The organism is Pseudomonas fjordensis, from assembly GCF_976987115.1.
Genome location: NZ_OZ336860.1, coordinates 286,769 through 344,045, shown reverse-complemented (window position 1 = coordinate 344,045; position 57,277 = coordinate 286,769). Strand labels below are relative to the sequence as shown.

At 59.9% G+C, this 57,277-nt stretch carries 52 protein-coding genes (2 of these 52 cut by a window edge); 34 read left to right on the top strand and 18 right to left on the bottom strand.

From position 1 onward, the window contains the following. On the bottom strand, window positions 1-598 hold the 5' end (the start) of the coding sequence (locus ACWHXD_RS01435) for an MFS transporter (RefSeq protein WP_032894073.1). 962 nt of this gene lie to the left of the window's left edge; the window shows 598 of its 1,560 coding nt (coding positions 1-598); it begins with the start codon at window positions 596-598; the stop codon falls past the left edge of the window. Between the two features lie 159 nt (window positions 599-757). On the opposite strand from ACWHXD_RS01435, the gene ACWHXD_RS01430 reads away from it, so the two are divergent. After that, complete coding sequence (locus tag ACWHXD_RS01430; protein ID WP_003187729.1) at window positions 758-1,657, top strand: LysR family transcriptional regulator; 900 nt, start codon at window positions 758-760, stop codon at window positions 1,655-1,657. Between the two features lie 114 nt (window positions 1,658-1,771). On the opposite strand, the gene ACWHXD_RS01425 is transcribed toward ACWHXD_RS01430, so the two are convergent. Beyond that, window positions 1,772-3,088, bottom strand: coding sequence for an OprD family porin (locus tag ACWHXD_RS01425; protein WP_014716498.1), 1,317 nt, complete (start codon window positions 3,086-3,088; stop codon window positions 1,772-1,774). 409 nt (window positions 3,089-3,497) lie between these two features. Here ACWHXD_RS01425 and ACWHXD_RS01420 point away from each other — a divergent pair, with 409 nt between their 5' ends. After that, a complete protein-coding gene (locus ACWHXD_RS01420; protein WP_138761749.1) occupies window positions 3,498-5,573 on the top strand; it encodes a TonB-dependent receptor in 2,076 nt (691 codons plus the stop codon). A gap of 130 nt (window positions 5,574-5,703) precedes the next feature. Here ACWHXD_RS01420 and ACWHXD_RS01415 read toward each other — a convergent pair whose 3' ends face one another. The 3 genes from ACWHXD_RS01415 to ACWHXD_RS01405 form a co-directional block, all read right to left on the bottom strand. Then, window positions 5,704-5,919, bottom strand: coding sequence for a hypothetical protein (locus ACWHXD_RS01415; protein WP_044270565.1), 216 nt, complete (start codon window positions 5,917-5,919; stop codon window positions 5,704-5,706). A 235-nt stretch (window positions 5,920-6,154) separates the two neighbouring features. Further along, window positions 6,155-7,261: an agmatine deiminase gene (aguA, locus tag ACWHXD_RS01410; protein ID WP_138761750.1), complete on the bottom strand. Its 1,107-nt coding sequence runs from the start codon at window positions 7,259-7,261 to the stop codon at window positions 6,155-6,157. A 121-nt stretch (window positions 7,262-7,382) separates the two neighbouring features. Then, window positions 7,383-10,292, bottom strand: coding sequence for an aminotransferase (locus tag ACWHXD_RS01405; protein WP_138761751.1), 2,910 nt, complete (start codon window positions 10,290-10,292; stop codon window positions 7,383-7,385). 151 nt (window positions 10,293-10,443) lie between these two features. On the opposite strand from ACWHXD_RS01405, the gene rfbB reads away from it, so the two are divergent. Genes rfbB through ACWHXD_RS01370 form a run of 7 tightly spaced genes read left to right on the top strand, consistent with a single transcriptional unit; the run spans window position 10,444 to window position 17,525 of the window. Beyond that, on the top strand, window positions 10,444-11,526 hold the full coding sequence (gene rfbB, locus ACWHXD_RS01400) for a dTDP-glucose 4,6-dehydratase (RefSeq protein WP_069556673.1): 1,083 nt from the start codon (window positions 10,444-10,446) through the stop codon (window positions 11,524-11,526). Continuing rightward, complete coding sequence (gene rfbA, locus ACWHXD_RS01395) at window positions 11,523-12,398, top strand: glucose-1-phosphate thymidylyltransferase RfbA (protein ID WP_098949819.1); 876 nt, start codon at window positions 11,523-11,525, stop codon at window positions 12,396-12,398. Before rfbB ends, rfbA begins: the two co-directional genes overlap by 4 nt. Then, window positions 12,395-12,940 carry a dTDP-4-dehydrorhamnose 3,5-epimerase gene (gene rfbC / locus ACWHXD_RS01390; RefSeq protein ID WP_044270559.1) on the top strand — a complete coding sequence of 182 codons (546 nt, stop codon included), beginning with the start codon at window positions 12,395-12,397 and terminating at the stop codon, window positions 12,938-12,940. The genes rfbA and rfbC overlap by 4 nt, the downstream gene beginning before the upstream one ends. 8 nt (window positions 12,941-12,948) lie before the next feature. Then, a complete protein-coding gene (gene rfbD / locus ACWHXD_RS01385) occupies window positions 12,949-13,818 on the top strand; it encodes a dTDP-4-dehydrorhamnose reductase (protein WP_169918275.1) in 870 nt (289 codons plus the stop codon). A 34-nt stretch (window positions 13,819-13,852) separates the two neighbouring features. Then, a complete protein-coding gene (locus tag ACWHXD_RS01380) occupies window positions 13,853-15,661 on the top strand; it encodes a sensor histidine kinase (RefSeq protein ID WP_138761752.1) in 1,809 nt (602 codons plus the stop codon). Further along, window positions 15,658-17,043, top strand: a complete 1,386-nt coding sequence (locus tag ACWHXD_RS01375; RefSeq protein WP_032894092.1) for a sigma-54-dependent transcriptional regulator — start codon at window positions 15,658-15,660, stop codon at window positions 17,041-17,043. The genes ACWHXD_RS01380 and ACWHXD_RS01375 overlap by 4 nt, the downstream gene beginning before the upstream one ends. A gap of 26 nt (window positions 17,044-17,069) precedes the next feature. After that, a complete protein-coding gene (locus ACWHXD_RS01370; protein ID WP_138761753.1) occupies window positions 17,070-17,525 on the top strand; it encodes a thioesterase domain-containing protein in 456 nt (151 codons plus the stop codon). A gap of 127 nt (window positions 17,526-17,652) precedes the next feature. Here the strand turns inward: ACWHXD_RS01370 and cysQ are convergent, their stop codons facing one another. Together cysQ and nudE are read right to left on the bottom strand one after the other, a co-directional pair. After that, a complete protein-coding gene (gene cysQ / locus ACWHXD_RS01365) occupies window positions 17,653-18,489 on the bottom strand; it encodes a 3'(2'),5'-bisphosphate nucleotidase CysQ (RefSeq protein WP_138761754.1) in 837 nt (278 codons plus the stop codon). Continuing rightward, the gene (gene nudE / locus ACWHXD_RS01360; RefSeq protein WP_032894100.1) at window positions 18,486-19,052 is read right to left on the bottom strand and encodes an ADP compounds hydrolase NudE; all 567 of its coding nucleotides are present in this window, start codon (window positions 19,050-19,052) and stop codon (window positions 18,486-18,488) included. The genes cysQ and nudE overlap by 4 nt, the downstream gene beginning before the upstream one ends. An 87-nt stretch (window positions 19,053-19,139) precedes the next feature. On the opposite strand from nudE, the gene yrfG reads away from it, so the two are divergent. Next, a complete protein-coding gene (yrfG, locus tag ACWHXD_RS01355; protein ID WP_032894102.1) occupies window positions 19,140-19,805 on the top strand; it encodes a GMP/IMP nucleotidase in 666 nt (221 codons plus the stop codon). Between the two features lie 127 nt (window positions 19,806-19,932). Here yrfG and lysM read toward each other — a convergent pair whose 3' ends face one another. Continuing rightward, on the bottom strand, window positions 19,933-20,373 hold the full coding sequence (gene lysM / locus ACWHXD_RS01350) for a peptidoglycan-binding protein LysM (protein ID WP_032894105.1): 441 nt from the start codon (window positions 20,371-20,373) through the stop codon (window positions 19,933-19,935). 242 nt (window positions 20,374-20,615) lie between these two features. Here lysM and fdhD point away from each other — a divergent pair, with 242 nt between their 5' ends. The 3 genes from fdhD (at window position 20,616) to ACWHXD_RS01335 (ending at window position 24,609) form a co-directional block, all read left to right on the top strand. Then, window positions 20,616-21,455, top strand: a complete 840-nt coding sequence (gene fdhD, locus ACWHXD_RS01345; protein WP_032894106.1) for a formate dehydrogenase accessory sulfurtransferase FdhD — start codon at window positions 20,616-20,618, stop codon at window positions 21,453-21,455. After that, complete coding sequence (locus ACWHXD_RS01340) at window positions 21,452-23,800, top strand: FdhF/YdeP family oxidoreductase (RefSeq protein WP_138761755.1); 2,349 nt, start codon at window positions 21,452-21,454, stop codon at window positions 23,798-23,800. The genes fdhD and ACWHXD_RS01340 overlap by 4 nt, the downstream gene beginning before the upstream one ends. Before the next feature lie 326 nt (window positions 23,801-24,126). Then, window positions 24,127-24,609, top strand: a complete 483-nt coding sequence (locus ACWHXD_RS01335; protein ID WP_003187699.1) for a glycine zipper domain-containing protein — start codon at window positions 24,127-24,129, stop codon at window positions 24,607-24,609. Between the two features lie 147 nt (window positions 24,610-24,756). Here the strand turns inward: ACWHXD_RS01335 and ACWHXD_RS01330 are convergent, their stop codons facing one another. Next, window positions 24,757-25,188, bottom strand: coding sequence for an acyl-CoA thioesterase (locus tag ACWHXD_RS01330; protein WP_032894109.1), 432 nt, complete (start codon window positions 25,186-25,188; stop codon window positions 24,757-24,759). Window positions 25,189-25,200: 12 nt separating this feature from the next. Further along, entirely contained in the window at window positions 25,201-27,138 is a 1,938-nt protein-coding gene (locus ACWHXD_RS01325; protein WP_138761756.1) for a RecQ family ATP-dependent DNA helicase, read from the bottom strand. Window positions 27,139-27,403: 265 nt separating this feature from the next. Here ACWHXD_RS01325 and ACWHXD_RS01320 point away from each other — a divergent pair, with 265 nt between their 5' ends. The 5 genes from ACWHXD_RS01320 (at window position 27,404) to ACWHXD_RS01300 (ending at window position 30,832) form a co-directional block, all read left to right on the top strand. Further along, the gene (locus ACWHXD_RS01320; protein ID WP_003187692.1) at window positions 27,404-27,574 is read left to right on the top strand and encodes a YhfG family protein; all 171 of its coding nucleotides are present in this window, start codon (window positions 27,404-27,406) and stop codon (window positions 27,572-27,574) included. Continuing rightward, window positions 27,574-28,173 carry a putative adenosine monophosphate-protein transferase Fic gene (locus ACWHXD_RS01315; protein WP_098949826.1) on the top strand — a complete coding sequence of 200 codons (600 nt, stop codon included), beginning with the start codon at window positions 27,574-27,576 and terminating at the stop codon, window positions 28,171-28,173. Before ACWHXD_RS01320 ends, ACWHXD_RS01315 begins: the two co-directional genes overlap by 1 nt. Window positions 28,174-28,343: 170 nt before the next feature. Continuing rightward, window positions 28,344-28,667 carry a hypothetical protein gene (locus tag ACWHXD_RS01310; RefSeq protein WP_098949827.1) on the top strand — a complete coding sequence of 108 codons (324 nt, stop codon included), beginning with the start codon at window positions 28,344-28,346 and terminating at the stop codon, window positions 28,665-28,667. A 754-nt stretch (window positions 28,668-29,421) separates the two neighbouring features. Beyond that, a complete protein-coding gene (locus ACWHXD_RS01305) occupies window positions 29,422-29,778 on the top strand; it encodes a DUF1493 family protein (protein WP_138761757.1) in 357 nt (118 codons plus the stop codon). Window positions 29,779-29,968: 190 nt separating this feature from the next. Then, the gene (locus ACWHXD_RS01300) at window positions 29,969-30,832 is read left to right on the top strand and encodes an EamA family transporter (protein WP_238344541.1); all 864 of its coding nucleotides are present in this window, start codon (window positions 29,969-29,971) and stop codon (window positions 30,830-30,832) included. A gap of 59 nt (window positions 30,833-30,891) precedes the next feature. On the opposite strand, the gene ACWHXD_RS01295 is transcribed toward ACWHXD_RS01300, so the two are convergent. After that, on the bottom strand, window positions 30,892-32,433 hold the full coding sequence (locus ACWHXD_RS01295) for a phosphoenolpyruvate carboxykinase (protein WP_005783824.1): 1,542 nt from the start codon (window positions 32,431-32,433) through the stop codon (window positions 30,892-30,894). 179 nt (window positions 32,434-32,612) lie between these two features. Then, window positions 32,613-33,515 (bottom strand): Hsp33 family molecular chaperone HslO, encoded by a 903-nt coding sequence (hslO, locus tag ACWHXD_RS01290; protein ID WP_032894116.1) that lies wholly within the window; start codon window positions 33,513-33,515, stop codon window positions 32,613-32,615. Between the two features lie 124 nt (window positions 33,516-33,639). Between hslO and ACWHXD_RS01285 the strand changes: the two genes are divergently transcribed. Beyond that, a complete protein-coding gene (locus ACWHXD_RS01285; protein WP_138761758.1) occupies window positions 33,640-34,443 on the top strand; it encodes a phosphatase PAP2 family protein in 804 nt (267 codons plus the stop codon). A 75-nt stretch (window positions 34,444-34,518) separates the two neighbouring features. On the opposite strand, the gene ACWHXD_RS01280 is transcribed toward ACWHXD_RS01285, so the two are convergent. After that, a complete protein-coding gene (locus tag ACWHXD_RS01280; RefSeq protein ID WP_056782615.1) occupies window positions 34,519-34,926 on the bottom strand; it encodes an RNA-binding S4 domain-containing protein in 408 nt (135 codons plus the stop codon). A 116-nt stretch (window positions 34,927-35,042) separates the two neighbouring features. Here ACWHXD_RS01280 and rimA point away from each other — a divergent pair, with 116 nt between their 5' ends. Genes rimA through rimK form a run of 3 tightly spaced genes read left to right on the top strand, consistent with a single transcriptional unit; the run spans window position 35,043 to window position 37,220 of the window. After that, the gene (gene rimA, locus ACWHXD_RS01275) at window positions 35,043-35,822 is read left to right on the top strand and encodes a S6 modification regulatory phosphodiesterase RimA (RefSeq protein ID WP_032894119.1); all 780 of its coding nucleotides are present in this window, start codon (window positions 35,043-35,045) and stop codon (window positions 35,820-35,822) included. 13 nt (window positions 35,823-35,835) lie between these two features. Further along, window positions 35,836-36,318, top strand: a complete 483-nt coding sequence (gene rimB, locus ACWHXD_RS01270) for a retropepsin-like aspartic endopeptidase RimB (RefSeq protein ID WP_003187676.1) — start codon at window positions 35,836-35,838, stop codon at window positions 36,316-36,318. Beyond that, complete coding sequence (gene rimK / locus ACWHXD_RS01265; RefSeq protein WP_003187674.1) at window positions 36,315-37,220, top strand: 30S ribosomal protein S6--L-glutamate ligase; 906 nt, start codon at window positions 36,315-36,317, stop codon at window positions 37,218-37,220. The genes rimB and rimK overlap by 4 nt, the downstream gene beginning before the upstream one ends. 607 nt (window positions 37,221-37,827) lie before the next feature. Here rimK and ACWHXD_RS01260 read toward each other — a convergent pair. Then, window positions 37,828-39,141 carry an ATP-binding protein gene (locus ACWHXD_RS01260; protein WP_003187671.1) on the bottom strand — a complete coding sequence of 438 codons (1,314 nt, stop codon included), beginning with the start codon at window positions 39,139-39,141 and terminating at the stop codon, window positions 37,828-37,830. Window positions 39,142-39,258: 117 nt separating this feature from the next. Further along, window positions 39,259-39,999 carry an osmolarity response regulator transcription factor OmpR gene (ompR, locus tag ACWHXD_RS01255; RefSeq protein WP_003187669.1) on the bottom strand — a complete coding sequence of 247 codons (741 nt, stop codon included), beginning with the start codon at window positions 39,997-39,999 and terminating at the stop codon, window positions 39,259-39,261. A gap of 356 nt (window positions 40,000-40,355) precedes the next feature. Here ompR and ACWHXD_RS01250 point away from each other — a divergent pair, with 356 nt between their 5' ends. The 7 genes from ACWHXD_RS01250 to tauD all read left to right on the top strand — a co-directional run bounded on the left by ACWHXD_RS01250 (window position 40,356) and on the right by tauD (window position 48,522). Next, complete coding sequence (locus ACWHXD_RS01250) at window positions 40,356-42,680, top strand: Tex family protein (RefSeq protein WP_032894121.1); 2,325 nt, start codon at window positions 40,356-40,358, stop codon at window positions 42,678-42,680. Next, window positions 42,680-43,063, top strand: coding sequence for a PaaI family thioesterase (locus ACWHXD_RS01245; RefSeq protein WP_138761760.1), 384 nt, complete (start codon window positions 42,680-42,682; stop codon window positions 43,061-43,063). Before ACWHXD_RS01250 ends, ACWHXD_RS01245 begins: the two co-directional genes overlap by 1 nt. 214 nt (window positions 43,064-43,277) lie before the next feature. Continuing rightward, window positions 43,278-44,861 carry a glutamate--cysteine ligase gene (gshA, locus tag ACWHXD_RS01240; protein WP_138761761.1) on the top strand — a complete coding sequence of 528 codons (1,584 nt, stop codon included), beginning with the start codon at window positions 43,278-43,280 and terminating at the stop codon, window positions 44,859-44,861. Between the two features lie 202 nt (window positions 44,862-45,063). Next, complete coding sequence (gene tauA, locus ACWHXD_RS01235; RefSeq protein ID WP_138761762.1) at window positions 45,064-46,041, top strand: taurine ABC transporter substrate-binding protein; 978 nt, start codon at window positions 45,064-45,066, stop codon at window positions 46,039-46,041. Between the two features lie 17 nt (window positions 46,042-46,058). Next, a complete protein-coding gene (gene tauB / locus ACWHXD_RS01230) occupies window positions 46,059-46,838 on the top strand; it encodes a taurine ABC transporter ATP-binding subunit (RefSeq protein WP_138761763.1) in 780 nt (259 codons plus the stop codon). Further along, complete coding sequence (tauC, locus tag ACWHXD_RS01225) at window positions 46,835-47,671, top strand: taurine ABC transporter permease TauC (RefSeq protein ID WP_032894126.1); 837 nt, start codon at window positions 46,835-46,837, stop codon at window positions 47,669-47,671. Before tauB ends, tauC begins: the two co-directional genes overlap by 4 nt. A 14-nt stretch (window positions 47,672-47,685) precedes the next feature. Next, window positions 47,686-48,522 carry a taurine dioxygenase gene (tauD, locus tag ACWHXD_RS01220; protein WP_138761764.1) on the top strand — a complete coding sequence of 279 codons (837 nt, stop codon included), beginning with the start codon at window positions 47,686-47,688 and terminating at the stop codon, window positions 48,520-48,522. Window positions 48,523-48,696: 174 nt separating this feature from the next. Here tauD and mgrA read toward each other — a convergent pair whose 3' ends face one another. The 3 genes from mgrA to epsC all read right to left on the bottom strand — a co-directional run bounded on the left by mgrA (window position 48,697) and on the right by epsC (window position 53,148). Next, window positions 48,697-49,734, bottom strand: a complete 1,038-nt coding sequence (gene mgrA / locus ACWHXD_RS01215; RefSeq protein WP_032894128.1) for an L-glyceraldehyde 3-phosphate reductase — start codon at window positions 49,732-49,734, stop codon at window positions 48,697-48,699. A 127-nt stretch (window positions 49,735-49,861) separates the two neighbouring features. Beyond that, entirely contained in the window at window positions 49,862-51,823 is a 1,962-nt protein-coding gene (gene betT, locus ACWHXD_RS01210) for a choline transporter BetT (protein WP_499085026.1), read from the bottom strand. A gap of 398 nt (window positions 51,824-52,221) precedes the next feature. Next, window positions 52,222-53,148: a serine O-acetyltransferase EpsC gene (gene epsC / locus ACWHXD_RS01205; protein ID WP_014716464.1), complete on the bottom strand. Its 927-nt coding sequence runs from the start codon at window positions 53,146-53,148 to the stop codon at window positions 52,222-52,224. A 166-nt stretch (window positions 53,149-53,314) separates the two neighbouring features. Here epsC and ACWHXD_RS01200 point away from each other — a divergent pair, with 166 nt between their 5' ends. The 5 genes from ACWHXD_RS01200 to ACWHXD_RS01180 form a co-directional block, all read left to right on the top strand. Next, entirely contained in the window at window positions 53,315-54,310 is a 996-nt protein-coding gene (locus tag ACWHXD_RS01200; protein WP_138761765.1) for a D-cysteine desulfhydrase, read from the top strand. A gap of 172 nt (window positions 54,311-54,482) precedes the next feature. Continuing rightward, on the top strand, window positions 54,483-55,277 hold the full coding sequence (tcyJ, locus tag ACWHXD_RS01195) for a cystine ABC transporter substrate-binding protein (protein ID WP_138761766.1): 795 nt from the start codon (window positions 54,483-54,485) through the stop codon (window positions 55,275-55,277). Then, entirely contained in the window at window positions 55,277-55,942 is a 666-nt protein-coding gene (gene tcyL / locus ACWHXD_RS01190; protein ID WP_003187646.1) for a cystine ABC transporter permease, read from the top strand. Before tcyJ ends, tcyL begins: the two co-directional genes overlap by 1 nt. 3 nt (window positions 55,943-55,945) lie before the next feature. After that, complete coding sequence (gene tcyN / locus ACWHXD_RS01185) at window positions 55,946-56,692, top strand: L-cystine ABC transporter ATP-binding protein TcyN (protein WP_138761767.1); 747 nt, start codon at window positions 55,946-55,948, stop codon at window positions 56,690-56,692. A 370-nt stretch (window positions 56,693-57,062) separates the two neighbouring features. Then, a protein-coding gene (locus ACWHXD_RS01180; RefSeq protein ID WP_138761768.1) for a hypothetical protein crosses the window boundary here: on the top strand, window positions 57,063-57,277 show its start. It continues 574 nt past the right edge of the window; only the first 215 of its 789 coding nucleotides appear in the window; the start codon lies at window positions 57,063-57,065; the stop codon falls past the right edge of the window.

Sequence of the window (57,277 nt, the reverse complement as noted above, 5' to 3'; positions counted from 1 at the left end):
TAGCCGGATCTTTAGAGTCCGTCGCACTCACGCACACGAGCACGAAGCCCGCGATGCCTATCAATGCAGTAGCATGGAACGTCCACTTCCAACCAGCCGAGTCGACTAATACTCCCGCGGCCAGCGGGCCGAAGGCTAGCCCAATGCCGAACGTCGTACCGAGCAGACTGAATACTTTGGTGCGCTCCGCGCCGTGGAACACCTGGGCCAATGACGACATGGCGCCAGCGAACGCCGCTGCTCCGCCCAACCCCTGCACAAGGCGCAGGATGTCGATCTGCAAAACAGTCGAAGAAAAGGGAATAGCGACGGTAGACAACACGAAGATGACCAGGCCAATCAGCCATACCCGCTTGCGTCCATAGATATCCGTCAGGCTCCCCGCCGCCATCATGGCGCTGCCATAAGTAAGGATATAAGCGTTGACCACCCAACTGAGCTCTACAGCAGATCCACCCATGGCAGCACTGATGGAAGAGAGCACTACGGCTGGCCCGGTAAAGCAAAGCGGAATGAGTACGCCTGTGAGGCAAGCTGCGAAAAGCTGCAGCCACTTCAATAACGGGGGAGCCGTCTGAGCGCTGTGTGTTGAGTTCATCTGAATGGTTCCTTCATTGATATGCGCAGGTGTCGGTCCTTCGCGCACAGTTGTCTGCGGTGATCGGCCCATCCAAAGGTTAGGGCTTGCGTCTCCAAACAAAAACAGGCCTATAATCCGAACATATCGGACTCTGGTGTCCGCAGTGAGGGCCATCCGTTGGAGTCGCTTGGCAGCATTTCATTATTTGTATTGGTGGCTGAGACTCGAAGCTTTACCCAGGCAGGGAAACGATTGGGCATCTCTTCGTCGGGCGTCGGTAAAAGTATTGGTCGGCTGGAGGACAGGCTCGGGGTACGTCTTTTCCAGCGCAACACGCGAAGCATCGCCCTGACGCTGGAAGGCTCACTGTTTCTTGAACGCTGTCGACGAATACTTTCAGAGCTTGAAGCTGCAGAAATGGAGCTGAGCAACGCACGTGAAAAACCGAGGGGCAAATTGCGAATCAGCCTGCCGCTCGTCAGCGGCCTCGTCATGCCAGCAATCATTCAGTTCATGCGCACCTACCCGGAAATAGAACTCGACATCGACTTTTCTGATCGCATGGTCGACGTTATCGAGGAAGGTTTTGACGCCGTGTTACGCACAGGCGAGCCCACTGACTCGCGGCTGATCTCTAAACGGCTGGGAGGCTTCCAGTTGCAGATTGTGGCGTCTGCTGCCTATCTCGCAGCGTATGGAGTACCCAAACGCCCAGCGGATCTGGCCATGCATTCATGTCTGCTGCACAAGTTTCCTTCGACGGGAAAAGTGGAACCTTGGCCTTTACGCGTTGCGGCTGGAGAGCCGGATTTCGAGCTGCCTCAAACAATGGTGTGCAACACGACTGAAGTGATTGTCGATGTGGCTCGTTCAGGTTTGGGCGTTGCCTGCCTGCCTGATTTCATGACGACCCAATCCATCAAGAACGGCGAATTGGTGCAAGTGCTGACGGACTATACGGTTCATACCGGAGTCTTTCGGCTTGTATGGCCTTCCAGCAAACACCTTTCACTGAGGCTGCGAGTCTTCATAGACTTTATGCACAGTCAGCTATTTAACAGCGCCTTGAACGAATAATAAGCGGGTGGCGTATGTGCACCTCCAAGTCACCCGCTTAGCCGGCGCGCAATAAAAAACCCCGAACCAGTCGGGGTTTTTTATGGCCTGGCATCAGGCACGACACTCGATCAATTAGAAAACGTTGATCGGGTAGTCGGCGAACAGACGGATTTCGTTACCGCCTACGTTGTACTCGCTGGCGTTGTTGGAAACGCGCAACCACGAGGCACGAGCACGCAGGCTCAGGTCTTTGGCTGGGCCGCTCTGTACCACGTACTTGAACTGGTTCCAGATTTCACGCTCGGTACCATCGCCACGGTTGGTGCCGTCGTCGATGTTGGTACCGCGCACGTAGGCAATGTTGTAAGTCAGGCCCGGTACGCCGAAGGTGGCGAAGTCGATGCCGTAACCTGCTTGCCAGGAGCGCTCGTCCTTGCCGTTGAAGTCGGACCAGTAGGAGTTGGCCAGCAAGATGGTATTGCCGCCGTCGCCGATACCGCCGGCGTTGCGGTAGCCGCCGTACAGGTAGCCAGTGTCACCGGTGCTGCGCTGGTGAGCGATGGTGAAGCTGTGCGGGCCAACGGCCCACGTGGCGCCCAGGCTCCAGATTTTGTTGTCGCGCGCGTCAGCGTCTTTTTGGTTTTCCAAGGCGAAGCTGCGATCCAGCTTGGTCTTGTAGCCATTGAAGTCAAATGTCAGCGACTGCTGCTGCGGCAAGGCCAGCACGTAGTTGACGTTGACGTATTGCTTCTTCAACACGTCCTGCATGTCGGAGGCGTACAGGGCAGCCGACAGGCTTTCGGTGAATTTGTAGCTACCACCGATATAGTCGATGCTTTTCAGGCGGCCGCTGTCGGTACCTTCCATGCTCTTGCGCGCTTCTTTGGTGAAATGACCCGCGTCCAGTTGCAGACCGGCGATCTCTTTAGAAACGATCGAAGTACCGGTGTAGGTTTCCGACAACAGGCGAGAGTTGTCGTACTGCAGCACAGGCACAGCCGGGAACTGATCACCGTACTTGAGTACCGTGTTGGAAACGCGGAACTTCACGGCAGCGCCGCCTTTGGCCAGGTCGTGTGGTGCCGAGCCTGGGTTTGGCTTGCCGTTGTCATCAAGAGTGCCGTTGCCCTGCTTGAAGAAGTCGATACCGCCGGCGCCAGCGCGACCTTTACCACCGTCCAGGCGGATAGCGTATTGGCCAATCACATCCACACCCACACCTACAGTGCCTTGGGTGAAGCCGGACTCGAACTTGCCGATGAAGCCTTGGCCCCATTCAGCTTTGTCCTGCTTGCCGTTTTTGTAGTCACGGCTGATGTAGGCGTTACGTGCTGCGATGTTCAGGTGGCTGTCTTCAACGAAACCCTTGGATTGCTCCTGGTCGTTTGCCATTGCTGTCGATGCGCTCAAAATCCCCAGAGCGATCAGACTCATCCGTTGCTTCAACATTTTCTTATATTCCTTATTACGGGTTGAGTACGCGCTGTGACACCAGGCTCCTATTGCTTTTTCTGGTGTCGACTTTGCCGGCAAAAAAGAAGGCCCGCGGACGACTGAATTGCCGCGGGCCTTTTTTTATTGGATTAGTCATGGTGGTTAGCCACAGGCGTTGGGCGCAATCCTATGCGGGCGTTGAACTATGTGTCAATTTCGTGAATCGTCTGTATTTAGGCGATATTCGTCTAAGCGGCTAGGTGAAGCGCGGGAATGAAAGCCTGAAAAGCGCCTTGAATCCCCCTCGAAACACATTAAGTAACAAATCCGACAGGGCGTGCGTTAGGGAATAGATAACACGCGCAAATGCAAAGCATTACCATTCGCGCACAATTTTCCTGCCACATCATTTGGATACACTCCCATGCCTGCCCCTCGCCTGACGCCCCTCTCCCTTGGGCTCTCTGTTCTGCTGTCTGCCGGTTTTGCCAGTGCGGCCACGGTCTTGCCCGAAACCTCGATCAGTGTGGAAGCAGACGAAGACGACCCACGGGTCAAGGAGACCAGCACCGCCACACGCACCGCGACGGCTGTTCGCTATGTGCCCCAGGCGATCGACTCAGTCAAAACCGAAAGCCTGCGTTCCTATGGCACCAACGACCTGGGCCAGGCCTTGAGCGGTATCCCCAACGTCAGCAGCGGCGCGGATACACGCTTTGACAGCCTGCGCATACGCGGCTTCGACGCCAGCAATGACTTCTATCTGGACGGTATTCGCGACGACAGCCAGTACGTGCGCGACCTGCATAACATCGAGCGTATCGAAGTGCTCAAGGGGCCGGCCGCCGTGCTTTATGGGCGAGGCGGCCAGGGCGGGATCGTCAACCGGGTGAGCAAAATGCCCACCCCAGGGCAAAAGTCCAGTATCGAAGCCCAAGGCGGCAGCAACGATTTGCGCAGCCTGTATGCCGACCTGAGCACCGACCCCACCGACAACATCAGCCTGCGCCTGAACATGGGCAACCAGGACAACAACAGCTTTCGCGATGGCGTCAGCGGCAACCGCCAGTTGTTCGCGCCATCGATGAGCTGGCAGCTCACTCCAGAGCTGAACTGGCTGGTGCAATACGAATACAGCCGCTACAACCGCACCCCAGACCGTGGCATTCCGGGCGTCAACGGGCGCCCGGCGGATGTGAGCCGCAGCACCACTTACTTTGACCACGGCGATTACATCGACGATAAATCCCAGTCCCTGCGTTCCAAACTCGCCTACGAGCTCAACGCCGACTGGCAACTGCGCCACACCCTCGGCGTGTTCAAGCTCGACAGTGATTTCGACAATACCTACCAGACCGGCTATGACCCGAAAACCAACACCGTCACCCGCCAACACTGGCAGCAGGACCTGACCACCCGCAACGTGTTCAACAACCTGGAGCTGGAAGGCGGTTTCGACACCTTTGGCCTGGAACACCGCCTGCTCACTGGTATTGAGCTGGGCAGCCAGCGCCGCGATCCGAAGCTGTACTCCGCTCGGGATGGCAGGACAGTGCCGAGCCTGGACCTCAACCAGCCCAATCGCCGCCTGAGCCACACCGGGAGCATGCGACTGTCGAGTAACAACCACACTGAAGTTGAAAGCCGCGCCCTGTATGTGCAGGACCAACTGCGCCTGAACGACCAGTGGCAACTGCTGGGCGGGCTGCGTTACGACCGTTTCGAAGTGGACACCACCAACAAGCTGCTCGACATCCAACAGAATGTGAAAAGCCACAGCACCAGCCCGCGCGTCGGCCTGGTGTGGACGCCCTTGGAGCACCACTCGTTCTATGCCTCGTGGAGCAAGACCTTCTCGCCAGCCGGCGGCGGCCTGATCGGCATCACGCCGAACGCCACCGGCAACGCCAACGACCTGAGCCCGGAGCTGACCAAGCAAAAGGAAATCGGCGTGAAGAGTGACTGGTTCGACGAGCGCCTGAGCACCACCCTGGCCGTGTACGAGCTGGAACTCTACAACCGCCGCACCAGCGACCCGCTGGACCGTACCGTTACCCTGCTTACTGGCGAACAACGCTCACGCGGCGTGGAGCTGACCGCCACCGGCAAGATCGTCGACAACTGGTATGTGCGCGGCGGCGTGGGCCTGCAGGACGCCAAGGTCGAGAAGGACAACAATGGCTTTGAAGGCAAACGAATCAGCGACGTGGCCAAGCGCAACGCCAGCCTGTTCATCACCTGGAAACCAGAGATGGGCTGGTACGCGGAAACCGGTTTGACCCTGGTGGGTGATCGTTATGCCGACAACCTCAACACCGTGGTGCTGCCGGGTTATGGCCGCTGGGACGCGCTGGCCGGGTTCCGTCAGAAAGAATGGGACGTGCGGGCAGCACTGAACAATATCGCCGACAAAAACTACTACGCCTCGGCGACCAGTGCAGCGCAGATTCAACCGGGTGAGCCGCGAAGTCTGGTGGTCACCGGTACCTACAGCTTCTGACATAGCTCATGTGAAATACGGTTTGTGTGGGAGCTGGCTTGCCTGCGATTGCGGTGGGCCAGCATCCCCTCTGTCGGCTGATACGCCGCTATCGTAGGCAAGCCTGCCACCTTTAGATTTCGGCGTTCTGTCAGTTGCTCATCAACTCGCACAACGCCTGCACCTCATCCTCCGTGAACAACCCCACCGGGTAGCGCTCACTCATCACGCTACGCAAGTCAGGCGCTTGCCTGACCTGTCGCGAGCCGTTTGCCTTCAACCAGAGGGCCAACGCATGGATCGCATCACCATCGACCCGCAAAGGGTGGAACGTACGCGTGTTCATCAGGTGGACATCGGCATTCATTTCAGCGCTCTCTCCTACTGCGTGAGCGGCTAACTTACTCAAGGTTTGTGACAGAACTGCGCGGTCATCCCCCTTGGGCCACTGTAACCACAGCGATACAAGAGCTATGCCAATGTGCCGTGTTCATTGGCATACAGGCATGAAAAAGCCCGCGACCGGGCTGGGTCGCGGGCTTGCGGGGAGCACTGCAATGGCGCAGTGCTCGTACGCCATCAAGGCGCTGTTACAACTGCACTCACTTTCGCTGCGGGGCTGGCTGCTGTTGGGTCAGGCAATGGATATTGCCCCCACCCAGTAACAGTTCGCGGCCCGGCACCATCACCACTTCATGTTGTGGGAAGAGGTTCTGCAGGATTTGCTTGGCCTGTTCGTCCAACGGGTCATCGAAGCTCGGCGCGATGATGCCGCCGTTGACGATCAGGAAGTTGACGTAGGAACCGGCCAACCGCACGGTCGGATTACGCTCCTGGCTGCCGTCAACCAGGTCTACGCCGGCGCATTCCTCTTCGGTGGCATACAGCGGACCCGGGATCGGCATTTTATGCACGATGAACGAGCGGCCCTGGGCATCGGTGCTGCTTTGCAGCACGTCCAAGGCTGCGTGGCAGCGTGGGTAGTTCGGGTCTTGCGGGTCATCGGTCCAGGCCAACAGCACTTCGCCCGGGCGCACGTAGCAGCAGAAGTTATCCACATGGCCGTCGGTTTCGTCGTTGAACAGGCCGTCCGGCAACCAGATGATCTTATCCACAGCCAGGTTATCGCTGAGCACCGCCTCAATGGCCGCACGATCAAGGTGCGGGTTGCGGTTGCGGTTCAACAGGCACTCTTCGGTGGTGATCAGGGTGCCTTCGCCGTCGACATGAATCGAACCGCCTTCAAGCACAAAGCCTTCAGTGCGGTAACGCGGTGCGCGCTCCATCTCGAGGATCTTGCCTCCCACCTGGGAATCGCGGTTCCACGGCGAATACAAGCCGCCGTCAAAACCACCCCAGGCGTTGAAGTCCCAGTTCACACCCCGTACTTCACCACTGCCGTTGATCACGAAAGTCGGGCCGGTGTCGCGAACCCAGGCGTCGTCATTGGACATTTCCACCAGGCGGATATTGGGTACATCCAGGCGGGCACGGGCGTTTTCATACTGGCCGGCGGAAACCGCGACAGTCACCGGCTCAAAACGCGCGATGGCCATGGCCACCGCCACATGGGCCGCCTGCGCAGGCTTGCCGCCCAGGCGCCAGTTGTCTGGGCGCTCGGGCCAGATCATCCAGGTCTGGGTCTGGGGCGCCCATTCGGCAGGCATGTGAAAGCCATCGGCGCGAGGTGTACTGTGCAGGGTGGTCATGGCGATCAGGGCTCCGAATGGGGTGAAGGGCAACTTTATAATGGATAAAAATCGGCTTTAATAGCCTAAAAAAATGATAGGTACTCGGATTTGCGAAAAATAGCCGATAACCATCGATAAATCACAGTTGCTCATCCAGCACTTTCGACAGCATGTCCACAAAGAAATCCACGCTGCGCCGGGAAGTGACCATCGGCGGCTTGATCTTGAGGATATTCAGGTAATCCCCGGTAGGCTGCATGAAAATCCCCAACTCACGCAGGCGATCACACAACAAGGCGGTTTCCGCCGTCGCAGGTTCGAGGGTATGGCGATCACGCACCAGTTCAAGGCCCAGATAGAATCCCGAACCGTGTACAGCACCGACGAGTGGATGGCGGTCGATCAATTCCTCCAGTCGTGCCTTGAAATGCCCGCCTACCACTTGGGCGTTTTCCCAGAGCTTTTCCTCCGCCATCACGTCCAGCACTGCCATCCCGATCCGGCAGCTGACCGGGCTGCCTCCCGATGACGAGAAGAAGTAACCCTCGGCCTCCAGCGCCTCGGCAATTTCTCGGCGGGTGATCACTGCGCCCAACGGCTGGCCGTTGCCCATGCCTTTGGCCATGGTGATGATGTCGGGCACCACTCCCTGCTGTTCAAACCCCCAGAAGAAATGCCCCATGCGGCCGTAACCCACCTGCACCTCGTCGGCGATGCACACGCCACCCTGGGCACGGACCAAGCCATACACCTGTTTTAGGTAACCCGCTGGCAGGGAGATGCCGCCGGCATTGCCGTACACCGGCTCACAGATGAACCCGGCCAATTGACGCCGGCTCGCGGCGATTTTCGCCAGGTTATGCTCCACGCTTCGTACATAGTCCGGCGCGCTGTCCGGCCCACGGAACTCACCACGGTAAGTATTGGGCGCGGTCACCGGGTGCACCCAATCCGGGCGGCTGCTCAAGGCCTGGGGGTTATCGGCAATCGACGTGGACACGGCATCCGCCGCCACCGACCAGCCGTGATAGGCCTCCAGCACGCTGAGCATGTCGCGCCCGCCGCTGTAGGCCCAGGCCAGGCGAATCGCCAGGTCATTGGCCTCGGTGCCGCTGTTGACCAGGAACACCCGGTCCATGCCCTCCGGCGCCAACGCCAGCAAGCGCTCGGAGAACTCGGCAATTGCCGCATAGTGAAACCGCGAGTTGGTGTTGAGCAACGACCACTGCCGCGCTGCCACTTCAGCCATGCGCGGGTGGCCATGGCCCAGCACGGCCACGTTGTTGAGCATGTCCAGGTAGGATCGGCCCTGCATATCGATCAGGTGGTTACGCCAGCCACGCTCGATACGCGGTGGGTCGGCGTAGTAGTGCTTCTGGGAGCGGGCAAAGCTGGCATCCCGCCGGGCCAGCAGGGCCTCTGGGTCCAGTTCCGGCTCCGCATCACAGGCCAGGCCCAACAGCGCCGCGGGCGACGGGCACAACGCCTGCCACGCCAACGCCCGGGAAGGTGTGCAGAACAGCGGTGGCTCAAGGTCGGCGCGGCATAACTGCACGGTCAACGGCGCCTGAACCTCGCCCAGCACCTGCCCTTTGACCAGCGTTGCGCCGGGCTTGAGTGATGTGCGTACGCCCCACAGGCGCAGGCTCAGCCCACTGCTATGCAAACACAGTAAGCCGTCGGTGCCTTCGCGCAGCGTTCCCGCAAAGGGCGCCTCCAAAACCGTGCCGTGGGGCAGATGCAGTTCGACATGCAGGGGGAAGGTCTCGGGCTCTAGCGCACTGTCGGGACGGGTGCGCGACAAGCGGTATTGTCCATAACGACTGGCCGCCAGCCCATGCACCGTCGCTGCTTCATCCAGCAAGCGCCGATCTATGCCGGGAGTCTCCCAATTGCCAGCCTCGAAATGCGGGCTGAGTACGCCCAGGTCGATCAGGGCGAACTCGCGCCCCACCAAGCCTGGCAATAAAGGCGCGAAGTCTTGGGTGGCGACGGGCGGTAGTGTCTCGCCGACGCTGCTGAGAATCGCCGCTTGCATGAGTTCAAAGGACACCGACGTGGCGATATCGAAAATTTCCCACTCGTGTTCGGCGTTTTTCTTCAGATAAGCGTTATCCGGGTCCAGGCGTTGCTGCTGCTCACTGCTGAGCACCAACACCGCCGCGCGGCCGACGATCAACGGCCACAGCACTTCTAACTCTTCGCGCTGCAACGGCGTGACCGCGTGACAGGCCTGGATCGCCGGCAACAGGGCAAACGGATCACCGTCGGCATGGTGCAACAGCGACGCGCAGGTCACAGACAGGTCGGTAATTCGCCAGGTGCGCGCCAGATCACCAAAATCGATCACGCCTTGAATACGCCAGTGCCGCTGGGTATCACGCTGCCACACCACGTTGTCATCGGTGATGTCCATGTGCACCGCTTGCCACGGCAGGCGTGCCGCCAACGGCTGGACATGCGCCTCGACCTGCCTGGCCACCTGCTCCAATGCGGCACGGTGCGGCAGATCGGGCAAGGTCGCCAGCAGGTGGATGATCAATGCCTGGGCGTGGCGCGGGTCCCATTGCAGGGTGCGCTCCAGGCCAGGGTGTTCGAAACCTGCCAGCGCGTGGCTCATTTGCCCGCACAACTCACCAAAGCCTTCGATCACGGCACGGCTCAGGTGGGGCAAATGCGTCAGGGGCTGGCCGTCGATGTAGTCCAACAGCCGCAGGTGCAGGGTTTGGCCATCGACGTTGACCGTCAGCAACTCCTCGCCTTTCACGGTCTGGATGACCTTGGGCACGCGCAAGCCGGCATGCGTACCCAGGTTGTTGAGGGCCGTATGCTGGGCCTGGAGTTCAACCGCGGCGTAGTCACCCCGGCAGATCTTCAGAACGAAACGGCCCCGCGTGCTGTCAATTCTGTAGTTGAGGTCTTGTTGACTGCCCAATGAGCGTAATTTGCCCGCCAATCCATAGTGTCGATCGAGCAGGTGTGCTGCCTGCTCGGGGGTGACTTGTGGGCAAGGCAAGCTGGCACGGTGGGTCAACGTGGCTAACGACATTGTGACGACCTTTGATTTTTCAGGCGTCTATATCGCCATTGTTCTGTGGCGTTAATCAACCCCTTCTGCTCACGGCACTTGCGCCGGCCCGATTCACAACTCAAGCTATGCTACTTTCGCCCAGTGTCCGTCTAAGGAAAAGGCCCTCGACATGCGTATTCTCATCACCGGCGGTGCCGGATTTATTGGCTCGGCCCTGATCCGGCACTTGATTCAACACACTGAGCATGAAGTGCTCAACCTGGACAAGCTGACTTACGCCGGCAACCTCGAGTCGCTGGCCAGCATCGCGTCCAACAGCCGCTATGAGTTTGTCCAGGCCGATATCATCGACCAGGCCACCGTCAGCGCCGTGCTCGCACGCTTCGAACCCGATGCGATCATGCATTTGGCGGCCGAGTCCCATGTGGACCGTTCCATTGACGGTCCGTCGGATTTTATCCAGACCAACATCGTGGGCACCTACAGCCTGCTGGAAGCCACGCGCGCCTATTGGCAGAAGCTGGCAGAGCCGGCAAAAAGCGCATTCCGTTTCCACCACATCTCCACTGACGAGGTGTATGGCGACCTGCACGGCGTGGACGACCTCTTCACCGAGACCACGCCTTACGCACCGAGCTCGCCGTATTCCGCGAGCAAGGCCGCGTCCGACCATCTGGTACGCGCCTGGCAGCGCACCTATGGCCTGCCTGTGCTGCTGACCAACTGCTCGAACAACTACGGGCCGTTCCACTTCCCCGAAAAATTGATCCCGCTGGTGATTCTCAACGCCCTGGCGGGCAAGCCACTGCCGGTATATGGCGATGGTCTGCAGGTGCGTGACTGGCTGTTCGTTGAGGATCACGCCCGTGCGCTGCTCACAGTGGTCACGACTGGGGTTGTGGGCGAAACCTACAACATCGGCGGCCACAACGAGCAGAAGAACATCGACGTGGTACGTGGCATCTGCGCCCTGTTGGAAGAATTGGCGCCACAACGCCCAGCCGGCGTGGAGAAATTCACTGACCTGATCACCTTCGTCAAGGATCGCCCAGGCCATGACCAACGCTACGCCATCGACGCCAGCAAAATCGAACGCGAACTGGGCTGGGTCCCGGAAGAAACCTTCGAGACCGGCCTGCGCAAAACCGTGCAGTGGTACCTCGATAACCTGGAATGGTGCCGCAGGGTCCAGGACGGCAGTTATCAAGGTGAACGACTGGGCAATACTGACGTGAAGGATTTGATCGCATGATGAAGGGAATTGTATTGGCCGGCGGTTCCGGCACGCGTTTGCACCCCATTACCCTGGGCGTGTCCAAACAGTTGTTGCCGGTGTATGACAAGCCGATGATCTACTACCCGATCTCGGTACTGATGCTGGCGGGGATCAAGGACATTCTGGTGATCTCCACGCCAGTGGACTTGCCGCAATACCAGAACCTGCTGGGCGATGGCAGCCAGTTCGGCGTGCGCTTCACCTACGCGGAGCAGCCTTCGCCGGACGGCCTGGCCCAGGCATTTATCATCGGCGAAGAGTTCATTGGCGATGACCCTGTGTGCTTGATCCTGGGGGACAACATCTTCCACGGCCAGCATTTTGGCGATCAACTGCGCACCGCCGCCGAACGTCCTTCGGGCGCCACGGTGTTCGGCTACTGGGTCAAAGACCCTGAGCGTTTCGGTGTGATTGACTTCGATAGCGAAGGCCGCGCCCTGTCCATCGAAGAAAAACCGGCTAAACCCAAGTCCCACTACGCGGTGACCGGCCTGTACTTCTACGACAACGACGTGATCAAGATCGCCAAAGCGGTCAAGCCTTCGCCACGCGGCGAGCTGGAGATCACCGACATCAACAATGCCTACCTTCAGCGTGGCGATCTTCACGTTGAACGCTTCGGCCGTGGTTTCGCCTGGCTCGACACTGGCACCCACGACAGCCTGTTGGAAGCCTCGACTTACGTTCAGACCATCGAGCACCGCCAGGGCTTGAAAGTGGCCTGCCTGGAAGAGATAGCCTACGAAAATGGCTGGATCAATCGTGATTATCTGCTGGAGCGTGCCAAGTACTTTGGCAAGACCGGCTATGGTCAGTACCTGTATATGCTCGCTGGAAACACTAAATGAACGTGATTGCCACTGAGCTGCCCGGTGTATTGATCATCGAGCCGAAGGTTTTTGGCGATGAGCGCGGTTTTTTTTATGAGAGCTTCAATGCCCGCGCGTTTGAAAAAGCCAGCGGGTTACAACTGCAGTTTGTGCAGGATAATCACTCGCGCTCGCAAAAAGGCGTGCTGAGAGGTCTTCACTACCAGGTAGAACACGCTCAGGGAAAACTCGTGCGTGTGACTGCCGGCGAAGTATTGGACGTGGCGGTGGATATCCGCCGCAGCTCGCCGCATTTTGGCAAGTGGGCCAGCGTACGCCTATCGGCAGAAAATAACCGCCAGTTATGGATTCCACCAGGCTTTGCCCATGGATTCGTCGTGCTGAGCGACTACGCCGAATTCCTTTACAAGACCACGGATTACTACACGCCGTCTGCGGAGCGTTGTATCCGTTGGGATGACCCGGATCTCAACATCGACTGGCAGCTCAATGGCACCCCGACGCTGTCCGCCAAGGACCAGAGCGGTAAAACCCTGAAAGACGCGGATCTATTCCTGTGATGGCGCCTCTGAAAATCCTCATCACCGGCCAACACGGCCAAGTCTCCCAGGAGCTGCAGCAGCGGCTCCAGGGCCTGGGCGAACTTATCGTCCTGGGCAGCAAGCAACTTGACCTGGCAGACGCAGACCTCATCCGCCAGCAAGTGCGCGCCCATCGCCCTGGCCTGATCATCAACGCGGCGGCCCACACCGCCGTCGATATGGCCGAGAGCGAACCGGACGCTGCGTTTGCCATCAATGCCATCGCTCCCGGCATCCTCGCCGAGGAAGCCAAGGCGCTGGGTATCCCGCTGATCCATTACTCGACCGACTACGTGTTCGACGGCAGCAAACCTGCTGCCTACACCGAAGACGACACGCCCAACCCATTGGGAGTCTACGGTCAGAGCAAGCTGGCGGGTGAGCAGGCGATTGCGGCTGTAGGTGGCCAGTACCTGATCTTGCGCACCAGCTGGGTCTATTCGAGCCATGGCAAGAATTTCCTGCTGACCATGCAACGCCTGCTGCAGGAAAAACCACAGATGCGCATCGTGGCCGACCAGATCGGTGCGCCGACCTGGGCCGGTACCATCGCCAACAGCACTCGCGTGCTGATCGAGCAGTGGCAGGCCGGTAAGGCTGGGGATTGGGGTGTTTACCACCTCACTGCCCAGGGTGAAACCTCCTGGTTCGGTTTTGCCGAAGCCATTGGCGAGCAACTGCGCGCCGAGGGCAAGGCCTGTGCCGAGCTGGAGCCGATCCCTTCCAGCGCTTACCCGACCCCCGCCAAGCGCCCGCTGAACTCGCGCCTGGACTGCACGCGCCTGCAACAACAATGGCACGTCAGCCAGCCACAGTGGCAAGACGCATTGCACGAGTGTCTTGCACAGCAGCACTAGGCATAATGCGCCTGTACCCACAGGCGCGACGTCCATGACCCCACCCCTTCCGCGAAGACCCCGCTGGCGCAGCCTCGCCCTGCTGGCTTTGTGCCTGGCGCCGCTGTTGTGGCCGCTGGAGCATTTGGCCGAGCGCTATTACCGCAGCGAGCTGGCCGGGCAAAACCGCCAGACCCTCGACCTCTACGTCGCCAACTTGTTGGGCACCCTGCATCGCTACGAAATACTGCCGCAAATCCTCGGTGACTTGCCGGCCCTGCGCACCGCATTGGACGCGCCCCACGTCAGCACCCACCTGGTCAGTGCCAACCAGTTGCTCAAGGACGTCGCCGCCCAGGCCGGGGTAGAGGTGATGTATTTGATGGACACCACCGGCAAGACCCTCGCCGCGTCCAACTGGGACAAACAAGACAGCTTTGTCGGGCGCAACTTCTCCTTCCGTCCGTATTTCAGCGAGGCCATGGCCGGGCGCCTAGGGCGTTTCTTCGGCCTGGGTACCACCTCGGCCAAGCGCGGCTACTTCTTCGCTGCCGCGGTACGTGACGGCGACACCATCATCGGCGTGCTGGTGGTGAAGGTCGATCTGGACCACACCGAAAGCCTGTGGGGCAATACCCCGGAACAACTGTTGGTCACCGACCATAACGGCGTGGTGATCCTCACCTCACGCCCGCAATGGCGATTCCGCGCCACTCGGCCACTAACCGCCGAAGAGCGCGAGGCCATCGTTGCCATCCAGCCCTACCCCACCCGCGACCCGCAGCCGCTGAGCCTCAGTAGCAGCGCCTGGCTGCGCCAATCCACGGCCATCGCCGAGACCGGCTGGAACGTGGAAATCCTCGCGCCGCGCTCGCTGATCAACCGTCCGGTGCGCACGGTCGTCGCGGTAGGCGGCGCCACATTGTTGGTGCTGATGCTGTTGCTGGGGTTGCTGATGCAGCGCCGCCGGCACTACCTGGAACGCATCGCCTTCGAAGCCAAGGCCCGCCGCGAGTTGGAGATGCGCGTGGCCGAGCGTACCAGCGACCTGGAGGGCCTGAACCGGCGCCTGAAACAGGAAGTGCTGGAGCGCGAGCACGCCCAGCAAGAACTGGTGCGCGCCCAGGACGACTTGGTCCAGGCCGGTAAACTCTCGGCGCTGGGCACCATGTCGGCGAGTATCAGCCATGAACTCAATCAGCCACTGGCGGCGATTCGCAGCTATGCCGAAAACGCCGAGATTTTGCTCGACCATGAGCGCACCAATGATGCCCGTGGCAACCTCAAGCTGATCAGCGAATTGACCGGGCGCATGGCCTCGATCATCGCCCACTTGCGCGCCTTCGCCCGCCGTGACCGTCACGCGCCGGAGAGCGTGGCTTTGCAACCGGCGCTCGACGACGCCCTGGCATTGCTGGCCAAGCGTCGGCGTTCGATGGAGGTGGAGTTGATCCGCGACCTGCCCGAGGCGACCCTGTGGGTGCAGGCCGGTGAAACCCGCCTGCGCCAAGTGCTGGGTAACTTGCTGGCCAATGCCCTGGATGCTCTCACCGAAAAAGGCCCGCCACGTAAACTCTGGCTGAGTGCCGAAACCACGCCCCAAGGCGTCAACTTGTATATTCGCGACAACGGCCCGGGCTTTTGCATGGAAGCCCTGGGCCGCGCCAGTGAGCCGTTCTACACCACCAAGACGCGCACCCAAGGCCTGGGGCTAGGGCTGGCGATCTGCGACACCCTGATGCGCGCCTTTGGCGGCGAACTGTTGTTCGCCAACCACAAGGAGGGCGGCGCGCTGTTAACCTTGAAATTGCGTGCCGGCTCGCCGGGCGTCAGTCTGCAACCGTCCGAGGACCGCAGTGTATGAGTATCGACAACTCGATTCAGGTGGTATTGATCGACGACGATCCACACCTGCGTCAGGCCCTGTGCCAGACCCTGGACCTGGCCGGCCTGAAAGTCCTGCCCCTGGGCGAAGCCACCGGGCTCACCGCACGCCTGTCCCGCGACTGGCCAGGCGTGGTGGTCAGCGACATCCGCATGCCCGGCATGGACGGCCTGGAACTGTTGGCCGAATTGCACGGCCAGGACCCCGACCTGCCGGTGCTGCTGATCACCGGCCACGGCGATGTACCGCTGGCGGTGCAGGCCATGCGTGCCGGCGCCTATGACTTTCTGGAAAAACCCTTTGCCAGTGACGCGCTGCTCGACAGCGTGCGCCGTGCCCTGGCCCTGCGCCGGCTGGTGCTGGACAACCGCAGCCTGCGCCTGGCCCTCAGCGATCGCCAGCAACTGAGCACGCGCCTGGTAGGGCACTCGCCACAGATGTTGCGCCTGCGCGAGCAAATTGGTGCACTGGCCGCGACCAAGGCCGATGTGCTGATCCTCGGCGAAACCGGGGCAGGCAAGGAGGTCGTCGCCCGCGCCCTGCACGACCTCTCAAGCCGACGCAGCGGCCCGTTTGTCGCGATCAACGCCGGGGCCCTGGCGGAATCGGTGGTGGAAAGCGAACTGTTCGGCCATGAACCCGGCGCGTTTACCGGCGCGCAAAAGCGCCGCATCGGCAAGTTCGAGTTTGCCAATGGCGGCACGCTGTTTTTGGATGAAATTGAAAGCATGAGCCTGGATGTACAGGTCAAGTTGCTGCGCCTTTTACAGGAGCGCGTAGTGGAACGCCTGGGTGGCAATCAGCTGATCCCGCTGGATATCCGCATTATCGCCGCCACCAAGGAAGACCTGCGCCAGGCCGCCGACCAGGGCCGCTTCCGTGCCGACTTGTATTACCGCCTCAATGTGGCGCCGCTGCGCATCCCGCCGCTACGTGAACGGGGTGAAGATGCGCTGATGCTGTTCCAGCATTTCGCCGACGAGGCCAGCAGCCGTCACGGCCTGCCCTTGCACGAACTGCAACCGGGCCAGCGCGCGCTATTGCTGCGCCACAGCTGGCCGGGCAATGTGCGGGAACTGCAAAACGCCGCGGAGCGTTTCGCCCTCGGCCTGGAGCTGGCCCTGGACAACACCCAGGACCATCCCGCCGCCGGCGTGCTGACCTCCACGCCAGGAGGCCTGAGCGAGCAAGTCGAACAGTTCGAAAAAAGCCTGATCGCCGCCGAACTGACCCGCCCCCACAGCTCCGTGCGCAGCCTCGCCGAAGCCTTGGGCGTGCCGCGCAAAACCTTGCATGACAAACTGCGAAAACACGGCCTGAACTTCGCCGACAGTGCCAGCCAGAGCTCAGACGACGAATGACATCGTCAACCCACAAAGAGGCCGCCATGAGCCGCGACAGCCGTTACCTGGAATCCATCCTTCACCATGACATCCCCCTCACCCGGGAAATGGGCCTCAAGGTGCTCGACTGGCAACACGACCAACTGCAACTGCACCTGCCCTTGCAGGCCAATATCAACCACAAGAGCACCATGTTCGGCGGCAGCCTCTACTGCGGCGCGGTGCTGGCGGGTTGGGGTTGGCTGCACCTAAAGCTGCGTGAAGCCGGGATTGAAGACGGGCATATCGTGATTCAGGAAGGGCAGATCAGCTACCCACTGCCGGTGACGCAAGACGCGACAGCCATTTGCGCGGCGCCGCAGGAGAAGGTTTGGAAACGCTTTGTGGCGACCTACCAGCGCTATGGGCGGGCGCGATTGGCGCTGGAGACGTGGATAGTAAATGAGGGCAGCGAAGAGCACGCTGTCGTCTTTACCGGCCAGTACGTGCTGCACCGCTAGCAGCCACTCCATAAAACTAATGTGGGAGCTGGCTTGCCTGCGATAGCGGTGGATCAGCCAATACCTGTATGACTGACACTCCGCCATCGCGGGCAAGCCCGCTCCCACATTTTGCTCTGCAGTGATCTTAAGATCTGGCCAGGGTCAAAAGCCGTTCACGCCACGCAGCCTTGGCCGGCAACGCCAGAAAGAACGGGTTCAGCAACGATTCCCGCGCCGGGTAGCTGAACGGCTTACCATTCAACTCCAGCACTTCACCCCCCGCCCCTTCCAATACACCCTGGGCCGCTGCGGTATCCCACTGCGAGGTCGGCGCCAGGCGCGGATAACAATCGGCACTGCCCTCGGCTAATAAGCAAAACTTCAACGAGCTGCCGATATTCGCCAGTTTCAACTCGCCCAAGCCTTCACTGAGGCCATTGAGCAGGCGCTCCTGCTCAGGGCTGGTATGACGACGGCTGGCCACCACCGTAAAGGCCTCACCCGAGGCCGGGGCCTGGCGTACTTGAATCTGCTTGGGCGCTGCATTGACGTCCGAACGCCAAGCCCCCAGGCCCGCGCCGCCGAAGTAGCAGCGGCCAGTGGTCGGTATCGATACCACGCCGAACACCACGCGGCCCTGTTCGATCAAGGCAATATTGACGGTGAATTCTTCACTGCCAGAAATGAATTCCTTGGTGCCATCCAAAGGGTCCACCAACCACCAGCGCTGCCAACCGGCACGCACACTCTGATCGATATCGGCATCCTCTTCAGACAGCACTGGAATGCTTGGGTCCAGCGCGGTGAGGCCTGCGAGAATCAGATGGTGGGCAGCCAGGTCGGCAGCCGTCACGGGTGAATCGTCCGCCTTGGAGGTCACGGCTACGTCGGCACGCCAGTACGGCAGGATAGCCTCACCGGCCTGGCGCGCCAGCTCAATGACCGGGGCGATAAACGGGTGGCCTAAAAACAGTTCGCTCATGCGTTGAACGCTCCACGCTGGGTCAACAGGTCTCTGACCAGATACAACGCCGCCAGGGCGCGACCTTCGCTGAATTGCTCGTTTTGCGCCAACGCCGACAGCTCACGCAGGTTGACCCGGTCTACCCGCATCGGCTCGGGCTCATCACCCTCAAGGCGCTCTTCATAGAGATCGGTAGCCAGCACCACCTGAATTTTCTGGCTCATATAACCAGGCGACAATGACAGCTCGGTGATGTGCTCCAACTGCCGTGCGCCATAGCCGGCCTCTTCCTTGAGTTCGCGGTCTGCCGCCGCCAGCACGTCTTCGCCGGGCTCGATCAGGCCTTTGGGTAATGACAATTCATATTCGTCAGTGCCGCCGCAGTATTCTTCCACCAGCAATGCATGATCTTCATCGATCATCGCTACAATCATCACGGCGCCGTAGCCCGTGCCACGCCCGACAAGACGCTCGTAGGTGCGCTCAACGCCATTGGAAAAGCGCAATTGCACTTCCTCCACGCGGAACAAACGGCTACTGGCGACTATTTCGCGGGCGAGGACAGTGGGTTTCTGGCGCATAAACGGCTCCTTGGCGTGATCGGGTTACTATACCGTGGCTTTTCCGATTGTCTGTGTCGGATATCTTTACTTACATGAGACCCCACCATGCCCTCTCTGCCCTGGCACGCCATCGACACCGTCCTGCTGGACATGGACGGCACCCTGCTCGACCTGCATTACGACAACCACTTCTGGATGGAGCACCTGCCCCAGCGCTACGCCGAACTGCACGGTGTGAGCCAGGCCATGGCCGAAATGGAGCTGCAACCGCTGTTTGAGCGTAACGCGGGACAGTTGCAATGGTATTGCCTGGATTTCTGGAGCACTGAACTCAAGATCCCGGTGCGCGAACTCAAGCTGGAAACCGCCCACCTGATTGCCCTGCGCCCGGATGCCGATACGTTCCTGGCGGCGATCAAACAGGCCGGCAAGCGCGTGATCATGATCACCAACGCTCATCGTGATTCGCTGTCATTGAAGTTGGAACGCATTGAACTGGCGCCGTATTTCGAGCGCTTGATCAGCTCTCACGACTACGGTTTTCCCAAGGAAAACCCGCAATTCTGGCAAGCCTTGCAAGCGGATATCCAGTTTGACCCGGCCCGTAGCCTGTTTATAGATGACACCTTGCCGATCCTGCGCAGCGCCCGGGATTTCGGTGTAGGGCATTTACTGGCCGTGAAAGAGCCTGATAGCAAGAAAGGACCAAAGGACACTGCAGAATTTGCAGCCGTCGGGGATTATCGAGAACTCATTGCCGGGCTTATGTAGAAGCGAGCTTGCTCGCGAAAAACGTCAACGATAACGCGTGCTTCCTGGATAAACGCGGTGCCTGTGAGTTTTTCGCGAGCAAGCTCGCTCCTACAAAAGGGCGAGCTTGCTCATTTTATCCTGCGTATTACTCAGGAATGCGCAGTGTCTGGCCTGGGTAGATCTTGTCCGGGTGCGACAACAGTGGCTTGTTAGCCTCGAAGATCTTGTTGTACTTATTCGCGTCGCCATAAACCGTTTTAGAGATTGCGCTCAGGGTGTCGCCGCTTTTCACTACAACAAAACGCGAAGCCACAACCACTGGACCGGATACTGTGATCTGGTCATCCACACTGGCCACGCCAGCAATGTTGCCCAGCGCCAAAAGGATCTTTTCTTTCTCTTCCTGCGTGGCCACTTCACCGGTCACTGTGACCTTGTCGCCATCCACCGTGGTTTGCACGTTTGGATTACCCAGGCCCACCTTGCTCACATGCTCCTTCAACTGCTCACTGGCGTTCGCATTACCCGGCGTCAACAGGTCGACAATCTTTTCGCCGGCTTCTTTGATAAAGCTAAAAATACTCATGGTGCGCTCTCCTTGGGATTTAATTTCCAGATGCCCAAGACTAGACCAGTCCTGCCGACTTGGGTTCCAGACTGGCTAAAGACTCAAAAGTATCTCAATCGCCCCTGCCTGGAATAAGCCCGACGAAAACGCCGGTGAACCTTGATCGACGCCCTCTATCAATAGATCAATACTGGCGATTAGACGCGACCCTTTGTCGCGCCTAGTCTAAACACTGATCAATCCGCCGGTGGTACTGCCCCATGAACGCCAAGCGCCCTCACTGCGCGGCGCCCGCTCTCGAAACGACTGCGCCCGTCGCCAGCCAGAGCTATCACTATTGCAATCTTGAACACACAGAAGTGGCCAGCACTGCGCTGGCCGAAGAAGTGGCGTTGGCGATTGCCTATAACGATATCAGCCAGGCGGTAATGCTGGTGACGCCTACGGACCTGGAAGACTTCATTGTAGGTTTCAGCCTCGGTAGCGGCATTATCACCGACGTTAACGACATTTATGACCTGAAAATCAGCGGTTCAGGCGCAGCCCAGTACGCTCAGGTACAGGTTTCCAGCCGCGCGTTCTGGAACCTCAAGCAGCAACGCCGCCAATTGGCGGGCACCAGCGGCTGTGGCCTGTGTGGCGTGGAAGCGGTAGAGCAAGCATTGCCCGACCTACAGGTGCTGCCCGGCGCGCCCTTGCCGCCGGCGCAGTGGCTCGATGGCTTGCGCCAACGTATCAGCGCATTCCAACCCCTGGGCCAGCACAGCGGCGCCGTGCATGCGGCGGTGTTTATGAACAGCCAGGGCGAATTGCTGATGGGTCGCGAAGACATCGGTCGGCATAACGCTCTGGATAAATTGATTGGCGCATTGATCCGCCAAAAGATTCCGACCGACGGCGGCCTGGCGATTGTTACCAGCCGCTGCAGCCTCGAATTGATTCAGAAAGTTTTGCGCGCCGGCATCCAGACCCTGGTCAGCCTGTCGTCGCCCACCGGCCTGGCCCTGCAATGGGCGCGCCGGCACAACCTCAACCTCATCCACCTGCCGCAAAAAAGCGCGCCACGGGTCTATAGCCCTGCGATGGAGCACCAGCCATGAGCCTTCACCACCAAGCCGACCAGACCCCAACCCCACGCTATAAGCCCTACAAAGGCCCAGCCGGTGGCTGGGGCGCCCTGATCAGCGTGGCGCAAGCCTGGCTGACCAGCGACAACGCCCTGAAAAACCTGCGCATGATGCTCAAGACCAACCAGAACGGCGGCTTCGACTGCCCGGGCTGCGCCTGGGGCGACTCGCCGGAAAGCGGCATGGTCAAGTTCTGCGAAAACGGCGCCAAGGCAGTCAACTGGGAAGCCACCAAGCGCCGCGTCGATGCGGCCTTCTTCGCCAAGCACAGCGTCACAGCGTTGCTGGAGCAAAGCGACTATTGGCTGGAATACCAGGGCCGCCTGACCGAGCCGATGCGCTATGACGCCCAGACCGATCGCTACGCGCCCATCAGTTGGGAAGCCGCCTTCGACCTGGTCGGCAAGCACCTCAACGCATTGCCCAGCCCGAATATGGCCGAGTTCTACACCTCGGGCCGTGCCAGCAACGAAGCCGCCTACCTGTACCAGCTGTTTGTACGCGCCTATGGCACCAACAACTTCCCGGACTGCTCGAACATGTGCCACGAAGCCAGCGGCGTAGCCCTGGCGCAGAGCGTGGGCGTGGGCAAAGGCACCGTGACCTTTGATGACTTCGAGCATGCCGATGCCATTTTCGTCTGGGGCCAGAACCCCGGCACCAACCACCCGCGCATGCTTGAACCGCTGCGCGAAGCAGTGAAGCGCGGCGCCCAGGTGGTGTGTATCAACCCACTCAAAGAGCGTGGCCTGGAGCGCTTCCAGCACCCGCAGCATCCGCTGGAAATGCTCACCAACGGTGACAAGCCTACCAACACCGCCTACTTCCGCCCGGCGCTGGGTGGCGATATGGCTATCTTGCGCGGCATGGCCAAATTCCTGCTGCTGTGGGAACGCCAAGCCCTGGCCGAAGGCAAGGAAGCAGTGTTCGACCACGACTTCCTCAATGAACACACTGCCAACGTCCTGGAATACCTGGGCCAGATCGACGACACCTCGTGGGAGGAGATCGTCGAACAGTCCGGCCTGACCCTGGTGGAGATCGAGCAAGCGGCGCGCATGTACGCCAAAGGCAAGAATGTGATCATGTGCTGGGCAATGGGGATTACCCAGCACCGCCACTCGGTGCCGACCATCCAGGAAATCGCCAACCTGATGCTGCTACGCGGCAATATTGGCCGCCCAGGCGCCGGGCTGTGCCCGGTGCGTGGCCACAGTAACGTGCAGGGCGACCGCACCATGGGCATCAACGAACGCCCACCGGTGGTGTTTCTCGACGCACTGGAGCGTCGTTTCCAGTTCCAGGTGCCGCGCGACAATGGCCATAACGTGGTGGAAGCGATTCATGCCATGCTTGAAGGCCGCTCCAAAGTCTTTATCGGCCTGGGCGGCAACTTTGCCCAAGCCACGCCAGACAGCACGCGCACCTTTGAAGCGCTGCGCAATTGCGACCTGACCGTGCAGATCAGCACCAAGCTCAACCGCAGCCACCTGATGCACGGTAAAGATGCGTTGATCCTGCCGTGCCTGGGCCGCACCGACATCGACATCCAGGCCGACGGCCCGCAAGCGGTGACGGTGGAAGACTCGTTCAGCATGGTCCACGGCTCCAACGGCCAACTGCAACCGCTGTCGAAACTGATGAAGTCCGAGCCGGCGATCCTGGCAGGCATTGCTGCCGCCACCCTGGGCAGCACGCCCGTGGATTGGAACTGGCTGGTGGCTGACTACGGGCGCATCCGCGACCTGATCGCCGACACCATCCCAGGCTTCAAGGACTTCAACGAGAAGATCAAACATCCAGGTGGCTTTTACCTGGGCAACTCCGCCGGCGCACGCCGCTGGAACACACCGTCGGGCCGCGCCAACTTCCGTCCGAACATCTTGCCCAAAGACCTGATCCACGAACGCACCCACGCCACGGGCCGGGTGCCGGACCTGATCATGCAGTCGATGCGCTCCCATGATCAGTACAACACCACCATCTATGGCCTGGACGACCGTTATCGCGGGGTCAAAGGCCAGCGGGATGTGCTGTTCGTCAACGAAGCCGACATCATCCGCCTGGGCTTCAAGCCGGGGCAGAAGGCAGACATCGTGTCGCTGTGGGAGGACGGTCGTGAGCGCCGCGTGAAGGGCTTTACGCTGCTGGCATTTGATATTCCGGCGGGGCAGGCGGCGGCTTACTATCCGGAGGTGAACCCACTGGTACCGCTGGAAAGCACTGGCGACGGGAGCCATACGCCAACGTCTAAGTTTGTTGCGATTCGCTTGGAAGCGGCGAGTGACAGTGGGTTGATCATGGCGCGCTCGGCCTGACTTGATCCGAGATATGTGTTGCTTGAACTACCGCTTTCGCGAGCAAGCCCGCTCCCACATTTGAAATGCATTCCAAGTGTGGGAGCGGGCTTGCCCGCGAAGAGGCCAGCACAAGCACCGCACATTCTGCAGCCACAAAAAAAGGCCGCTTTTGCATAAAAGCTGCCCTTCCGAAGTAACTAAAGACCTGCAAAAACGACTTAAGTTCCCTATACAAAACAGTAACTTAGCAAATTGTATACAACCTCTGCCGCCGGTCGGATTTCGATTGTCAGCGGCTCGATACAACCTCAGGATCGCGCCGTCATCCCTTGAGGTTTCCCTGAATGAAGTTCTCCTCGATTCTCTTGTTGTCCCTTGGCCTGGTCAGTGGCGCAGCCATGGCAGGCGGCACCACCGAAGCCGGTGTAGGCGGCGCATTGGGTGGGGTTCTAGGTTCCGTTGTCGGCCAGCAGCTGGGCGGCAACACCGGTTCGACCATCGGCGCGGCCCTGGGCGGCGCTGGCGGTAGCGCGGTCGGCGCAGACAAGCGTAGCCGTGGCGAAGCAGCCATTGGTGGCGCACTGGGCGCAGCCGGCGGCAACGTCTTGGGTCGCAGCGTCGGCGGCAGTACCGGTGCATTGGTCGGCTCAGCAGCCGGCGGTGGCGCCGGCGGCGCGCTGGGCAACTACATGGGTAACGAAAGTGATCGCGACAGCCGCCATTACCGCGATCGCGACCGTGACGATCGTCGCTACTACCGCGATGGCCACCCAGGCCGCGGCCATGCCTATGGGCATCGCAAGAACAAGCATCGTTATCGCGACTGATCAATACGCGCTCTGACGAACACATCCAGTGTGGGAGCCGGGCTTGCCCGCGATCGCAGTGAATCAGGTTTAGAGGTATTGCCTGATACTGCGCCATCGCGGGCAAGCCCGGCTCCCACATTTGGCATGGGTTGCTTGCAGGTGCCCTCAAACCACCAAGCGCTGCATCGCCTCGCGCAACATCCCCGGAATCGGCACTGGCTGGTTCGACGCTCGGTCCACAAACACATGGACAAAGCGCCCCGCGGCACACGCCTCCTGCTCGCCCGCCTTGAATACCGCCAGCTCATACTGCACCGAGCTATTGCCCAGCTTGCCTACCCGCAGGCCGATTTCAATGCGCTCAGGGAAAGCAATCGAGGCGAAGTAATCGCAGGCCGAACTCACCACAAACCCCACCACCTCACCGTCATGAATATCCAGCCCGCCCTGTTCGATCAGGTAGGTATTAACGGCTGTGTCGAAGAAGCTGTAGTAGGTGACGTTATTCACATGGCCGTAGGCATCGTTGTCGTGCCAACGCGTGGTGATCGGCTGGAAGTGGCGGTAATCGTCGCGCACAGGCGTTGAGTCAGGCATCGGCAAGTCTCGTCAAAGTTGATCCAATTGAGCATGGGCCCAGTCGCGCACCTCGGCGTAGGGGTAATCTTCCAGCGCAGCAAAACCCGGAATGCCTCGCGCCTTCAACTTGGTAAACAACGGTACGCTGATACCGCCAAGAAAACGCGTCAGACGCTCCGCATTCGGCAAGTCCCCCGTGTGCTCATGATGCCTGTGGATAAAATCACCGCACAGCCCCATGAAGTTTTTATCCACAAGCGACGGCAGGCTCGGCGGTGCCGGCAGATGGGCAACCTGGCCGTGGCACACCGAACAATGCCCGCAACGCTGGGGCGCATTTTCATCACCAAAGTAGCGCGCCAGGCGTTGCCCTAGGCAGTGCTCGGTGGCAAACAGGTCGAGCATGGCGTGAATTCGCGCGACCTCCGTCACCTCATGCTGCTTGAAGCCTGTGTATAACTCGGCGCTCAACAGCTGCGGGTCGAAATCGGTGTCGAGCAAACTGTAGACCTCAGTCATCTGCTTGCTTTCGAGTTCGATCAGGCCCTGCTCCTGAAAATAATCCAGCGCCTTCACCACCCGGCTACGTTCGGCATTGTGCTGTTGATAAAGCGCATCGAAATCCACCGTCGCCCAGGTTTTAGCGCGCTTGCATACCTGGATGATCGCCGCAACAAACTGCTGCCGTTCGCCAGAAAAGCGCGCCAGCAAGGCCTCGGGCTCGATCAGGTATTTGAAACGGTATTCCGCATAAAACGCATAGCGCGGCGCGATCACGCCCTTGAGTTCCAACTGCACCAGGAGCGTCTTGAGCGGCAGCTCGCGAATATTGCTGTGGTCCGACAGCGACCTGAGCAGGAACTCCCACTGGCCTTCGCTACGCGCCGCCTGCAACTCCTCGAGTACACGACGAATGCCTTCCTGCTCCGGCGTGTCACCGTACACGAAGTTTTCCAGCACATTGAGGCTGTCGCGATTGGCCAACACCAGGCAATCCGATGGCTGCCCGTCACGCCCTGCGCGGCCGATCTCCTGGCTGTAGTTCTCGATGGACTTGGGCAAGTCGAAGTGCACGACATTGCGGATGTCACTCTTGTCGATGCCCATGCCAAACGCGATGGTTGCGACAATGCAATTGGAGCGCCCGCCCATGAAACGCTGCTGGATGCCTTCGCGCTTTTCGTGGGGCAGCCCCGCGTGATAAGCCTCGGCCTGAATACCGTGGCGGTTCAGATGCTCGGCAATCTGCTCGGCGGTTTTCTGCAAGGTGACGTAGACGATACTCGGCTGGTTGGCCCGCGCTTTCATCCACTCCACCAGCCTGCGGCGTTTGTCGTGGCCGCTGACCGGTTCCACCAGCAGGTTGAGGTTGGAGCGATAGAAGCCCGTGGTCACTACATCTTCGGCAGCAATGGCGAACTTGGCCTGCATGTCGGCGATCACCTTGGGCGTGGCCGTGGCCGTCAGCAATAGCGCCTGCGGGATGTTGAACAGGCGCTGGTAGTCCGGCAGTTTCAAATAATCCGGGCGGAAGTTGTGGCCCCATTCGGAAATACAGTGCGCCTCGTCCACCACCAGCAACGAGATCTGCACGCTGTTCAGGAAATTACGGAAACGCTCGTTCTTCAAACGCTCCACGGAAATCATCAGGATCTTGAGCTCGCCCGATCGCGCACGGGCCATGACATCATTGGCCTCATCACGGCTCTGGGCCGAATCGATACTGCCCGCCGAAATGCCATGGCGCTGCAGGAAACCCAACTGGTCCTGCATCAATGCCAGCAACGGCGACACCACCAGCGTCAGGTGCGGCAGCAACACGGCCGACAGCTGGTAACACAAGGATTTGCCCGACCCCGTAGGGAAAATGGCGGCGGCAGAACGCCCAGCCAGCACGGCGCTGACCGTCTCTTCCTGGCCCAAGCGAAAGTGTGGGTAACCAAAGACCTGCTGGAGGGTGTCGTGCATAAGGCTGTCACTCCATTGACCGCTGAACGTGGCTTAAAAACGTAGCCCAGTAAGTTCGGCGAATCGAGAAAGGTCGCAAGGAAAAAAGAGACAGGATGATACACAGGCAAAGGATGGCCCTGGGCCGGAGAGGAGGATTCCGAAAATTTACACTGAATTAAGATCGTCGACGGGATTCTATACAGGTTACGACGTGGTTTTTATCCTGCCTTCGCCCTGACGCATTGCGCTACAATCAAGCCTTGCTTTCCAAGAGGACGCAGCGATGAGCGAACTGACGTTTGAGCAAAAACAGGATCACTATCACAAGATCCGCCGTTCCAATTACCTGGCCAGCCTGCGCCTGGAAGGGTTCGATACCCAACCGACCGACGTCGACAAACCCCTGCCGACACGCGAAGCCGTTCTTGCCAAGTACCGCAACACCTCACGCTGATGCTCGACAAATACGGGGTGGGCCAGGACCCGTACTGCTATCCCGGTAGCAGCATCCTGCGCAACCGCCTCGATTTGCTCGATGAAGCACGCCTGCACCAGGCCGAGCGGGAATTATCCGAAATCGCCGTAGGCAACCTTCCACTCTTTCCGCCGCCCTACGACCTTGATCGTCTGCAACACATTCACCGCATCCTGTTCGGTGACATTTATGACTGGGCCGGCGAACTGCGCAGCGTCAACATCCAGAAAGGCGACACGCTGTTTTGCACCCCAGAGCGTATTCCACCAGAGGCGGCGAAAATCGTCCGGCATATGCAAGACGCCAATTGGTATGTTGGTGCGACTCAGGCTGACCTTGTGCGTCAAATCGCTGAAGCTTATGGCGACCTGAATGTCATTCATCCCTTCCGCGAGGGAAATGGCCGGGCGCAGCGGATCCTGTTTGAACAGATCATCGTGAATGCGGGGTTTTCGGTGAATTGGTGGCTGGTAAAACATGCGGCCTGGATACCCGCGAATATTGATGCAGTGGCGTGTGACTATCGGGGATTGGAAGCGATTTTTGAGCGTTGTATCAGCAAGCCTCTCAGTGTCTGATCGAACCGCGAACGATTAAACCATCTGTTTATTGCCCGAGAACAAACTCACTTCTAAGGTTGGGCTCGTCGCTGCCAATTCAGCGACCGGGCTTGGTCACCCGAAAAACAGCAGAGACAACGTGCCAGCTCTTCTGGCGTATTTCTTTGAATCTGTATTGGAACACTGTGATGACAAAGCCGAACCTTCCCACCAATCGCTATCGTCAGTTACGCACTAACTTCACCGACACCCACCCTCTTCTCATAGACACCGAAGCCAAAGCCGAAGACATCCAATCCGCCGCCCACCAGCGTATCCGCGCCGCCAGCGACTTATTGGAAACCTTCTCTTGCCTGACCTTCGAACACGCCGACCTCAAAGACATATCCCACATCATCAATGCGCTGTACCTGCTCGTTCAGGACGGCTGTGATTTGCTGGAAGCTACGCAACACGTACAACTGCAACCAGCGACCGACCAGCCACCACACAGCAATCCGCTACACAGCTAAACCTGTGGGAGCTGGCTTGCCTGCGATGGCGGCGTATCAGGCTATACCGCCATCGCGGGCAAGCCCTAATACTCGTAGGAGCGAGTTTGCTCGCGAAAAACTACCAAGCACCGCGTTTATCCAGGAAGCACGCGTTACCGTTGACGTTTTTCGCGAGCAAGCTCGCTCCTACAAAAAGCCGGCGCCCACATTTGCTCGGTTCAGCCGGCAGAATCGGTATCAAGTCATAAAATGCAGGAAGGCATTGTAAGAAACCAAAAAACGGCGCGTCGTCCGTTTCCCAAACTGCCTCAAACAGTGTCTCGCCCCTCTACAGAAAAGCCCTTTGCCTGGACGACACTAGCCCCTTCTCCCAACGCGCTCGGCATAATTTTGTGACCATCGAAAGGACTCAACACATCAGCCACTATGGCATCACCTTCGCAGTGATTCGCCTTGGTACTGGTAAACCGGGATTGCCAGGTGGCTGGTGCTATGAATGAATGAATACATTCAGTGGATCAATTTGCTGCTCTTCTTAATACTGGCCGCTGTCATTGATAGAACAATAAGGTTGCCCCTACTCAGAAAATGGCTCGGGCTCTGCCTATTGATAACCGGTCCAACACTTCTGTTGTATGCCACGTCCTGGATCATAGGGGCACAGCTTGAAAGTCTGCCGATAGTCGCCTTTGTGACAGGCATCGGGTTGCTGAGCACCTCGAATATCTATCGCAGGGTAAAAAACACTCACCCCTTGATGATTGCCCCCACCATGAACCTTTCTCCCAACTTCCCCGAAGACCCTGTCATGCAGCAACTTATGCAATTGCTGCATGAAGAAATCGACTTGCCAAAACACAAGACCATTAGCCTGCATACCTCACTGAACTTCGACCTCGGGTGCGATGGCGTTGAGGCCAAGCAATTTATGGAGGCGCTGGAACAGGATTTCGGGGTCGACCTGGGTGACTACGATGCCTATCGTTACTTCCAGCCGCCGGTGTTCGACGTGTTCCTGAAGCGTCGCGCCAAGGGCCGTGGCGACAAGATTCCGTTGACCATCGGCATGCTCTACCTGGCGATCAAGAACCATAGCTGGGACACGCAAACGCTGGAAAACCTGAGCTGACTCCAATGAAGATTTTTTTGTAGGAGCGAGCTTGCTCGCGAAAAACTCACAGGCGCCGCGTTTATTCAGGAAGCACGCGTTATCGTTGACGTTTTTCGCGAGCAAGCTCGCTCCTACAGTATTAGGGCAAGCCCCTCCCACATTGGATCTGCGCTAATCTGGCGAGCCGTGTAAATAACAAGGACTGTCAATGGACGTAACAATGGGCCTGCTGGCCGCCCTGCTATGGGGTGGCACGGACTTTCTGGTGGGCCTCAACGCCCGCGCCGTTGGCGTTAAACGCGCGGTGTATTTCGGCCAAGCCCTCGGCTTTTTGATCATGACCTTCCTGCTGGTCATTTTCCCGGCCTTCCTTTTCAAATCCCTTGATGCGCCATTCAGCGTCTGGCTCCTGGGCATCGCAGCCGCTCTGCTGACAGTGTCCGGCGCCCTTGCGCTGTCCAAAGCCTTTGCCTTGGGCAAAGCGGCCATCGTCGCGCCGCTGGTGACGTCCTATGGAGTGGTGACCACCCTGCTCTCCTGGGCCAGCGGTGAGCACATCAGCCTGGTACAACTGGGTTGCATCGCTTTGTGCGTGATCGGCGTTGTGCTGTCCAGCATTCACAAGGACAACGGTACGCCCCACAACAACCCGCGCCTGTCGATTGCCTACGCCATGTTCGCCGCAGCCTTGTATGGCACCAGTTTCTGGCTGCAAGGCCGCTACACACTGCCGGCGTTGGGGCCGATCAGCATGTTGTGGCTCGGCTACCTGGTGGGCCTGTGCGTGCTGGTGGTGATGGTGCTGAAGATCAAGGATGGCCTGAAGATCCCGCCGCTGAAAAACTGCGCGACGTTGACCGGGGCGAGCTTGATGAATCTCGGCGGGTTCTCGGCATTTTCGTGGGGCGCGATGGCCGGCTCGGTGTCGGTGGTGACCGTGATCAGTACGCTGTCGGGAGGCATTGCGGCGATTCTGGGGTTCGTGTTTTTCAAGGAACGATTGTCAGCGGTGCAGGTGGCAGGCGTCGTGCTGGTGCTGGTCGGTGCAGTGGTACTGCACATCGCCGACTAATCGTTCGCGCATAAAAAAGCCGCCTACTTAAGAGGCGGCTTTTTTACAACCAGCGAATCTTACAACTTAGGACCCGCCGCCTTGATCGCATCGCTGACTTCAAACTTCTTGAAGTTTTCGATGAACAGGCCAGCCAGCGCCTTCGCGGCTTCGTCGTAGGCAGCCTTGTCAGCCCAGGTGTTGCGTGGGTTCAACAGGCCGGTTTCAACGCCCGGTACGGCCAATGGCACGTCGAGGTTGATGGTGTCCAGGTGTTCGGTTTGCGCACCGATCAACGCGCCGCTCTGGATCGCTGCAATCACGCCGCGAGTGGTCGGGATGTTGAAGCGTTTACCAACGCCGTAGCCGCCGCCGGTCCAGCCAGTGTTGACCAGGTAGACCTTGGAGCCGAAACCACGGATGCGCTTGATCAGAAGCTCTGCGTACTCACCGGCCGGGCGTGGGAAGAACGGCGCGCCGAAGCAGGTGGAGAACGTCGACTTGATGCCGCTGCCCGAACCCATTTCGGTCGAACCCACCAGAGCGGTGTAGCCGGACAGGAAGTGGTAGGCCGCTTGTTCTTCGCTGAGGATCGACACAGGCGGCAGTACGCCGGTCAGGTCGCAGGTCAGGAAGATCACCGCGTTTGGCTCGCCGCCCAGGTTCTTCTCGGAACGCTTGGCAACGTGCTCCAGCGGGTAGGCGGCACGGCTGTTCTGGGTCAGGCTGACGTCGGCGTAGTCGGCGTGCTTGGCCTCGTCGATCACGACGTTTTCCAGCACTGCGCCATGCTTGATGGCTTTCCAGATAACCGGCTCGTTCTTCTCGGACAGGTCGATGCACTTGGCGTAGCAACCGCCTTCGATGTTGAACACCACGCCTTCGCCCCAGCCGTGCTCGTCGTCACCGATCAGGTAACGGCTTTCGTCGGCCGACAGGGTGGTCTTGCCAGTGCCGGACAGGCCGAAGAACAGGGTCACGTCGCCTGCTTCGCCGATGTTGGCGGCGCAGTGCATTGGCAGCACGTCGGCAGCCGGCAGCAGGAAGTTCTGCACCGAGAACATGGCTTTTTTCATTTCACCGGCGTAACGCATGCCGGCAATCAGTACTTTTTTCTGGGCGAAGTTGAGGATCACGCAACCGTCGGAGTTGGTGCCGTCACGCTCTGGCACGCACTCGAAGTTGGCCACGTTGAGCACTTGCCACTCTTCACGACCGGCCGGGTTGTACTGGGCCGGGTTGATGAACAGGCAACGACCGAACAGGTTCTGCCAGGCAGTCTGGGTGGTCATTTTCACGGCCAGGTAGTGGTCTTCTGCAGCCCCTACGTGAACATGGGAAACGAAATGCTCTTGCGCGTTGTTGAAGGCCTCGACGCGAGCCCACAGGGCATCGAACTTGTCGGCCGGGAACTTGCGGTTGATCGGGCCCCAGGCAATGGCGTCCTGGGTGGAAGGCTCTTCAACGATGAAACGGTCAACCGGCGAACGACCGGTGCGGTGACCGGTTTCTACGACCAGCGCGCCAGTATCGGCAAGCACGCCTTCACCGCGCTGCAGGGCTTCTTTGACCAGATCGTCAACACTCAGATCGGTGTATACGGCGTTATTGGCTTGCGTCATGAGGTTCCCCGTCGGCCTATGGCCGAGTGCTCCAAACGTTTTGTAGTAGAAAGTTGCGCACTACTACCGCGAAAAAAGTGGGCCGGATTATGCCAGAAAAGCCCAAAAAGAGTAGGGCCCTCCCGTCAGAACACCTCTAATCCGGCGTTTGTCAGGTGATTTACCTGTGCTTAAACGTTTTAGTGGCGGGTGTCGGAAGGGGTGTCGCTGCCTGCGCCAGCGAACAATTGCGCTACATCAGCCGCATCGAACAGGTAGCGCTGGTTGCAGAACTGGCAGTCGATCTCGATATGGCCGCCATGTTCCACCACCAGATTTTGCGCATCTTCCAGGCCCAGACTGACCAGCGCGTTGCCGGAACGCTCGCGCGAGCAGCTGCAATTGAAGCGCAGGCCTTGTGCGTCGAACAGGCGCACGGCTTCTTCGTGGTAGAGGCGGTGCAGGATGGTTTCGTTGTCCAGGCCCAGCAGTTCTTCGGCCTTCAAGGTGTCGGCCAGGGCGATGATATGCCGCCAGCTTTCGGCACGGTCATCCTCATCCTTGATGCGATCGGCCGGCAGTTGTTGCACCAGCAAACCGCGAGCGCGCTTGCCGTCGGCGTTAAGCCAGAACTTGGTGCCCACTTGCTGGGACATGACGAAGTAGTTGGTGAAGCATTCCGACAGGGTCTGGCCGTCGAGGTCGACAATACCCTGGTAGCGCTGGCCTTCGGTCGGGTCGACAGTCAGTGCCAGGACGCCGTTGGGCATCAGGTCGGCCAGGGTAGCGTCTGCAGCAATCTGGTCAGCGTCATAGCGAGCCAGGCCACGGATCTCGCGCTCGCTGGAGCACTCGATCATCAACATGGGCACCGGCCCTTCGGAACGAGCCTGCAAGATCAGCAAACCGTCGAACTTCATGGTGCCCACCAGCAGCGCCGCGGCGGCCATCAACTCGCCGAGCAATTGCGCGACCGGCTCCGGATAGGCGTGTTTAGCAAGGACTTCGGCATAGCTGAGCTCCAACGAAACCATCTCGCCGCGGGCATCGCTCTCATCGAAGATGAAGCGTTGGGTGAAGTCGGTATCCGGTAGATCAGTCATAGGTCTGGGTATCTGAAGTGATGACAAAATGATTACAAGGTTTATAAAATTAAACGCTTTAGCACCATCTTGGTGCGCCTGCTCCTGAATTCAAGGAGCGCAATAGAGCGATGAGGGACAGTTTATGAACAATCCGGGTTTGTTCCAAGCCAACTGGAACCTCCGGCGATGGGCTCTTTGCAATCTACTCGCTATCGGGCTGCTGTGTTTTTGGCTGTGGCCCACGGGCCAGATGCTCTGTGTGATTTTCGACGAGTGGCTGTTTCACCTGCTCAATGGCCCATTGGCCACGAACTCGACCTGGTTGCATGTATGGGCCGTGGCGAGCCTGCGACCGTTTGATGCAGTGGTCGGCGTGATTTTGCTGGCGCTGCTGATTCGCGGCGACTGGGTGTTCAAGGCCGTGCAGGTGCGCCAGGCGTTTTTTGGCTTCCTCGGCATCCTGCTGCTGTTGCTGTTTATCCGCATGCTGTTCTCCAAACTCGCGGCGCACATGGGCTGGCAGCACAGTAGCCCGTCGATGGTCATCAGCGGCGCGATTCAAATGAGCGACTTTTTCCCAGGGCTGGAGAAAACCTGGGAGCTGAAGGACCGCTCGAGCCAGAGCTTCCCCGGCGACCATGCTTCGGTGCTGTTGATCTGGGCGATGTTCATGAGCGTGTTCGCCCGGCGCATCGGCCAGGTGCTGGTGATCTGGGGCCTGGCGCTGCTGTTCATGATGCCGAGGCTGGTGGCCGGCGCGCACTGGGGCCAGGATGATTACATCGGCGGCGTACTGCTGGCGCTGTTGGCGTTGGGGTGGGGGTATTACACGCCGTTTGCGGCGAAGGTATCGGGCACTTTGTTGCGCATGACGGCGCCGCTTTTCGGGCTACTGAGCAAGTTGCCGGTTATTGGGCGGTTGAATGTCATACGCAAAACTGCGTAACCCCCCGCGGCTAAAAGTGGGAGCGGGCTTGCTCGCTCCCACATTTGATCGAGTTTGCATGGGCGACTCGTGTAATCAGTCGTCATTGCCGCTGCCGCGAAACTTGAACAGATCGCGGCGCTGCTTCTTGCTTGGCTTGCCATCGGTGGTCAAGCCTGAAGCGCCCGCCTTGCGCATGGCCGCAGCGTTCTCACGCTTGGCAATGCTGGCTTCGGTTTCCGCATACAGCGCCTGCGCTTCGGGCGCGCCGCGGCGCACAATGGAAAGCGCCTGTACCACGATGGTTTTTTCATCAAACCCTGTACGAATCTGAAACTCGTCGCCGACGCGCGGCTCCTTGCCCGGCTTGCAGCGCTCGCCGCGATGATGCACCTTGCCGCTCTCTATAGCCGCCTTGGCCAGGGCGCGGGTCTTGTAGAACCGGGCTGCCCACAACCACTTGTCCAACCGGACCTTCTCTTGCTCTTCCTGCTTTTGAGCCACTTGAATTCCTCGCTCTGAAAAATGTCGCAACTTTACCGTTGAATCCCTTCGACGCATAAACCCCCAGGCTCACCTAAGATACGCCAGGTAGCACCCTGTTTTCGCGAGGATACGCCGTGACCGACTTTCCCGTTTCACTCACCTCGCCCAACCAGCGGTGCGTGGGCTGCCAGCAAAGCGAGCCGCTGGGGTTCGATTTTGCGTTTGCCTACCAGCCTATCGTAGACCTGCGTGACCATTCGATATTCGCCCACGAAGCCTTGGTGCGCGGTGTCCAGGGAGAGGGCGCGCTGTCGGTGCTGGCTCAGGTCAACGAAACCAATCGCTACCGCTTCGACCAGCGCTGCCGGACCAAAGCCATCGCCGGTGCCGCTGCCTTGGGCATGCAGACTCACCTTTCCATCAACTTCATGCCCAATGCCGTATATCGCCCGGAGCTGTGTATCCGCAGCACGCTGGAGGCCGCCCGGGCGCACAATTTCCCGCTGGACCGGCTGATTTTCGAGACCCTGGAAAGCGAGCACGTAGATAACTATCGCCATTTGACGAATATTCTGCGTGAATACCGCGAATTCGGCTTCAAGACCGCCATCGACGACTTCGGTGCGGGCTATTCGGGGCTGAACCTGCTGGCCGATTTCCAACCTGATTTGATCAAGCTCGACATGGCGCTGATTCGCGATGTCGACCAGGATCGTGTCCGTCAGGTGATCGTCCGGGGGATTGTCACAATCTGTGAGCAGTTGGGGGTTACTGTCATCGCCGAGGGCATCGAAAGTGCCGGCGAGCGCGACTTCCTATCCGACTGCGGAATATTTCTGATGCAGGGTTTCTGGTTCGCCAAGCCTGCATTCAAAGCGTTGGCTGAGGTATCTCCTCAAGCCTGGGCAAATTGACCGGTTAACCCTATTGAAGACATTTGACCATTTGACCGTTGTAGGTCTGCGTGAGTGGGTGGCACTTCCCGACTTGGGAGTGGCGGGCCTGCGCGCGAAGATCGACACCGGCGCCAGCACCTCAAGCCTGCACGCCACCGATATCGAGCCCTTTGAGCGCGACGGTGAAAAGTGGGTGCGATTTACCGCGCACCTGGGCAGCGTGGTGCAATTACGTCACCGGCGCTGTGAAGCGCCCCTGGTGACGATGAAAACCATCAAGAGCTCCAACGGCCATGCACAGGTGCGCTACGTGATCAGCACCACCCTAGCCCTGGGTGATCGGGTATGGCGGGTAGAGTTCACCCTCGCCTGTCGCAAAGCCATGCGTTACCGCCTGCTGCTGGGCTCCAAGGCACTGATTGACGGCCAGTTGGTGGTCAATCCGGGCCTCAAGTACGTTCAAGACAAGCCGGTGTTCCCGGTCTCCACTATTTCTGCCCCAGGTGCTGCATGAAGATCGCTGTGCTGTCGCGAAACCCGCGTCTGTATTCCACCCGCCGCCTGGTCGAGGCCGGCACTGAACGTGGCCATGAAATGGTGGTGATCGACACGTTGCGTGCCTACATGAACATCGCCAGCCACAAGCCGCAGATCCACTACCGGGGCAAGCCCCTGGAAGGCTTTGATGCGGTGATCCCGCGTATCGGCGCTTCGGTGACGTTCTATGGCTGCGCGGTATTGCGCCAGTTTGAAATGATGGGCGTGTTTCCGCTGAATGAATCCGTGGCCATTGCGCGCTCGCGGGACAAGCTACGCTCCCTGCAACTGCTGTCGCGCCGAGGCATTGGCCTGCCGGTCACCGGTTTTGCCCACTCCCCGGATGATATTCCCGACCTGATCGAGATGGTCAACGGCGCACCGCTGGTGATCAAGGTGCTCGAAGGCACCCAGGGCATCGGCGTGGTGCTGTGTGAAACAGCAACGGCAGCGGAGTCGGTGATTGAGGCGTTCATGGGCCTCAAGCAGAACATCATGGTGCAGGAATACATCAAGGAAGCGGGCGGCGCGGACATTCGCTGCTTCGTGGTGGGCGACAAGGTGATTGCGGCCATGAAGCGCCAGGCCAAGCCCGGTGAGTTCCGCTCCAACCTGCACCGTGGCGGCAGCGCCAGCCTGATCAAGATCACCCCGGAAGAACGCATGACCGCGCTGCGTGCGGCCAAGGTGATGGGGCTGAGCGTGGCGGGCGTGGACATCCTGCGCTCCAACCATGGCCCGCTGGTGATGGAAGTAAACTCATCGCCAGGCCTGGAAGGGATCGAAACCACCACCGGTAAGGATGTGGCGGGGATCATCATTCAGCATCTGGAGAAGAACGGCGGGCCGAATATGACTCGGACCAAGGGCAAGGGCTGAATACCCACACCTACCACCCATCACAAAACACCTGTGGGAGCTGGCTTGCCTGCGATAGCGGCCTGCCAGCCGGCGGCTATCTACCTGGCGCCCCTCGGTCCCAATGTGTGTGCGGGCTTGCTCGCGAAGGCGGCCTGACAATCGACACAGTTATACCGAGTACATATCCATTCCTGCGGTAACGGCCACTTAGGGTTCCGCTCTGACAGCGGCTCACTTTTGAAAAGCGCAAAAGTAAGCAAAACGCTCTTGCCCCACCACTCGGCACCTCGCCTAGGCTCGGTGTGCCCGTAATCCGCCAGTGATTTGGGGGGCCGCCGCCACGCGCCATCCATGGCGCGGGGCGGCTAAACCGGCATCCCTGCCGGTTTACCCCCCAAATCCCTGTCGAATTCCGGCCAGCGTGGTTTAACGGGGCGCCTAAGATCAAAAGCAGATCAAGATCAAGAGCGACTCGCTTCGCATCGTAGTTACCGTCGGCTGCTACAACGTACAAAATTGTGTAGATACCTATGCTGCGATAGCGGTAGCTCAGTCAACAACGACGTTGAATGTGCCGCCCTCTTCGCAGGCAAGCCAGCTCCCACATTTGCGTTCAGATTGCTTGTTAGACAGCGTCTCTAGGCAGCATCAACCCTAGCGGCAGCCGCACCCGCGCCTCCAACCCGCCGCCTTCGCGGTTGCGCAACTCAACATTGCCGCCATGCATCGACGCAATCCGCCGCACAATCGCCAACCCCAACCCCGTGCCCTTGCCACCTCGGGCTCGGTCGCCACGGGTGAAGGGGTTGAAGATACCTTCCAGTTCCGCCGGATCGATTCCAGTGCCACGGTCCATCACGCTCAGCACCACGTAAGGTGCGGCACTGTCGCCGGAGACGTACGCGGCCACTTCCACATCGGAACCGGCATGGTGCAAGGCGTTGCCAATCAAGTTGTTCAGCAGGCGCTTCATCGACACCCGGCGTAAGGCGAACGGCTGGATCGGCTCCAGGCGCGTGCGCACCTGTTCACCGTTCTGGTTATAGGGCGCAACCACTTCACGCACGAGGTCGGTGAGGTCGACCTCCTCGACCACCTCATCCCGCCCGTCACGGATGAACGCCAGGAACTGGTCCAGGATGGCGTCCATGTCTTCGATGTCGCGCACCATGTCATCGGTGAGGTCGGTATGGTCCCCCATCAACTCCAGGGACAAGCGTAATCGCGTCAAGGGTGTGCGCAAGTCATGAGACACCCCTGCCAGCATCAACTCGCGCTCGCGCCCAGCTTGTTCGACGTCTTCCGCCATTTGGTTGAACGCGCCGTACACCTCGGTCATCTCACTAGGGGTGTCGCTGACCGGCAGGCGCACACTGCGCCCCTGGCCCAGTTGGCGAGCGGCAAACACCAGGCGTTTGAGGGGTTGGTTGAGCTGGCGGACGAAAATCCACGCAGACGCCGTTGAGAGCAAGCCAATGGCCAGGAACCAACCCAACACGTTCCAGATTTTTTGCCCGCGCAGCGGGTGCGGATAAAGCGGAACCTTGATCCACGCATCCCCCAGGCTGGGCGCTCGCACCCACAGCGCAGGCGAAACATGCATACGCAGCCGCACCTCGGTGTCGGCGCCCAATTCGGCCTGCATCTGGCGCTGGTAAATCTCGCTGTAAGGCCAATGTTGCTCGCCTTCAGGCACACCGGCGCCGTCAACCCGGGTCAGGGTCGATGCCTTGGCTACTTTTTCGCGGTTCTCAGGGTCTACCGCCCAATAACCACGCAACGTCAGGGCGACGCCATGGCTGTACTGCCGGTCTACCAGCACGTCTTCGTTCATCAGCAGATAAACCAGCGTGAGTGCCTTGGAAAACAGAACGACAATAAGCACCAGCCAGAGGGTGCGGGAGAAGAAACTTTGTGGGAACCACAGCGGGGTTTTCATAGATGAAAGCTGCACACCTTGCAGGAACGAGCGGTGCTCGCAGAATTGCAGACGCCGGGCATCCCGTCGACCTTCATGGGGTCAGACGCCAGGATACCCGCCCCTGCAAATCATCGGTCACTTGGTTGCGGTGCCATCCGGCACAAACACATAACCCACACCCCACACGGTCTGGATATACCGCGGCTTGGACGGGTCTGGCTCGATCATCCGGCGCAGTCGGGAAATCTGCACATCAATGGAGCGCTCCAGGGCGTCCCATTCCCGGCCACGGGCCAGGTTCATCAGCTTGTCACGGGTCAGCGGTTGGCGAGCGTTCATCACCAAGGCCTTGAGCACTGCGAATTCACCTGTGGTGAGCATGTGCACTTCTTCACCGCGCTTGAGCTCACGGGTGGCCAGCGACAGTTCGTAGTCGCCAAAGGTGACGCTTTCGTCTTCGCTACCCGGTGCGCCCGGTACCGCCGGCGCCTGGCGACGCAACACGGCCTTGACCCGCGCCATCAGCTCATCGGGGTTGAACGGTTTGGCCAGGTAGTCATCAGCACCCAGTTCCAGGCCTTTGATACGGCTCAGCTCATCGCCCTTGGCGGTGAGCATGATGATCGGGATCTGGTTGTTCGCACCGCGCAGGCGCTTGCACGCGGTGAGGCCGTCTTCGCCGGGCAGCATCAGGTCGAGTACGACCAGGTTGAAGACTTCACGCCCTAACAGGCGATCCATCTGCTCGGTGTTCGGCACCGCGCGGGCACGATAGCCCTTGGAGTTGAAAAAACGCTCCAGCAGGCTGCTCAGCCCCGGATCGTCATCAACGATGAGAATTTTTTCGCCTTCAGCAGTTTGTGCGGTGCTGCTCATTGGATGCTCCTCTTATCTCGGCGCGCATTATGGCGTAGCTGCCGTTATACGCACCGTGTGCATTGTTAGCAGATTTTTCATCTACTGCCAGCGAACCCGCGCCCTACAACCTGCGGCGCAGTAGCCCCCAAGGGCAGAACGCTGGTTATAATGCGGCGCCTGCGTGCGGGGCAACGTCAGATCGTTACCGTTTGCTGCCGGGCTTTTTTTACCCGCTTGTCGTGAATTTTTCGATTTCGAGGGTCAATAGCCAGCCTCTTGACCCAGGCAGCGGCGCCAGTCGGGCCGCTCAACCAGCCTCGCCGTGCCTTGTTTAACGGGCCGGCGCGCTGATTTTAAGAATTTCAGGTGGTTTTATGGACAGCATCAACAGCCGCATCGCCGAGGAACTCGGCGTACGCCCACAACAGGTCGAAGCGGCCGTCGCTCTACTGGATGAGGGCTCCACGGTGCCTTTCATCGCCCGTTACCGAAAAGAAGTGACCGGCAGCCTCGACGATACCCAACTGCGTCACCTGGAAGAGCGCCTGCGCTACCTGCGAGAACTCGACGAGCGGCGTATCAGCATCCTCGCCAGCATCGAGGAACAGGGCAAGTTGACCCCGCAACTGGAACGCGACATCAAGCTCGCCGACACCAAGACCCGCCTCGAAGACCTTTACCTGCCGTACAAACAGAAACGTCGTACAAAGGGCCAGATCGCCCTGGAAGCCGGCCTGGGTGACTTGGCCGATGGCCTGTTCAACGACCCGTCGCTGACGCCAGAAGCCGAAGCCGCACGCTTTATCGATGCTGAAAAAGGCGTCGCCGACGTCAAGGCTGCCCTCGAAGGCGCCAAGTACATCCTGATGGAGCGCTTCGCCGAAAACGCCAGCCTCTTGGAAAAACTGCGTACCTACCTCAAGCAAGAAGCCATCCTCAGCGCCCGCGTCATCGCCGGTAAAGAGGAAGAAGGCGCCAAGTTCCGCGACTATTTCGAACACGACGAGCCGCTCAAAAGCATGCCGTCCCACCGCGCCCTGGCGATTTTCCGCGGCCGCAACGAAGGCATTCTCAGCTCCGCGTTGAAAGTCGGTGACGAGCTGCCGGGCACCATGCACCCGTGCGAAGGCATGATCGGTCAACAATTCGGTATCCAGAACCAGAACCGCCCGGCAGACAAGTGGCTTGGCGAAGTGGTGCGCTGGACCTGGAAGGTCAAGCTCTACACCCACCTGGAAACCGACCTGCTCGGCGAGTTGCGCGACGGCGCCGAAACCGAGGCGATCAACGTGTTCGCCCACAACCTGCACGACCTGCTGTTGGCCGCACCGGCCGGCCCGCGCGCCACCCTGGGCCTCGACCCGGGCCTGCGCACCGGTTGCAAGGTCGCGGTGGTCGATGCCACCGGCAAGCTGCTGGACCACGCCACCGTGTACCCGCACGTTCCGCACAACAAGTGGGACCAGACCCTGGCGATCCTGGCCGCCCTATGCGCCAAGCACGCGGTGGACCTGATCGCCATCGGCAACGGCACTGCCAGCCGCGAAACCGACAAGCTGGCCGCCGAACTGATCAAAAAATACCCAGCCATGAAAATGACCAAGGTCATGGTCTCCGAAGCAGGCGCTTCGGTGTACTCGGCGTCGGAGTTGGCCTCCAAGGAATTCCCAGACCTCGACGTGTCGATCCGTGGCGCGGTGTCCATCGCCCGTCGCCTGCAAGACCCGCTGGCCGAACTGGTGAAGATCGACCCTAAATCCATCGGCGTCGGCCAGTACCAGCACGACGTGTCGCAGCTGAAACTGGCACGCGGCCTGGATGCGGTGGTGGAAGACTGCGTAAACGCCGTGGGCGTGGATGTGAATACCGCCTCCGTGGCCCTGCTGGCGCGGATCTCCGGCCTCAACGCCACCCTGGCGCAGAACATCGTCAGCCATCGCGACGAAAACGGCGCGTTCAAAACCCGCGCCGCGCTGAAAAAAGTCGCACGCCTGGGTGAAAAAACCTTTGAACAGGCTGCTGGTTTCCTACGCGTAATGAACGGCGACAACCCGCTGGACGCCTCTGCGGTTCACCCGGAAGCCTACCCGTTGGTGCAACGCATTGCCGCCGAGACCGACCGCGATATCCGTTCGTTGATTGGCGATGCCGCGTTCCTCAAGCGTCTGGATCCGAAGAAGTACACCGACGAAACCTTCGGTGTGCCGACCATCACCGACATCCTGCAAGAGCTGGAGAAACCGGGTCGCGACCCGCGCCCCGAGTTCAAGACCGCCGAGTTCCAGGACGGCGTCGAAGACCTCAAGGACCTGCAACCGGGCATGATCCTCGAAGGCGTGGTAACCAACGTGACCAACTTCGGCGCATTCGTGGACATCGGTGTGCATCAGGACGGTTTGGTGCATATCTCCGCGCTTTCGGAGAAGTTCATCAAAGACCCTCGCGAGGCGGTGAAAGCCGGTGACGTGGTCAAGGTCAAGGTCATGGAAGTGGACATCCCGCGTAAACGCGTGGGCCTGTCGATGCGCATGAGCGACACCCCCGGCGAGAAAATCGACGGTGCCCGTGGCGCTCGCCCAGGTTCGGCGCCGCGCCAGTCGCAGAACAACGCGCCGCGCAAGGAAACCGCGACTGCCGCGCCGAGCAACAACGCCATGGCGTCGCTGTTTGCCAACGCTAAACAGCTGAAGAAGCGCTGATGGAGATTCCGGCCGGTTTGACCCAGAGCGCCTTCAGCGAACTGATCGGCTGCCGCCTGCAACGCCTGGAAGAGGGCGTTGCCGAGGTGGCCCTGACCCTGGAGCCGCACCTGCGCAACCGCGCGGGCAAGCTCCATGGCGGGGCGATTTTCAGCCTGGTGGACATCACCATGGGCCTGGCCTGTTCCAGCGCCCACGGTTTTGACCAGCAGAGCGCTACCATCGAATGCAAGATCAACTATATTCGCGCTGTGGAAGACGGTGATGTGCTGTGCACCAGCCGGGTGATCCACGCCGGCCGGCGCACCCTGGTGGTCGAGGCGGACGTGTACCAAGGCGAAAGACTTGTCGCAAAAGCACAGGGCACGTTCGCTGTCCTATAGCTCCCCACCCCCGATTTGAGTTAATTTCGGCGCTGCGATAACAGCGTCGGAATTTTCTCGCTGCGCTGTAGCCCAATTCATGGAGTGAAGTCGGCAAATTCAGAGCGGGTCAAATCGACTCAAAACCAGGCGATCACGCCAGTTTCAACTTCACCCTTGTAGACCGTCCTGCCCACCCCCATATTGGGGCGACTGACGCGTGAAGGAATCCAACTTGAGCGAACTTCTCAACCGCCGCCTGGCCCTGCTCGGCAAGCGCGAACACCTCTCCCTGCTAGAGCAATGCTTGCACGGCATCGAGCGCGAATGCCTGCGTGTCACCAACGAAGGTCGCCTGGCGCAAACGCCGCACCCCGAAGCCTTGGGCGCCGCGCTGACCAATGAACAGATCACCACCGACTACTCGGAATCGCTGCTGGAGTTCATCACCCCAGCCCTGCCGAACCCGGCCGAAACCCTGAGCAGCCTGGACAAGATCCATCGCTTTGCCTACTCCAAGCTGGGTAGCGAATACCTGTGGAGCCCCTCGATGCCGTGCCCGTTGCCGGCCGAGGAAGATATTCCGATTGCCTACTACGGCACCTCCAATATCGGCCAGCTCAAGTACGTGTACCGCAAGGGCCTGGCCCTGCGTTACGGCAAGACCATGCAGTGCATTGCAGGCATCCACTACAACTTTTCCCTGCCGGAACAGCTGTGGCCGTTGCTCAAGGAAACAGAAGGATTTGTCGGCACCGACCGCGACTATCAGTCCACGGCCTACATCGCGCTGATCCGTAATTTCCGGCGCTACAGCTGGCTGTTGATGTACCTGTTCGGCGCCTCGCCCGCCCTGGACGCCGGTTTCCTGCGCGGGCGCTCGCACCAGCTTGAAGTCCTCGACGCCGACACCCTGTACCTGCCCTACGCCACCAGCCTGCGCATGAGCGACCTGGGTTACCAGAGCAACGCCCAGGCTGGCCTGACGCCGTGCTACAACGATTTGGCCAGCTACACCGACAGCCTGCGCGAAGCGGTGGCAACACCCTACGCGCCGTACGTTGAAGTCGGCACGCACAAGGATGGCGAGTGGGTGCAACTGAACACCAACATCCTGCAGATCGAAAACGAGTACTACTCCAACATCCGCCCCAAGCGCGTGACCTACACCGGTGAGCGGCCGATCCAGGCGCTGATGGCCCGTGGCATTCAGTACATCGAAGTGCGCTGCCTGGACATCAACCCGTTCCTGCCGATGGGTATCGACCTGCCGGAATCACGTTTCCTCGACGCATTCCTGCTGTACTGCGCGCTGAACGACAGCCCGCTGTTCGCCAACAACGAGTGCGGCAACGCCACCTCCAACTTCCTCAGCGTGGTCAAGGAAGGCCGCCGTCCGGGCCTGCAATTGCAGCGTAACGGCCAACCGGTGGACATGAAGGAATGGGCCGCCGAGTTGCTGGAGAAGATTGCCCCGCTGGCCGCCCTGCTCGATCAGAGCCACGGCATCACCGAACACAGCGAGGCACTGGACGCCCAGTTGGCCAAGGTCAAGGACCCGTCCCTGACCCCGTCGGCCCAGGTGTTGGCAGCCATGGCGGAGCGCAAGGAAAGTTTTGCGCAGTTCTCCCTGCATCAAAGCGAAGTGCATGCTGAATACTTTCGCAAGGAGCCTTTGGCGGCTGACGAACAAGCGCGCTTTGAAGAACTGGCCCGCGCGTCGCTGGCGCAACAGGCGGAGCTGGAGCAGAACGAAGTGGGCGATTTCGACGTGTTTGTCGGCTCGTACCAGGCAAGCATCCTCGCCATCAGCAACTAACCTGTAGGAGCGAGCTTGCTCGCGAAAAACCAACGGACACCGCATTCATCCAGACTGAACGCGTCACCGTTAACGTTTTTCGCGAGCAAGCTCGCTCCTACAAGTTTTAAGCTAATTCGAAAAAGTTATTTATTTTCGAATTCTTAGATCATTTAGTCTCCTCTCACGCCGACCCTCGGCCGCCTGATTGAGGAGCTTCCCCTTGAAACTGCTGACCCCTCTGCGCCTGTTGGCCGCATTGTCCCTGGCCGGTGCCAGCCTGTTTGCCCAGGCGGCGGATGTGACCATTGCGTACCAGACCACCGTAGACCCGGCCAAAGTCGCCCAAGCCGATGGCGCCTATGAAAAAGCCACCAACGCCAAGATCGACTGGCGCAAATTCGACAATGGCGCCGACATCATCGCCGCCATCGCTTCCGGCGACGTACAGATCGGCTACCTCGGTTCCAGCCCGCTGACCGCCGCAATCACCCGCAAAGTCCCGGTGCAAACCTTCCTCGTCGCCACCCAGATCGGCGGCGCCGAAGCCCTGGTGGTGCGTAACGGTTCGGGCATCAACAGCCCGCAAGACCTGATCGGCAAAAAGATCGCCGTGCCCTTCGTTTCCACCGGCCACTACAGCCTGCTCGCCGCGCTGAAACACTGGAACATCGACCCGGCCAAAGTCACCATCCTCAACCTCGCCCCGCCGGCCATCATCGCCGCCTGGAAGCGCGGTGATATAGACGCCACCTACGTGTGGGACCCCGCCCTGGGCGTGGCCAAGGAAACCGGCAAGGTGCTGATCACCTCCGGGGAGCTGGCCAAGTTCGGCGCGCCGACGTTCGATGCCTGGATCGTGCGCAAGGATTTCGCCGAGAAGCACCCGGAGATCGTCACCGCTTTCGCCAAGGTCACTCTGGATGCCTACGCCGCCTACCGCAAAGACCCACAAGCCTGGCTCGCCGATTCCGGCAACGTCGACAAACTGGTGAAACTCTCCGGTGCCAAGGCCAGCGATATCCCGTTGCTGCTGCAAGGCAACGTCTACCCGCTCGCTGCCGACCAGGTCACCCTGCTGGGCGCACCGACCACCAAGGCCGTCACCGATACCGCTGCGTTCCTCAAGGAACAGGGCAAGGTCGATGCCGTGCTGCCGGACTACGCCCCTTACGTCAGCGCCCAGTTCATTACCCACTGACCCAGGAGTTCACAGCGATGGCCTTGCTACAACTGGAGCGCATCAGCGCACGGTACCCAGGCGCCCCGGAACCGGTACTGTCCGATATTTCACTGGAACTTGGGCCCCAGCAATTGCTGGTTGCCCTGGGCCCGTCCGGCAGTGGCAAGACTTCGCTGTTGAACCTGATTGCCGGTTTCGTCGAACCCTCTGCCGGGCGCATCACCCTCGATGGCGTACCGGTCAAAGGCCCCAGCGCCGAACGCGGCGTGGTGTTCCAGGACGACGCGCTGCTGCCCTGGCAGGACGTGTTGGCCAATGTGGCGTTCGGCCTGGAACTGGCCGGTGTGCCCAAAGCGCAGCGTGAAACACGTGCGCGTGAAATGCTCGCGCTGGTGGACCTGGCCGGTTTCGACAGCCGCCGCATCTGGCAACTCTCCGGTGGCCAGATGCAACGCGTCGGCCTGGCGCGTGCGTTGGCGGCCGACCCGCGCGTATTGCTGATGGACGAACCCTTTGGCGCCCTGGATGCCTTCACCCGTGAACAAATGCAGGAGTTGCTGCTGCAAGTGTGGCGGCGCACGGCCAAGCCGGTGTTCCTGATTACCCACGACATCGAAGAGGCGGTATTTCTCGCCACCGACCTGATCTTGCTCGCGCCCAACCCCGGCCAGATCGTTGAGCGGTTGCAGCTGGACTTCGGCCAACGCTATGCCGCCGGAGAATCGGCCCGCGCCATCAAGTCCGACCCACGCTTTATCGAAACCCGCGAACACGTGCAGGGCAAAGTGTTCTCCCAACGGCAGGTGTACGCATGAGCAGCTACGAACTTCCCGCCACGGCCACCGAGCCTGCCACACATGCCGTGATCCCGCTGCGCCGGCGCCTGAGCACGCGCTGGATCAGCCTGCTGACCCTGGTGGCCTTGCTCGCCCTCTGGTGGGCCGTCACCGCCACCGGATTGATCGAGCCCCTGTTCCTGCCGCCACCGTCGGCCGTGCTGCAAAAAGGCTGGCTGTTGGCGACCACCGGCTATATGGATTCCACCTTGTGGCAGCACCTGGGCGCGAGCCTCAGCCGCATCGGCCTGGGCCTGGGCTTTGCGGTACTGACCGCCGTACCGGTGGGGATCGCTATCGGTGCCAACCGTATCGCCCGCGGCATTCTCGATCCGCTGATCGAGTTCTACCGGCCGATTCCACCCCTGGCCTACCTGCCGTTGATCGTGATCTGGTGCGGCATTGGCGAGCTGTCCAAGGTGCTGCTGATCTACCTGGCGATCTTCGCCCCGATTGCCATCGCCACCGCCACTGGGGTGCGCACCGTCGACCCGGCCAAATTGCGCGCGGCGCAGTCGTTGGGCGCCACCCGCGCGCAACTGATTCGCCATGTGATCCTGCCCAGCGCCCTGCCCGATATTCTCACCGGTGTGCGCATCGGCCTGGGTGTGGGCTGGTCGACCCTGGTGGCGGCCGAGTTGATTGCCGCCACCAGCGGCCTGGGCTTCATGGTGCAGTCGGCGGCGCAGTTTCTGGTCACTGATGTGGTGGTGCTGGGGATCCTGGTCATCGCCCTGATCGCCTTCGCCATGGAAATGGGCCTGCGCGCCCTGCAGCGTAAATTAGTGCCCTGGCATGGCCAGGCACACTGAGTGAAGAACCCACAATGAGCAGCCTGACCGTTACGCCATTAAGCACCGCCCTGGGCGCCCAGATCAGTGGCGTCGATATCAGCCAGCCGCTGAACCCCGAACAGCGCGAGGCCATTGAACAGGCGTTGCTCGACTATTCGGTGCTGTTCTTCCGCGACCAGCCGATCACGCCCCAGCAACAGGCACGGTTCGCGGCAAACTTTGGCGACCTGCACATCCACCCTATCTACCCCAACGTGCCGGAACAGCCTGAAGTGCTGATCCTCGACACCGCCGTCACCGATGTGCGGGATAACGCGGTGTGGCATACCGACGTGACCTTCCTGCCCACGCCTGCCCTGGGCGCGGTGCTCAGCGCCAAACTGTTGCCGGCGTTCGGCGGCGATACCTTGTGGGCCAGTGGGATTGCGGCGTATGCGGCATTGTCCGAGCCGTTGAAGGGCTTGCTCGATGGCCTCACCGCTACACACGATTTCACCAAGTCCTTCCCGCTGGAGCGCTTTGGCAACACCGCCGAGGACCTCGTGCGCTGGGAGGCAACCCGCAAGAAAAACCCGCCGCTATCGCACCCAGTGGTGCGCACGCATCCGGTAAGTGGGCGTAAATCGCTGTTCGTCAGCGACGGCTTCACCACCCGGATCAATGAACTTGAACCGGCCGAAAGCGAGGCGATTCTCAAGCTGCTGTTCGCCCACGCCACCCGCCCGGAATTCACCATTCGCTGGCGCTGGCAGGAAAACGACGTGGCGTTCTGGGATAACCGCGTCACCCAGCATTACGCCGTGGATGACTACCGGCCGCAGCGGCGGGTGATGCACCGGGCGACGATTCTTGGGGATGTGCCGTTTTAGAATCCAGCGAAGATCAACTGTGGGCAAACCCTAATGCCAGTCAGTTAAGGCTTCTTTGTAGGAGCGAGCTTGCTCGCGAAAAACTCAAAGGCGCCGCGTTCATTCAGCAAGCACGCGTTATCGTTGACGTTTTTCGCGAGCAAGCTCGCTCCTACACTTATCGAGTTCGTCAGATTATTCGGCGGTGGAAGGTTTTTCCCACAGGTTAATCCCACCTTCCTGCGCGAACCGATCAATCTCCGCCAACTCTTCGGCACTGAAGCTCAAATTCTTCAACGCCCCGACGTTCTCGATAATCTGCTCCGGCCGGCTCGCGCCGATCAGCGCACTGGTCACCCGTGGATCACGTAATGTCCACGCGAGCGCCAACTGGGCCAGGCTCTGGCCACGGCGTTTGGCGATTTCATTCAGGCCGCGTACATGGGCGATGTTGGCCTCGGACAGGTGCTGGGCCTGCAACGAGCCACCACCCGGACGGTTCACCCGCGCATCGGCCGGTACGCCGTTGAGGTATTTATCGGTCAACAAACCCTGGGCCAACGGCGTAAAAGCAATGACCCCGGCGCCGAGTTCTTCAGTGGTGTCCAGCAGGTCTTTTTCCACCCAACGGTTGAGCAAGTTATAGGCCGGCTGGTGGATCAACAGCGGCACTTTCCACTCGCTGAGCAAGGCTGCGATTTCGCGGGTTTTTACCCCGGAGTAAGACGAGATACCGATGTACAACGCCTTGCCTTGTTGCACGGCGGTGGCGAGGGCGCTGGCGGTCTCTTCCAGGGGCGTGTCGGGGTCGAAGCGGTGGGAATAGAAGATATCCACATAGTCGACGCCCAGGCGTTGCAGGCTCTGGTCCAGGCTCGCCAACACGTATTTACGCGAACCACCACCCTGGCCGTAAGGGCCGGGCCACATGTCCCAACCGGCTTTGCTGGAGATGATCAGTTCGTCGCGATAGTGCTTGAAGTCTTCGCGCAGCAACCGACCGAAATTGATCTCGGCGCTGCCGTAAGGCGGGCCGTAGTTGTTGGCCAGGTCGAAGTGGTTGATGCCCAGGTCGAACGCCGTGCGCAGCAACGCGCGCTGGGTATCGATCGGGGTGCTGTCGCCAAAGTTGTGCCACAACCCCAGGGACAGTGCTGGCAGCACCAATCCACTGCGGCCTACGCGGCGATAAGGAATAGATTCATAGCGGTTTTCGGCAGCAATGTACGTCATCGAATCCTCTCTTGATCTAGGGCAAATAAGGCCCGGGAATAGGCATATTCCCGGGCCTTTTAAGCAGCTGAATCGCTTAAGTCTGCCTCTTCCTTTTACAGCAAAGACCTACTTGAGAGGAACGCTATCAGCGCACCAAATGCAGGAATTGCAGATGGCGCTCGTACTGGTCGAGGATGTCATTGATGATCTGCTCCTTGGTGTAGCCCACTAGGTCATAGTCCTGGCTGCCCTCACTCAGGTGCACTTCGGCCCGATAGTAGCGGCGGTTGTTGATCTCTTTCTTGCCGATGCCGCCCAGGGCGAACGACGGAGTGAAGTAACCGCGCATCTGCACCTGGTAGATAAACGGACGCTCTTCCCCATGGCCGATCTCGAGGCTGACGCTGTCGTTGGCAGGGTCCGGCTGGGTCACCACCGTAAGGCCCTTCTCGACAAACACTGCGGTCACTTCCTCAATCGCTGGGCGCACCGTGGTGTCGAGGAAACGGTACACCTCATCGCGGGATGGGAAATGCACCGCCTGGCTCAAACGCTGGCGCCAGCCGCCTCGGCCTTTGCGTGAAGCGGAAATCGGCGCCAGGGAATGCAATTGCGCGATCTGCTTTTGCGACTCCAGGTAGAACGCCTTGTGCAGCCCCCACATCATCAGCAGCAGAATCAGCGAGAACGGCAGCGAGGTCAGTACCACCGCAGACTTGAGCGAGTCGATACTGCCGGCGAACAGCAACGCACTGGTGACCAGGGCGGTCATCGCGCCCCAGAACACACGCAGCCACTTCGGCCCGTCTTCATCAGCGTTGCCGCCTTTGGACGACAGGGTGGACAGCACCACAGTGCCGGAGTCCGCCGAGGTCACGAAGAACACAAAGCTGATGAACACCGTGACCGCGATCACGGTTTTGCTCCACGGGTAGGTTTCCAGCAGCAGGTAGAGGCTCATCGATGGCTCATCGATCGCCGACTGGCCCAGTGCAGCCATGCCATGGTTGAGCACCTGGTCGATGGCGCTGTTACCGAAAATCGACATCCACGCCAGGGTGAAGCCCAGCGGAATCAGCAGCACGCCAAACACGAATTCACGGATGGTGCGGCCACGGGAAATACGCGCGATAAACAGGCCCACGAACGGCGACCATGCGATCCACCAGGCCGAGTAGAACACCGTCCAGCCGCCCAGCCAGTCGCTCGGCTCGTTGTAGGCGTACACATCAAAACTCTTGGTGGGCAGCGCCCCCAAATAGTCGCCGATGTTCTGGATCAAGGTGTTGAGCAGGTGCTGGGTAGGCCCGGCGAACAACACGAACAGCAGCAGCGCACAGGCCAGCAGCATGTTGATGTCGGACATCACCCGCACACCCTTGTCGACGCCGGCCACGGCAACGATGATCGCCGCGCCCATCATCAGGGTGATCAGGCCCACCTGGATCCACTGGGTATGGGCAATGCCAAACAGGTAGTCCAGGCCGGAGTTGAGGTGCAGCACGCCAAAGCCCATGTCGGCGCCCAGGCCGAACACCGTGGCAATAATGCCGAAGCCATCCACGGCGTAACCGATAGGGCCGTTGATGCGCTTGCCGATCAGCGGGTACAGCGCCGAGCGCAACGCCAGCGGCAGGTTATGCCGATAGGCGAAATACGCCAGAGCCATGCCGACAAACGCGAACACGCCCCAGCCATGCAGGCCCCAGTGCAGGAACAGCACCTGCATGGCCTGGCGCGCCGCATCGGCGTTCATTGCTTCGCCCTGGGGCGGCTGCACCAAGTGCGTCAGCGGCTCCGAGACACAAAAGAAAAACAGCGTGATGCTGATCCCGGCGGCGAACAACATGCCGGCCCAGGACAGGTAACTGAATTCGGGCTCGTCGTGGTCGGCACCGAGTTTTATCTTGCCGTAGCCCGATAGCGCGGTGACCACCACGAAGACCAGATACAGGGTCATCGCCAGCATGTAGTACCAGCCGACCGTGTTGGCCGCCCAGTTTTGCGCCGCCAGCAGCCAGGCACCGGCCTGTTGCGGGATAGCGATGACCGTGATGCCAAACAGCAGGATGACGGTGGCGGCAAAGTAGAAAACGGGCGCATTCATGCGCACCAGGCCGCTGGATGAGGTAGACGATGCACTCATGAACGATGCACCTCAAGGTTGCGGGATATGGCTGTAAAAAACGGACTCAGCAAAGGTAAGCCTCCTGTTGTGAGCGGGCAGCGAACCACCGGTTTAACTTGAACGAACGTTCAAGTTAAACATGAATAGGCGGTCTTGGACTAATCGCAGGGCCGAGTGGTAGGTGTTTCCTACACTAGCTCAGGGATTGGTATGACGGATGAAGGAGGCAAATCGTTCAGCAATATAACTTTGAAATGGGGATAAAAATGTGGGAGCGGGCTTGCTCGCGAAGGCGGTGTGTCAGCCAACACATGCTTGAACTGACACGCAGCCTTCGCGAGCAAGCCCGCTCCCACAGGGGGGTGTGCAACCTTCAGCTACTTCTGCGCCCCATCATCATGCTGCAAGTTCGCCTGGGTGATATTCGCCCCGGCCGGCACGCTGCGGGTCAGCCACACGTTGCCGCCGATGGTCGAACCCTGGCCAATGGTGATCCGCCCCAGGATCGTCGCCCCGGCGTAAATCACCACATCATCTTCAACAATAGGGTGACGCGGGTGGCCTTTCTGCAATTGCCCATCTTCATCCGCCGGAAAGCGTTTGGCCCCCAGTGTCACAGCCTGATAGATGCGTACCCGCTCGCCGATGATCGCCGTCTCGCCAATCACCACGCCCGTGCCGTGGTCGATAAAGAAACTCGGGCCGATCTGCGCGCCAGGGTGGATATCAATGCCGGTGGCCGAGTGGGCGATTTCTGCACTGATCCGCGCCAGCAGCGGCAGGCCGGCGCGGTACAGGTGGTGGGCCAGGCGATGGTGGATCACCGCCAGGATGCCGGGGTAACACAGCAGCACCTCATCCACACTGCGGGCGGCCGGGTCGCCGTGGTAGGCGGCCAGTACGTCGGTGTCCAACAGGCTGCGCAAGGATGGCAACGCCAGGGCGAAATCCTGGATCAGACGAATGGCGTGGGCGTTGACCTCACTGTCATCCTCACCGCTCTGGCGTGCGGCATAGCGCAGCTCCAGGCGCGCCTGGGCGAGCAAGGCGTTGAGCGCGACGTCGAGGGTATGGCCCACGTAGAAGTCTTCGCTTTCTTCGCGCAGGTCCGCCGGGCCCAGGCGCATCGGAAACAGTGCACCGCACAACGCCTCAAGAATCTGCGCCACCGCCTCGCGGGACGGCAATTCGCGGCCACCATGCTCGCCACTCAAGCGCCCATTGCGCGTTCGCCACTGGTCGCGGGCGCCGCGCAGCTGGCTGACGATGGTCTGCAATTGCCAATGACTGGAACGCTCACTCACGGTATTCACTCCTGACGAAATGGCCATCACTTTACGGTATGCACCCAGGCAGCTCTTAAGAACCAATGGTGTGAGCCTAAGAACCTTTCGTCATAAGCGATTGACGGTTGCCCGATGAAAAGTGCCTGCCTATAGTCCCCCCATCACTCAGCCACCGTGCGTAACCATGATCAAACAACAGCTCGCCCGTTTTGACCGCCTGGAACTACTGGGCAATGCCACCGCCCTGGAAAAACTCGAGCGGCTGTCGGCCTGGCTGGGCAGGGACGTCTACGTCAAACGCGATGACACCACGCCGCTGGCCATGGGCGGCAATAAGCTGCGCAAACTTGAATACCTGGCTGCCGACGCGCTTGCCCAGGGCGCCGACACCTTGGTCACCGCTGGCGCGATCCAGTCCAACCATGTGCGCCAGACCGCCGCGCTGGCCGCCAAGCTCGGCCTGGGCTGTGTTGCCCTGCTGGAAAATCCCACCGGTACTGAAGACCCCAACTACCTGGGCAACGGCAATCGCCTGCTGCTGGAGCTGTTCGACGCCAAAGTGGAGTTGGTGGAAAACCTCGACAACGTCGACGACCAACTCAACGCCCTCGCTGACCGCCTGCGCAGTAACGGCAAGAAGCCTTACCTGGTGCCTATCGGCGGCTCCAACGCCCTCGGCGCATTGGGTTACGTGCGCGCCGGGCTGGAGTTGGCCGCGCAGATTGAAGACAGCGGCATTGAATTCGCCGCCGTGGTGCTCGCCTCCGGCAGTGCCGGTACCCACAGCGGCCTGGCCCTGGCCTTGAGCGAAGCATTGCCGCAATTGCCGGTGATCGGCATCACGGTGTCGCGCACCGAGCAAGCGCAATTCCCGAAAGTGCAGGGCCTGGCCGAACGCACCGCCGAGTTGCTCGGTGTGGCTATTCCCAACGCCTTCAAGGTCACCCTGTGGGACGAGTATTTCGGGCCGCGTTATGGCGAGCCAAACGCTGGCACCCTCTCGGCGATCAAACTTTTGGCCAGCCAGGAAGGTCTGTTGCTGGACCCGGTGTATACCGGTAAGGCCATGGCCGGTTTGCTCGACGGCATCGGGCGCCAGCGGTTTGAAGAGGGGCCGATCATTTTCCTGCATACCGGTGGCGCGCCAGCGTTGTTTGCCTATGACTCAGTATTCAGCTGATTGAATACGGTCATATTCAAAAATAGAATATGAAATTGTATTTTTATTATTTTCAAGACTTAAAAACCCACCTTATCATCGCGCCGAAGGCGAAGACGCGCTTCGCACTTTAGGGCAGGATACGACTACCGCGTCACCTGCTTCGCTCACCATAAAAACACAGGGGCTCTCCATGACTATTTCTGCATTTCGTCGCACGCTGTTGGTTGGCACTTTGGGCCTGGCGCTTGGCGCTGGCTGGCTGGGCCAGGCGGTTGCCGGCGAGCAGTTGAACACCATCAAGAAGGCCGGCGAGATCAAGATCGGCCTGGAAGGCACCTACCCACCGTTCAGCTTCGTCGATGAAAGCGGCAAGCTCAGCGGTTTCGAAGTGGAACTGTCCGAGGCGCTGGCCAAGGAGCTGGGCGTCAAGGTCAAGCTGCAAGCCACACCTTGGGACGGCATCCTCGCCGCGCTGGAATCCAAGCGCCTGGACGCCGTGGTCAACCAAGTGACCATCTCCGAAGAGCGCAAGAAAAAGTACGATTTCTCCAAGCCTTACACCGTGTCCGGCATCCAGGCGCTGGTGCTGAAAAAGAACGTCGACTCGATCAGTAAAGCCGACGACCTGGCCGGCAAGAAAGTCGGTGTAGGCCTGGGCACCAACTACGAACAATGGCTCAAGGACAACCAACCCAAAGCCATTATCAAGACCTACAACGACGACCCAACCAAATTCCAGGACCTGCGCATCGGCCGTATCGATGCCATCCTGATCGACCGTCTGGCCGCCCTGGAATACGCCAAGAAAGCCCCCGACACCGCCGCTGCCGGCGACGCCTTCTCCCGTCAGGAATCCGGTGTCGCCCTGCGCAAAGGCGAGCCCGAGCTGCTCGACGCGGTGAACAAGGCTCTGGACAAACTGCGCGCCGACGGCACCTTGAAAAAGCTGTCCGAGAAGTACTTCAACGCTGACGTCACGCAATAATGGAAGCAGGTTTCCAACTCGCGCTGGACTCCGCGCCCTTTCTGCTCAAGGGCGCGTACTACACGGTAATCCTGAGCCTGGGCGGGATGTTTTTCGGCCTGCTGCTGGGCTTCGGCCTGGCCTTGATGCGCCTGTCGCGCTTCAAGCTCTTGAGCTGGACCGCCCGGGTCTACGTATCGTTTTTTCGCGGCACGCCGTTGCTGGTGCAGCTGTTTTTGATCTACTACGGCTTGCCGCAAGTGGGCATCGAGCTGGACCCTATCCCGGCCGCCATGATCGGCTTTTCGCTGAACATGGCCGCCTATGCCTGTGAAATCCTGCGGGCCGCCATCGCCTCCATCGAGCGTGGCCAGTGGGAAGCCGCTGCCAGTATCGGTATGACCCGTGCGCAGACGTTGCGCCGGGCCATCCTGCCCCAGGCGATGCGCACGGCGTTGCCACCTTTGGGCAACAGCTTTATTTCGCTGGTCAAGGACACGGCGCTGGCCGCCACCATCCAGGTGCCTGAGCTGTTTCGCCAGGCCCAACTGGTGTCGGCACGTACCTTCGAAATCTTCACCATGTATCTGTCCGCAGCCCTAATCTACTGGATCCTGGCGAGCATCCTGGCGCATCTGCAAAATCGTCTGGAAGACCGGGTCAACCGGCATGACCTGGAGTCTTGAAGCATGATCGTGGTTGAAAAACTGACCAAACAATTCAACGGTCAGGTGGTGCTCAACGGCATCGACCTGGAGGTCAAGGAAGGCGAAGTGGTCGCCATCATCGGCCCCAGCGGTTCGGGCAAGACCACCTTCCTGCGCTGCCTGAACTTCCTCGAAGAACCCACCAGCGGCCGTATCAAGGTGGGTGACATCGAGATCGACAGCAGCAGGCCGCTCAACCAGCAACAGGGCCTGGTGCGGCGCCTGCGCCAGCATGTGGGCTTTGTGTTCCAGAACTTCAACCTGTTCCCCCACCGCACCGCGCTGGAAAACGTCATCGAAGGCCCCATCGTGGTCAAGAAGATGCCGCGGGAAGCGGCTGCAGAACTGGGGCGCAAGCTGTTGGCCAGGGTGGGCCTGGCGGGCAAGGAAGCGTCCTACCCGAGGCGGTTGTCCGGCGGCCAGCAACAGCGTGTGGCGATTGCCCGTGCCTTGGCCATGGAGCCGGAGGTGATTCTGTTTGACGAACCCACCTCGGCCCTCGACCCGGAACTGGTGGGCGAAGTATTGGCCACCATTCGCAGCCTGGCCGAAGAAAACCGCACCATGGTCATCGTCACCCACGAGATGAGCTTTGCCCGTGACGTGGCCAACCGCGTGATTTTTTTCGACAAGGGTGTGATCGTCGAACAGGGCGAAGCCAAGGCGCTGTTTGCCAACCCCGGGGAAGAACGCACCAAGCAGTTCCTGAGCAAATTCCTCGCCCACTGACACCTCCCACTGTAGGAGCGAGCTTGCTCGCGAAGAACGTAAACGATAACGCGGTGAATCAGGTTGACCGAGTTGCCTGGGCGTTCTTCGCGAGCAAGCTCGCTCCTACAACGGGTTGCAGGTTGAGCGTGTAAAAGCCCCCCTCGCCAGCGCCTTAAAATCCCCCTCCCCGTCAGACCCTTCTGAATCTCTCCAAACCCGCCGTTTAGCCCTTTGCCTCCATTGACGCTCCCCGGCCAACCCTCTTATCTAGCGCCTTGAGGATTGGATCCTATCCCGGCTACTGACTGAATCGTGTCTTTCGACCCCCTTGCGCCTGTGCGTCGAGGTTTCGGAACGATTGCTGCTGGCTGCATCAAGGAGATTACTTATGACACACACTCAAACCCCGGCCACGCTCCGTGCCCCAAGGCTGCCCCAGGCTATTGGAAACGGCATCAGCGCCCTGGCTTCCGCCCATTTGCAGGTCGATATTTCACCCTACCCGAGCATGGAAGAGGGCGACCTGATTGAACTGTTCTGGAACAACTGCTTTGCTGCCTCGCGCAAGGTGACGGCGTGCAAGATCGGCACGTATACCCACCT

Excerpts from the sequence above, each read along its gene's own strand:
- ACWHXD_RS01380 (WP_138761752.1), top strand. The coding sequence starts at position 13,853 with ATGACCCCACCCCTTCCGCGAAGACCCCGCTGGCGCAGCCTCGCCCTG.
- ACWHXD_RS01425 (WP_014716498.1), bottom strand. The coding sequence starts at position 3,088 with ATGTTGAAGCAACGGATGAGTCTGATCGCTCTGGGGATTTTGAGCGCA.
- rfbC (WP_044270559.1), top strand. The coding sequence starts at position 12,395 with ATGAACGTGATTGCCACTGAGCTGCCCGGTGTATTGATCATCGAGCCG.
- ACWHXD_RS01340 (WP_138761755.1), top strand. The coding sequence starts at position 21,452 with ATGAGCCTTCACCACCAAGCCGACCAGACCCCAACCCCACGCTATAAG.
- ACWHXD_RS01315 (WP_098949826.1), top strand. The coding sequence starts at position 27,574 with ATGCTCGACAAATACGGGGTGGGCCAGGACCCGTACTGCTATCCCGGT.
- tcyN (WP_138761767.1), top strand. The coding sequence starts at position 55,946 with ATGATCGTGGTTGAAAAACTGACCAAACAATTCAACGGTCAGGTGGTG.
- ACWHXD_RS01260 (WP_003187671.1), bottom strand. The coding sequence starts at position 39,141 with ATGAAAACCCCGCTGTGGTTCCCACAAAGTTTCTTCTCCCGCACCCTC.
- ACWHXD_RS01320 (WP_003187692.1), top strand. The coding sequence starts at position 27,404 with ATGAGCGAACTGACGTTTGAGCAAAAACAGGATCACTATCACAAGATC.
- ACWHXD_RS01245 (WP_138761760.1), top strand. The coding sequence starts at position 42,680 with ATGGAGATTCCGGCCGGTTTGACCCAGAGCGCCTTCAGCGAACTGATC.
- ACWHXD_RS01250 (WP_032894121.1), top strand. The coding sequence starts at position 40,356 with ATGGACAGCATCAACAGCCGCATCGCCGAGGAACTCGGCGTACGCCCA.
- ACWHXD_RS01375 (WP_032894092.1), top strand. The coding sequence starts at position 15,658 with ATGAGTATCGACAACTCGATTCAGGTGGTATTGATCGACGACGATCCA.
- tauC (WP_032894126.1), top strand. The coding sequence starts at position 46,835 with ATGAGCAGCTACGAACTTCCCGCCACGGCCACCGAGCCTGCCACACAT.
- ACWHXD_RS01200 (WP_138761765.1), top strand. The coding sequence starts at position 53,315 with ATGATCAAACAACAGCTCGCCCGTTTTGACCGCCTGGAACTACTGGGC.
- ACWHXD_RS01405 (WP_138761751.1), bottom strand. The coding sequence starts at position 10,292 with ATGTCGTTAGCCACGTTGACCCACCGTGCCAGCTTGCCTTGCCCACAA.
- ACWHXD_RS01295 (WP_005783824.1), bottom strand. The coding sequence starts at position 32,433 with ATGACGCAAGCCAATAACGCCGTATACACCGATCTGAGTGTTGACGAT.
- tauB (WP_138761763.1), top strand. The coding sequence starts at position 46,059 with ATGGCCTTGCTACAACTGGAGCGCATCAGCGCACGGTACCCAGGCGCC.
- ACWHXD_RS01415 (WP_044270565.1), bottom strand. The coding sequence starts at position 5,919 with ATGAATGCCGATGTCCACCTGATGAACACGCGTACGTTCCACCCTTTG.
- cysQ (WP_138761754.1), bottom strand. The coding sequence starts at position 18,489 with ATGAGCGAACTGTTTTTAGGCCACCCGTTTATCGCCCCGGTCATTGAG.
- rfbA (WP_098949819.1), top strand. The coding sequence starts at position 11,523 with ATGATGAAGGGAATTGTATTGGCCGGCGGTTCCGGCACGCGTTTGCAC.
- yrfG (WP_032894102.1), top strand. The coding sequence starts at position 19,140 with ATGCCCTCTCTGCCCTGGCACGCCATCGACACCGTCCTGCTGGACATG.
- nudE (WP_032894100.1), bottom strand. The coding sequence starts at position 19,052 with ATGCGCCAGAAACCCACTGTCCTCGCCCGCGAAATAGTCGCCAGTAGC.
- ACWHXD_RS01285 (WP_138761758.1), top strand. The coding sequence starts at position 33,640 with ATGAACAATCCGGGTTTGTTCCAAGCCAACTGGAACCTCCGGCGATGG.
- ACWHXD_RS01370 (WP_138761753.1), top strand. The coding sequence starts at position 17,070 with ATGAGCCGCGACAGCCGTTACCTGGAATCCATCCTTCACCATGACATC.
- tcyJ (WP_138761766.1), top strand. The coding sequence starts at position 54,483 with ATGACTATTTCTGCATTTCGTCGCACGCTGTTGGTTGGCACTTTGGGC.
- aguA (WP_138761750.1), bottom strand. The coding sequence starts at position 7,261 with ATGACCACCCTGCACAGTACACCTCGCGCCGATGGCTTTCACATGCCT.
- rfbB (WP_069556673.1), top strand. The coding sequence starts at position 10,444 with ATGCGTATTCTCATCACCGGCGGTGCCGGATTTATTGGCTCGGCCCTG.
- ACWHXD_RS01310 (WP_098949827.1), top strand. The coding sequence starts at position 28,344 with ATGACAAAGCCGAACCTTCCCACCAATCGCTATCGTCAGTTACGCACT.
- ACWHXD_RS01420 (WP_138761749.1), top strand. The coding sequence starts at position 3,498 with ATGCCTGCCCCTCGCCTGACGCCCCTCTCCCTTGGGCTCTCTGTTCTG.
- rimK (WP_003187674.1), top strand. The coding sequence starts at position 36,315 with ATGAAGATCGCTGTGCTGTCGCGAAACCCGCGTCTGTATTCCACCCGC.
- tcyL (WP_003187646.1), top strand. The coding sequence starts at position 55,277 with ATGGAAGCAGGTTTCCAACTCGCGCTGGACTCCGCGCCCTTTCTGCTC.
- ACWHXD_RS01305 (WP_138761757.1), top strand. The coding sequence starts at position 29,422 with ATGAACCTTTCTCCCAACTTCCCCGAAGACCCTGTCATGCAGCAACTT.
- ompR (WP_003187669.1), bottom strand. The coding sequence starts at position 39,999 with ATGAGCAGCACCGCACAAACTGCTGAAGGCGAAAAAATTCTCATCGTT.
- ACWHXD_RS01300 (WP_238344541.1), top strand. The coding sequence starts at position 29,969 with ATGGACGTAACAATGGGCCTGCTGGCCGCCCTGCTATGGGGTGGCACG.
- ACWHXD_RS01335 (WP_003187699.1), top strand. The coding sequence starts at position 24,127 with ATGAAGTTCTCCTCGATTCTCTTGTTGTCCCTTGGCCTGGTCAGTGGC.
- mgrA (WP_032894128.1), bottom strand. The coding sequence starts at position 49,734 with ATGACGTACATTGCTGCCGAAAACCGCTATGAATCTATTCCTTATCGC.
- hslO (WP_032894116.1), bottom strand. The coding sequence starts at position 33,515 with ATGACTGATCTACCGGATACCGACTTCACCCAACGCTTCATCTTCGAT.
- ACWHXD_RS01325 (WP_138761756.1), bottom strand. The coding sequence starts at position 27,138 with ATGCACGACACCCTCCAGCAGGTCTTTGGTTACCCACACTTTCGCTTG.
- fdhD (WP_032894106.1), top strand. The coding sequence starts at position 20,616 with ATGAACGCCAAGCGCCCTCACTGCGCGGCGCCCGCTCTCGAAACGACT.
- ACWHXD_RS01330 (WP_032894109.1), bottom strand. The coding sequence starts at position 25,188 with ATGCCTGACTCAACGCCTGTGCGCGACGATTACCGCCACTTCCAGCCG.
- lysM (WP_032894105.1), bottom strand. The coding sequence starts at position 20,373 with ATGAGTATTTTTAGCTTTATCAAAGAAGCCGGCGAAAAGATTGTCGAC.
- tauD (WP_138761764.1), top strand. The coding sequence starts at position 47,686 with ATGAGCAGCCTGACCGTTACGCCATTAAGCACCGCCCTGGGCGCCCAG.
- betT (WP_499085026.1), bottom strand. The coding sequence starts at position 51,823 with ATGAATGCGCCCGTTTTCTACTTTGCCGCCACCGTCATCCTGCTGTTT.